General features: G+C 64.3%; 54 protein-coding genes and 1 tRNA gene (1 of these 55 cut by a window edge). 27 read left to right on the top strand and 28 right to left on the bottom strand.

Annotated features, from left to right (window positions below; genetic code table 11):
• Positions 1-201: 201 nt before the first annotated feature.
• Together msrB and CJ028_RS09405 are read left to right on the top strand one after the other, a co-directional pair.
• Positions 202-603, top strand: coding sequence for a peptide-methionine (R)-S-oxide reductase MsrB (gene msrB / locus CJ028_RS09410; RefSeq protein WP_105034997.1), 402 nt, complete (start codon positions 202-204; stop codon positions 601-603).
• A 4-nt stretch (positions 604-607) separates the two neighbouring features.
• The gene (locus CJ028_RS09405) at positions 608-1,180 is read left to right on the top strand and encodes a nitroreductase family protein (RefSeq protein WP_105034996.1); all 573 of its coding nucleotides are present in this window, start codon (positions 608-610) and stop codon (positions 1,178-1,180) included.
• Positions 1,181-1,184: 4 nt separating this feature from the next.
• Here the strand turns inward: CJ028_RS09405 and CJ028_RS09400 are convergent, their stop codons facing one another.
• The 4 genes from CJ028_RS09400 to CJ028_RS09385 all read right to left on the bottom strand — a co-directional run bounded on the left by CJ028_RS09400 (position 1,185) and on the right by CJ028_RS09385 (position 5,169).
• A complete protein-coding gene (locus CJ028_RS09400; protein ID WP_105034995.1) occupies positions 1,185-2,186 on the bottom strand; it encodes a DMT family transporter in 1,002 nt (333 codons plus the stop codon).
• A 168-nt stretch (positions 2,187-2,354) separates the two neighbouring features.
• A complete protein-coding gene (locus CJ028_RS09395; RefSeq protein WP_105034994.1) occupies positions 2,355-3,950 on the bottom strand; it encodes an ABC-F family ATP-binding cassette domain-containing protein in 1,596 nt (531 codons plus the stop codon).
• A 126-nt stretch (positions 3,951-4,076) separates the two neighbouring features.
• Positions 4,077-4,152 (bottom strand) — tRNA-Thr (locus CJ028_RS09390).
• Between the two features lie 102 nt (positions 4,153-4,254).
• Complete coding sequence (locus tag CJ028_RS09385; RefSeq protein ID WP_105034993.1) at positions 4,255-5,169, bottom strand: DsbA family protein; 915 nt, start codon at positions 5,167-5,169, stop codon at positions 4,255-4,257.
• 211 nt (positions 5,170-5,380) lie between these two features.
• Here CJ028_RS09385 and CJ028_RS09380 point away from each other — a divergent pair, with 211 nt between their 5' ends.
• Together CJ028_RS09380 and CJ028_RS09375 are read left to right on the top strand one after the other, a co-directional pair.
• The gene (locus CJ028_RS09380) at positions 5,381-6,478 is read left to right on the top strand and encodes an ABC transporter ATP-binding protein (protein WP_105034992.1); all 1,098 of its coding nucleotides are present in this window, start codon (positions 5,381-5,383) and stop codon (positions 6,476-6,478) included.
• A 54-nt stretch (positions 6,479-6,532) separates the two neighbouring features.
• Positions 6,533-7,843 carry a DUF4032 domain-containing protein gene (locus CJ028_RS09375; protein ID WP_105034991.1) on the top strand — a complete coding sequence of 437 codons (1,311 nt, stop codon included), beginning with the start codon at positions 6,533-6,535 and terminating at the stop codon, positions 7,841-7,843.
• Positions 7,844-8,115: 272 nt separating this feature from the next.
• Here CJ028_RS09375 and CJ028_RS09370 read toward each other — a convergent pair whose 3' ends face one another.
• From CJ028_RS09370 to cysS, 3 genes are all read right to left on the bottom strand, one after another.
• A complete protein-coding gene (locus CJ028_RS09370; RefSeq protein ID WP_105034990.1) occupies positions 8,116-9,102 on the bottom strand; it encodes a type IV toxin-antitoxin system AbiEi family antitoxin domain-containing protein in 987 nt (328 codons plus the stop codon).
• Between the two features lie 208 nt (positions 9,103-9,310).
• Positions 9,311-10,465 (bottom strand): 23S rRNA (guanosine(2251)-2'-O)-methyltransferase RlmB, encoded by a 1,155-nt coding sequence (rlmB, locus tag CJ028_RS09365; protein WP_105034989.1) that lies wholly within the window; start codon positions 10,463-10,465, stop codon positions 9,311-9,313.
• On the bottom strand, positions 10,465-11,880 hold the full coding sequence (gene cysS, locus CJ028_RS09360) for a cysteine--tRNA ligase (RefSeq protein WP_105034988.1): 1,416 nt from the start codon (positions 11,878-11,880) through the stop codon (positions 10,465-10,467). The genes rlmB and cysS overlap by 1 nt, the downstream gene beginning before the upstream one ends.
• A 124-nt stretch (positions 11,881-12,004) precedes the next feature.
• Here cysS and CJ028_RS09355 point away from each other — a divergent pair, with 124 nt between their 5' ends.
• Complete coding sequence (locus tag CJ028_RS09355) at positions 12,005-12,955, top strand: sugar-binding transcriptional regulator (protein WP_205683993.1); 951 nt, start codon at positions 12,005-12,007, stop codon at positions 12,953-12,955.
• Here the strand turns inward: CJ028_RS09355 and CJ028_RS09350 are convergent.
• The gene (locus CJ028_RS09350) at positions 12,952-13,449 is read right to left on the bottom strand and encodes a PTS sugar transporter subunit IIA (RefSeq protein ID WP_161498943.1); all 498 of its coding nucleotides are present in this window, start codon (positions 13,447-13,449) and stop codon (positions 12,952-12,954) included. The genes CJ028_RS09355 and CJ028_RS09350 overlap by 4 nt on opposite strands.
• 102 nt (positions 13,450-13,551) lie before the next feature.
• Between CJ028_RS09350 and CJ028_RS09345 the strand changes: the two genes are divergently transcribed.
• Positions 13,552-13,836 carry a PTS sugar transporter subunit IIB gene (locus tag CJ028_RS09345; protein ID WP_104083642.1) on the top strand — a complete coding sequence of 95 codons (285 nt, stop codon included), beginning with the start codon at positions 13,552-13,554 and terminating at the stop codon, positions 13,834-13,836.
• An 82-nt stretch (positions 13,837-13,918) separates the two neighbouring features.
• Positions 13,919-15,361, top strand: a complete 1,443-nt coding sequence (locus tag CJ028_RS09340; RefSeq protein ID WP_105034985.1) for a PTS galactitol transporter subunit IIC — start codon at positions 13,919-13,921, stop codon at positions 15,359-15,361.
• A 73-nt stretch (positions 15,362-15,434) separates the two neighbouring features.
• Here CJ028_RS09340 and ptsP read toward each other — a convergent pair whose 3' ends face one another.
• From ptsP to CJ028_RS09280, 12 genes are all read right to left on the bottom strand, one after another.
• Positions 15,435-17,054, bottom strand: a complete 1,620-nt coding sequence (ptsP, locus tag CJ028_RS09335) for a phosphoenolpyruvate--protein phosphotransferase (protein ID WP_240607185.1) — start codon at positions 17,052-17,054, stop codon at positions 15,435-15,437.
• A gap of 141 nt (positions 17,055-17,195) precedes the next feature.
• Positions 17,196-18,518, bottom strand: coding sequence for an NAD(P)H-dependent oxidoreductase (locus tag CJ028_RS09330; RefSeq protein WP_105034983.1), 1,323 nt, complete (start codon positions 18,516-18,518; stop codon positions 17,196-17,198).
• 137 nt (positions 18,519-18,655) lie between these two features.
• Complete coding sequence (locus CJ028_RS09325; RefSeq protein WP_105034982.1) at positions 18,656-19,090, bottom strand: transcriptional regulator GutM; 435 nt, start codon at positions 19,088-19,090, stop codon at positions 18,656-18,658.
• The gene (locus tag CJ028_RS09320) at positions 19,090-19,476 is read right to left on the bottom strand and encodes a PTS glucitol/sorbitol transporter subunit IIA (protein ID WP_205683992.1); all 387 of its coding nucleotides are present in this window, start codon (positions 19,474-19,476) and stop codon (positions 19,090-19,092) included. The genes CJ028_RS09325 and CJ028_RS09320 overlap by 1 nt, the downstream gene beginning before the upstream one ends.
• A 50-nt stretch (positions 19,477-19,526) precedes the next feature.
• The gene (srlE, locus tag CJ028_RS09315; protein WP_105034981.1) at positions 19,527-20,567 is read right to left on the bottom strand and encodes a PTS glucitol/sorbitol transporter subunit IIB; all 1,041 of its coding nucleotides are present in this window, start codon (positions 20,565-20,567) and stop codon (positions 19,527-19,529) included.
• A 3-nt stretch (positions 20,568-20,570) separates the two neighbouring features.
• A complete protein-coding gene (gene srlA / locus CJ028_RS09310; RefSeq protein WP_105034980.1) occupies positions 20,571-21,272 on the bottom strand; it encodes a PTS glucitol/sorbitol transporter subunit IIC in 702 nt (233 codons plus the stop codon).
• Between the two features lie 149 nt (positions 21,273-21,421).
• The gene (locus CJ028_RS09305; protein ID WP_105034979.1) at positions 21,422-21,679 is read right to left on the bottom strand and encodes an HPr family phosphocarrier protein; all 258 of its coding nucleotides are present in this window, start codon (positions 21,677-21,679) and stop codon (positions 21,422-21,424) included.
• A 75-nt stretch (positions 21,680-21,754) separates the two neighbouring features.
• Positions 21,755-23,047: a dihydrolipoamide acetyltransferase family protein gene (locus CJ028_RS09300; protein WP_105034978.1), complete on the bottom strand. Its 1,293-nt coding sequence runs from the start codon at positions 23,045-23,047 to the stop codon at positions 21,755-21,757.
• A gap of 1 nt (position 23,048) precedes the next feature.
• Positions 23,049-24,068, bottom strand: coding sequence for an alpha-ketoacid dehydrogenase subunit beta (locus CJ028_RS09295; RefSeq protein ID WP_105034977.1), 1,020 nt, complete (start codon positions 24,066-24,068; stop codon positions 23,049-23,051).
• A gap of 4 nt (positions 24,069-24,072) precedes the next feature.
• Positions 24,073-25,044 (bottom strand): thiamine pyrophosphate-dependent dehydrogenase E1 component subunit alpha, encoded by a 972-nt coding sequence (locus tag CJ028_RS09290; protein WP_105034976.1) that lies wholly within the window; start codon positions 25,042-25,044, stop codon positions 24,073-24,075.
• A gap of 183 nt (positions 25,045-25,227) precedes the next feature.
• Entirely contained in the window at positions 25,228-26,430 is a 1,203-nt protein-coding gene (ispD, locus tag CJ028_RS09285) for a 2-C-methyl-D-erythritol 4-phosphate cytidylyltransferase (protein WP_105034975.1), read from the bottom strand.
• A gap of 156 nt (positions 26,431-26,586) precedes the next feature.
• Positions 26,587-27,069, bottom strand: a complete 483-nt coding sequence (locus CJ028_RS09280; RefSeq protein ID WP_105034974.1) for a CarD family transcriptional regulator — start codon at positions 27,067-27,069, stop codon at positions 26,587-26,589.
• A 177-nt stretch (positions 27,070-27,246) separates the two neighbouring features.
• Between CJ028_RS09280 and CJ028_RS09275 the strand changes: the two genes are divergently transcribed.
• Positions 27,247-27,762, top strand: coding sequence for a hypothetical protein (locus tag CJ028_RS09275; protein ID WP_105034973.1), 516 nt, complete (start codon positions 27,247-27,249; stop codon positions 27,760-27,762).
• Between the two features lie 59 nt (positions 27,763-27,821).
• Here CJ028_RS09275 and CJ028_RS09270 read toward each other — a convergent pair whose 3' ends face one another.
• Positions 27,822-28,505 carry a response regulator gene (locus tag CJ028_RS09270; protein WP_105034972.1) on the bottom strand — a complete coding sequence of 228 codons (684 nt, stop codon included), beginning with the start codon at positions 28,503-28,505 and terminating at the stop codon, positions 27,822-27,824.
• Positions 28,502-29,683: a sensor histidine kinase gene (locus tag CJ028_RS09265; protein WP_105034971.1), complete on the bottom strand. Its 1,182-nt coding sequence runs from the start codon at positions 29,681-29,683 to the stop codon at positions 28,502-28,504. The genes CJ028_RS09270 and CJ028_RS09265 overlap by 4 nt, the downstream gene beginning before the upstream one ends.
• A 160-nt stretch (positions 29,684-29,843) precedes the next feature.
• Between CJ028_RS09265 and phoU the strand changes: the two genes are divergently transcribed.
• Positions 29,844-30,500 carry a phosphate signaling complex protein PhoU gene (phoU, locus tag CJ028_RS09260; RefSeq protein ID WP_105034970.1) on the top strand — a complete coding sequence of 219 codons (657 nt, stop codon included), beginning with the start codon at positions 29,844-29,846 and terminating at the stop codon, positions 30,498-30,500.
• Positions 30,501-30,699: 199 nt separating this feature from the next.
• On the opposite strand, the gene CJ028_RS09255 is transcribed toward phoU, so the two are convergent.
• The 4 genes from CJ028_RS09255 to CJ028_RS09240 all read right to left on the bottom strand — a co-directional run bounded on the left by CJ028_RS09255 (position 30,700) and on the right by CJ028_RS09240 (position 34,273).
• Positions 30,700-31,452 carry a phosphoglyceromutase gene (locus CJ028_RS09255; RefSeq protein ID WP_105034969.1) on the bottom strand — a complete coding sequence of 251 codons (753 nt, stop codon included), beginning with the start codon at positions 31,450-31,452 and terminating at the stop codon, positions 30,700-30,702.
• A gap of 214 nt (positions 31,453-31,666) precedes the next feature.
• The gene (gene ygfZ / locus CJ028_RS09250; RefSeq protein WP_105034968.1) at positions 31,667-32,911 is read right to left on the bottom strand and encodes a CAF17-like 4Fe-4S cluster assembly/insertion protein YgfZ; all 1,245 of its coding nucleotides are present in this window, start codon (positions 32,909-32,911) and stop codon (positions 31,667-31,669) included.
• Positions 32,912-33,097: 186 nt separating this feature from the next.
• On the bottom strand, positions 33,098-33,883 hold the full coding sequence (locus CJ028_RS09245) for a heme-binding beta-barrel domain-containing protein (protein ID WP_105034967.1): 786 nt from the start codon (positions 33,881-33,883) through the stop codon (positions 33,098-33,100).
• 129 nt (positions 33,884-34,012) lie between these two features.
• Positions 34,013-34,273 (bottom strand): hypothetical protein, encoded by a 261-nt coding sequence (locus tag CJ028_RS09240; RefSeq protein WP_105034966.1) that lies wholly within the window; start codon positions 34,271-34,273, stop codon positions 34,013-34,015.
• 72 nt (positions 34,274-34,345) lie between these two features.
• Here CJ028_RS09240 and CJ028_RS09235 point away from each other — a divergent pair, with 72 nt between their 5' ends.
• The 8 genes from CJ028_RS09235 to pstB all read left to right on the top strand — a co-directional run bounded on the left by CJ028_RS09235 (position 34,346) and on the right by pstB (position 43,737).
• Entirely contained in the window at positions 34,346-35,038 is a 693-nt protein-coding gene (locus CJ028_RS09235) for a response regulator transcription factor (protein WP_105034965.1), read from the top strand.
• Entirely contained in the window at positions 35,007-36,020 is a 1,014-nt protein-coding gene (mshD, locus tag CJ028_RS09230) for a mycothiol synthase (RefSeq protein ID WP_161498942.1), read from the top strand. Before CJ028_RS09235 ends, mshD begins: the two co-directional genes overlap by 32 nt.
• Before the next feature lie 367 nt (positions 36,021-36,387).
• Positions 36,388-38,559: an RNA degradosome polyphosphate kinase gene (locus tag CJ028_RS09225; protein ID WP_105034963.1), complete on the top strand. Its 2,172-nt coding sequence runs from the start codon at positions 36,388-36,390 to the stop codon at positions 38,557-38,559.
• Positions 38,560-38,564: 5 nt separating this feature from the next.
• A complete protein-coding gene (locus CJ028_RS09220; protein WP_105035138.1) occupies positions 38,565-39,500 on the top strand; it encodes an NUDIX hydrolase in 936 nt (311 codons plus the stop codon).
• A 164-nt stretch (positions 39,501-39,664) separates the two neighbouring features.
• Positions 39,665-40,759 (top strand): phosphate ABC transporter substrate-binding protein PstS, encoded by a 1,095-nt coding sequence (gene pstS, locus CJ028_RS09215; protein ID WP_105034962.1) that lies wholly within the window; start codon positions 39,665-39,667, stop codon positions 40,757-40,759.
• 146 nt (positions 40,760-40,905) lie between these two features.
• The gene (pstC, locus tag CJ028_RS09210; RefSeq protein ID WP_105034961.1) at positions 40,906-41,847 is read left to right on the top strand and encodes a phosphate ABC transporter permease subunit PstC; all 942 of its coding nucleotides are present in this window, start codon (positions 40,906-40,908) and stop codon (positions 41,845-41,847) included.
• Positions 41,847-42,935: a phosphate ABC transporter permease PstA gene (gene pstA / locus CJ028_RS09205; RefSeq protein WP_105034960.1), complete on the top strand. Its 1,089-nt coding sequence runs from the start codon at positions 41,847-41,849 to the stop codon at positions 42,933-42,935. Before pstC ends, pstA begins: the two co-directional genes overlap by 1 nt.
• Before the next feature lie 22 nt (positions 42,936-42,957).
• On the top strand, positions 42,958-43,737 hold the full coding sequence (gene pstB / locus CJ028_RS09200; protein WP_105034959.1) for a phosphate ABC transporter ATP-binding protein PstB: 780 nt from the start codon (positions 42,958-42,960) through the stop codon (positions 43,735-43,737).
• A gap of 134 nt (positions 43,738-43,871) precedes the next feature.
• On the opposite strand, the gene CJ028_RS09195 is transcribed toward pstB, so the two are convergent.
• On the bottom strand, positions 43,872-45,401 hold the full coding sequence (locus CJ028_RS09195; RefSeq protein ID WP_105034958.1) for an amidohydrolase: 1,530 nt from the start codon (positions 45,399-45,401) through the stop codon (positions 43,872-43,874).
• Positions 45,402-45,709: 308 nt separating this feature from the next.
• Between CJ028_RS09195 and CJ028_RS09190 the strand changes: the two genes are divergently transcribed.
• A complete protein-coding gene (locus tag CJ028_RS09190) occupies positions 45,710-46,024 on the top strand; it encodes a hypothetical protein (RefSeq protein WP_105034957.1) in 315 nt (104 codons plus the stop codon).
• Between the two features lie 163 nt (positions 46,025-46,187).
• Here CJ028_RS09190 and CJ028_RS09185 read toward each other — a convergent pair whose 3' ends face one another.
• On the bottom strand, positions 46,188-47,015 hold the full coding sequence (locus CJ028_RS09185) for an aldo/keto reductase (protein WP_105034956.1): 828 nt from the start codon (positions 47,013-47,015) through the stop codon (positions 46,188-46,190).
• A 241-nt stretch (positions 47,016-47,256) separates the two neighbouring features.
• Here CJ028_RS09185 and CJ028_RS09180 point away from each other — a divergent pair, with 241 nt between their 5' ends.
• The 9 genes from CJ028_RS09180 to CJ028_RS22080 all read left to right on the top strand — a co-directional run.
• A complete protein-coding gene (locus CJ028_RS09180; RefSeq protein WP_105034955.1) occupies positions 47,257-48,129 on the top strand; it encodes a shikimate dehydrogenase in 873 nt (290 codons plus the stop codon).
• 16 nt (positions 48,130-48,145) lie between these two features.
• A complete protein-coding gene (locus tag CJ028_RS09175) occupies positions 48,146-48,667 on the top strand; it encodes a TRAP transporter small permease (RefSeq protein ID WP_105034954.1) in 522 nt (173 codons plus the stop codon).
• Entirely contained in the window at positions 48,664-49,938 is a 1,275-nt protein-coding gene (locus CJ028_RS09170; RefSeq protein ID WP_105034953.1) for a TRAP transporter large permease, read from the top strand. The genes CJ028_RS09175 and CJ028_RS09170 overlap by 4 nt, the downstream gene beginning before the upstream one ends.
• A gap of 25 nt (positions 49,939-49,963) precedes the next feature.
• The gene (locus tag CJ028_RS09165) at positions 49,964-51,001 is read left to right on the top strand and encodes a DctP family TRAP transporter solute-binding subunit (RefSeq protein WP_205683991.1); all 1,038 of its coding nucleotides are present in this window, start codon (positions 49,964-49,966) and stop codon (positions 50,999-51,001) included.
• Between the two features lie 66 nt (positions 51,002-51,067).
• Complete coding sequence (gene aroQ / locus CJ028_RS09160) at positions 51,068-51,541, top strand: type II 3-dehydroquinate dehydratase (protein ID WP_105034952.1); 474 nt, start codon at positions 51,068-51,070, stop codon at positions 51,539-51,541.
• Positions 51,538-52,614: a Gfo/Idh/MocA family protein gene (locus CJ028_RS09155; protein ID WP_105034951.1), complete on the top strand. Its 1,077-nt coding sequence runs from the start codon at positions 51,538-51,540 to the stop codon at positions 52,612-52,614. The genes aroQ and CJ028_RS09155 overlap by 4 nt, the downstream gene beginning before the upstream one ends.
• Positions 52,611-54,440, top strand: a complete 1,830-nt coding sequence (locus CJ028_RS09150; RefSeq protein WP_105034950.1) for a bifunctional sugar phosphate isomerase/epimerase/4-hydroxyphenylpyruvate dioxygenase family protein — start codon at positions 52,611-52,613, stop codon at positions 54,438-54,440. The genes CJ028_RS09155 and CJ028_RS09150 overlap by 4 nt, the downstream gene beginning before the upstream one ends.
• A gap of 9 nt (positions 54,441-54,449) precedes the next feature.
• Positions 54,450-55,229 (top strand): IclR family transcriptional regulator domain-containing protein, encoded by a 780-nt coding sequence (locus CJ028_RS09145; RefSeq protein ID WP_105034949.1) that lies wholly within the window; start codon positions 54,450-54,452, stop codon positions 55,227-55,229.
• 423 nt (positions 55,230-55,652) lie between these two features.
• On the top strand, positions 55,653-56,478 hold the 5' portion of the coding sequence (locus CJ028_RS22080; protein WP_105034948.1) for an IclR family transcriptional regulator. It continues 20 nt past the right edge of the window; only the first 826 of its 846 coding nucleotides appear in the window; its start codon is at positions 55,653-55,655; the stop codon falls past the right edge of the window.

Below are 56,478 nucleotides of genomic sequence, written 5' to 3'. Positions count from 1 at the left end.
GACGGGTTATCCGACGGGCTCATCCTATTTACGGGCGGCTGGATGTTGCCTCCGGCACGCCCGGAACGGCCCAGTCGAGCGGCCGGGTGGCCGTGCAAACGCTGCGAAACGTACCGGCCAGGAATGCGCGTGCCGCCGGACGAGTTTAGGCTGGGTAGAGGCTGTCCGGGTGCGGACCGCCGGATCGAAGGGACATCCACCATGGACTACGCAATCAAGAAGTCAAACGACGAGTGGCGCTCCGAGCTCGGCCCGGAGAAGTTCAAGGTTTTGCGCGAGGCCGGCACCGAACGCCCCGGAACCGGCGAACTGCTCGACGAAGAGCGCGCTGGCACCTACACCTGCGGCGCGTGCAACGCCGAGCTGTTCAAAAGTGGCACCAAGTTTGACGCCGGCTGCGGCTGGCCGAGCTTCTACGAGTCGGTTCGGCCCGAAGCGGTCGAACTGCTCGAAGACCGTTCGCTGGGCAGCGTGCGTACCGAGGTGCGCTGCGCAAACTGCGGCTCACACCTGGGACATGTTTTTCCCGACGGATTTGGCACCCCGACCGGCGATCGGTACTGCATGAACTCGATCTCGCTCAACTTCACGCCCGCCGAGTAGCGCGGTGCTCGGGGCAACGGATACTGCCACCTCGGCTTTCTTTCAGGCCGTTAATCATCGGCGCAGCTACTCTAAAGTTACGGCGTCGGCGCCTTCGCGAGCCGAGCTGCTGCCCCTCGTCGCCGCGGCGGCGCGGGTGGCGGATCACGGTGCGCTGCGACCATGGCGATTGTTGGAGCTGCGCGGCAACGCCCGCGAGCGACTGGGGGCGGCGTTTCTGGCGGCATCCGCTTGTGAGGGTAATGACGCGGTCAAACTGGCCGCCAAGCCGCTGCGCGCACCGCTGCTGATCGCGGTCGTCGCGTCGCGTCGGGTCAGCTTCAAGGTGACCGACTGGGAGCAGGATGCGGCGGCGGCGGGGGTCGCGCACCTGTTGACGCTGCTTCTGGACGACGCGGGCTGGGGCACGATGTGGCGCACCGGCCCACTCGTGCGCACCGGGCCGGTGCGGGACCTGCACGGCCTCGGCGACAACGAAGAACTGCTCGGCTGGCTCTATGTCGGCGGCATTCCTGAGGAATCGAAGCCGGGCGTGCGGCTGTCCATCGACCCAGAGGAATTTCTCGGGGTCCTGTAGTTTTCTACCTGCCGCGGGCGTGGTGTGGGCGACGCCAGCGCACCGCGGCGATGACGACGGCCACGAGGGCCAACGCTGTGCCGGCAATGGTCGTCAGGCCGAGCGGATGCCCCGCCGTCGGCGCGAGCAGATCCAGCGCGAGGGCGCAGAGCAGCTGGCCGGCGACGATACAGAGGCCGAGCATGAGCACCCCCGTGGTGCGCACGACGAGCGTGGCCCCGGCGATGAAGATGCAGCCGATCAGCCCACCGGTGTAGAGCCACGGGTTGCTCGGCAGGTCGAGCGCGAAGCCGACCAGCAGGCCGTGCACGAGGGCGGCGAGCACGAGCGCGATGCTGCCGGTGAGAAAATTCAGAAAGGTCGCTGTGAGCGCGCTCTGGGCGGTGACCCGCACCTGACCGTTGACGGCTTGCTGCCAGCCCTGCCCGATGCCGGCGATCAGCGGCAGTGCCAGCAACCAGAGCGCGTCGCTGCCGCTCAGTTCGCCGCTGACCGTGAACGCGACGGCCACCAGGGCAAGCACAGCACCGATGATTTTGGACGCGTGCAGCGTTCGACGCCCACCCGGGCCGATGCCGAAGCGGTCCATGAGCACTCCGCTCACGGTCTGGCCGGCCACCACGGCCACCGTGAACAGGGCGATGCCGAGCGGCGCAGCGACGAGGCCCTGTGACAGTACGAAGAGGGCGCCGGCCAGGCCGCCGAGCAGGTGCCACCAGGAGAGGTGCTTCTTTTTCACACCGCGGGCAACCAGTTGCAGGCCGCGGCGTCCGCTTCGAAACACGACGAGGCCGAGGCTCAAAACGACCAGGCCGGAGCCGAAAGAAATGACGGCGGCGGTGAATCCGTCGCCGATCTGATGCCCGAGTTCGCCGTTCACTCGTGATTGCACCGCGTACAGCGCCCCGATCAGCACCGAGAAGACCAGGGCCAGCCAGACCCGCCCAGCGGATGCCGCGGGCGCGGCGGACGCATCCGTTCGGGTCTGCGCGCGGGCCTGGGTCACCTGGTAATACTACGAGACAGGTGCGCGCGGTGTGGTGCGCGCCGATGGGAAGTGCCTGCACTCCGGACGGGGCCCGGGCCCCGTCCACGGGCCCAGTTTATAAACTGGGCCCACGTTCCGGGCCCAGGCCCCGTCCGCAGTGGAGGGGGTAGACGCGCGGGGCGAGGGTCAGGCGGCGCGCATCTCGATTTCGCCGGGGGCTGCTCCGTCGCTGCCGAAGACGAGACGGCGGTTGGCGATCTTGTCGGTGAAGAACCGGTCGTGGCTGACGACTACGACGGCGCCGGGAAAGTGCACGAGGGCGCGTTCCATCACCTGGGTGCTCGACAGGTCGAGGTGGTTGGTCGGTTCGTCGAGCAGCAACACGGAGGCGCCGGAGAGCAGGCACTGCGCCATGGCCACGCGGGCTCGCTGGCCGCCGGAGAGTGCGTCGATCTTTTGTTTGAGGTCGGCCTCGCTGAACTGGAACATGGTCAGAAAACGGTTGACCGATTTCTTCGTGGCGGTGAGGGCCAGGCTGCCAGGCATGGCATTGACCGCGTGACTAACCGTGTCGCTCTCGTCGAGTTCGTCGAGAATCTGGTTGTACGAGACGACGCCGGCGCCGCTGGCCCAGGCGACATCACCCCGGTCGGCCGTCTCCTCGCCGGTGAGCACGCGCAGCAGGGTGGTCTTGCCGCTGCCGTTGCTGCCAAGCACGACGATCCGGTTGCCGCGGCGAACCTCGAAACTGAGGTTCTCGAACAAGAGCTTGTCTCCGTAGCTCTTGGCCAGCCCGTCGACCCGGCAGAGCACGTCCTTCACGTGCAGGTTGCCGTAGATCTCGGTAATGATCTGGTCGACCGGGCGCGGCGTGCGCGACTTCTTGATGTGCGCGAGCTGGTTGCCGAGCTGGCGGCTCTCGGCTTTGGCGGCTTCGCGGCGGTCGGCGATTCCCTCGGCTTCGAAGGCGAGCAGCTCGGATTCGTGCACGAACTGGGCCTCGAGGGTCTTGAGGCGAAACTGCTTCTGCACGATGTACTCGCCGAAGTTTCCGGGGTATTCGTGCAGGTGAAAGTTCTCGACCTCGATGATGCGGGTGACGACGGCGTCCAGAAATTTGCGGTCGTGCGAGACGACGATGGCGGCGCCCTTGAAGCTCTTGAACCAGGCTTCGAGCCACTCGACGCCGGCCACGTCTAGGTAGTTGGTGGGCTCGTCGAGCAGCAGCACGTCGGGGGCTTCGAGCACGATCTTGGCCAGCGCCGCGCGGTTGCGCCAGCCGCCGGAGAGCTCGTCGATCGAGCAAACGCGATGGGCTTGGTCGAATCCGAGGGTGGTCAGGGCGGTGTCGATGTGACGCTTGTAGTCCCAGCCGTCCAGGCGGTCCATCTCCTCGAACAGTTCGCCCTGGCGGCCGATGAGCCGGTCGAGTTCGGCGCTGGCCGAGGAATCGAGGGCGATCGCCGCGTCGATCGCGGCGAGCTCACCCTCGACCATTTTCACAGCCACGAACAGCTCGTCGAGCACCTCGGTGATGGTCTGCGCGCCGTTGAGTTCGGAGAACTGCGAAAAGTAGCCGATCTTGATGCCATCTTCGAGGCTGACCTCGCCGGTGTCCGGCGAAACCTGGTCGAGCACGAGCTTGAGAATCGTGGACTTGCCGGAGCCGTTCTTGCCGATCAGCCCGACCCGGTCGCCGGGTTCGAGGCGAAAGAAGGCTTCGCGCAGAATCTGCGTGTTCTCAAAGCGGATGCTGACGTCGTTCAGCCGGATCAGGCTCATGCGTGTGTCCTCTCGGGGCGCGGGTGCGGGGGTCTGCTCCGGGCGCAGGTCTGGTGACTGGGCGCATGTTCTATTCTGCCCCGGCGGGCCCGCGCAAGAAAAACCCCTACTCGAGAGTAGGGGTCGTGGGGCCGGCCACGGGACTTGAACCCGTAACCCCCACTTTACAAGAGTGGTGCGCTACCAATTGCGCCAGGCCGGCATGAGGCCTAAGCCTCGAAAGACCATCCTAAATGATTTCGACGCCGCCACGGGCAACAGCCAAGTGGATATGGGTCGCGCAGCCGCTTGGGTCAGGCAGAAACTACCCGCCGGGCGCAGGTGTGGGGGTCGGCGTCGAGGTGGAGTAGGTCTCACCGAGGGCCACCTGCACGAAGGACGCGAACTCTTTCGGGTCTTCCAGCGATCCGGTGTACGGCTTGCCATTGACCAGGACGGTGGGGGAACTGGTGATTGCCTTGATCGAGGAGTCGGGAATGGGGCCGTCGAGCGCGCGATTGGTTGCCGCCTTGACCCACGACTCGTAGGTGCCGTCATCGATGCAGGAATTGATGCTGGAAACCGCCGTGCTCACGCCGGAATCCTTGACCACGGCCTTGATCTCGTCGTTGCTGCGGCCGGGAGACGTCTCTTCCGGCTGGTCGACGAACAGGGCCGAGCTGAACGCGAAGAAATCATTTGGCGAGTAGTTGGCAACGCAGGCTGCCGCGTTCGCCGCCCGTAGGGAGTACTTGGTGCCGGCGGACTTGCTCGTGAGAATGGCTACCGGGTGAATTTCAACCGTCGCAGCTCCCGAGTCGACCCAACTGGCGATCTGCTCGTTGTTGGCGTCTTCGAAGTCGCCGCAGAGCGGGCACAGGTAGTCGACATAGATGCGGATGTTGGCGACGGCGCCGGAGGTATCCGGTTCGGATGCTCGCAGGTTCGCGTCGGGTTGCAGCGCGGGCGTCAGCGCCGTGACCATTCCCTCGCCGATGAGAGCGCCGTCACTGGCCATGTTTTTCGGGCCCGGACCGGCCGGTTTGATCGAATTCACAATGATGACGGAGACCAGAACGACGATGGCGACAGCGGCGATAGCAATGCCGCCCTGCAAGAAAAACCTGTTGCGGCGGTCCTTCTTCTTTTGACTGACTCGAAGCTGCTTGGCCTTGACCCGGGCGGCATCACGTCGCCGGTTCTTTGAGGGACTGCTGTCGCTTGGTCCGCCAATAGTCATAAAAAATCGCTTTCGAGAAGTAGGGGCGCGCGTGAAGGCGCCTTTGAAATAGTAGATCCCCTGACTGGGAAACGACCAAACGGGGGGGGCAGACCGGCGCCGGGGCATCCGTCGTATAATAATGAAACGTCGTGTGCCTGCGCGCGCGGCGCATAAATCCTATTCACAACGGATCGTCCGGCACGTTCCTGCCGGTGAAGGAGTAATAATCATGGCTTCAGTGACCTTTGACAAGGCAACTCGGCTCTACCCTGGTTCCACCAGGCCGGCTGTTGACCAGCTCGACCTGCAGGTCGCCGATGGCGAATTCCTGGTTCTGGTCGGCCCGTCCGGCTGCGGAAAGTCTACCTCGCTGCGTATGCTCGCCGGCCTCGAAGAGGTCAATGACGGCAACATCCTCATCGGTGACCGCAACGTGACGGATGTCCCGCCGAAAGACCGCGACATCGCCATGGTCTTCCAGAACTACGCGCTGTACCCGCACATGACCGTCGCCGAGAACATGGGCTTCGCGCTCAAGATCGCCGGCATCAACAAGGACGAACGCGCCGCCCGCGTGCTCGAAGCCGCCAAGCTGCTCGACCTGGAGCCCTACCTCAGCCGCAAGCCGAAGGCCCTCTCCGGTGGTCAGCGTCAGCGCGTGGCCATGGGCCGCGCCATCGTGCGTCAGCCACAGGTGTTCCTAATGGATGAGCCGCTCTCCAACCTCGACGCCAAGCTACGCGTGCAGACGCGTACGCAGATCGCGTCGCTGCAGCGCCGCCTCGGCGTCACGACCGTCTACGTGACCCACGACCAGACCGAGGCGCTCACCATGGGTGACCGGATTGCGGTGTTGAAGGACGGCATCCTGCAGCAGGTAGGTTCGCCCCGCGACCTGTACGCGAAGCCGCAGAACGTGTTCGTGGCTGGCTTCATCGGCAGCCCCGCGATGAACCTGTTCCTCGCGGACACCGTCGACGGCGGCATCAAGTTCGGCACCGCGACCGTTCCGGTGCAGCGCGAGACGCTCGCCAGCTCGACCGGCAAGAAGGTCACCGTGGGAATTCGCCCGGAGGACATCCAGATGTCGTCCACCGCCGGCGATGGCCTGCAGATCGAGGTCGACCTGGTTGAAGAGCTCGGCGCCGATGGCTACCTTTACGGTCACTCCACGATCGAGGGCAAGCGTACCGACATCGTCGCCCGCGTCGACGGCCGCTCGCACCCGAACGCCGGCGAGACGGTGTACCTCACGGCTACGCCGAACCACCTGCACGTGTTCGACGCTGAAACCGGCCTGCGCCTCGGCGGCGCCGTTACCGACTAGTCTCCATGAACGGCTGGAGGCGGCACGCTCCCTCCAGCCGGTTAGGCTCCAACAATGAGCGGTTCCCTCAATATCATCGCGGCCACGGCCGATCCTGCCCTGCTCGACCTACCGTGGCAGCTGCCCCTCGACGCCTGGCCGAATGAGAACATCGCCTCGCTGCCCAAGGGCATCTCCCGCCACCTAGTGCGCTTCGCCCACCTGAGTGGGCGGGTGGTCGCCATCAAGGAGACCACGAGCGAGATGGCCAAGCGCGAGTACGACATGCTGCGCACCCTCGCCAACCTTGAGATTCCCTGCGTCGAGCCGGTTGCCGTCATCACCAACCGAACGGATGCCGACCTTTCGCCACTCAATTCCGTTCTGGTCACGCGTCACCTCAAGTTCTCACTCCCCTACCGCGCTCTGTATTCGCACGCACTGCGCCCCGACACCGCCACCCGGCTGGTCGATGCCCTCGCCGTGCTGCTCGTGCGGCTGCACATGATCGGCTTCTTTTGGGGCGACGTGTCGCTCTCGAACACGCTGTTTCGCCGTGACGCCGGGGCGTTCGCCGCCTATCTCGTCGATGCCGAAACCGGGCAGTTGTACTCGGGCGGGCTGTCGAATGGCCAGCGCGAGAACGACCTCGAAATTGCCCGGGTGAACATCGCCGGGGAACTCATGGACCTTGAAGCCGGCGGCCGCGTCGCCGATGAGCTCGACCCGATTCGGGTCAGCAACGGGATCGTCGCCGCCTACCGGCTGCTCTGGAAAGAGCTCACCGGGTCGGAGTCGTTCTCCAACTCCGAACGCTGGCGTATCACGCAACGCGTACAACGCCTCAACGACCTCGGTTTCGACATTGAGGAACTCGCCATCAAAACCGATGAGACCGGCAGCAAGGTGCGCATCCAGCCCAAGGTCGTCGACGCCGGCCATCACCAGCGCCGACTGTTGCGCCTGACCGGGCTCGATGCCGAAGAGAACCAGGCCCGTCGCCTGCTGAACGACCTGGATTCGTATCGGGCCGCCTACGGCGGCCCCGGAGCCGACGAGGAGATGGTCGCCCACGAGTGGCTGGTGCGCGTGTTCGAGCCTGTCGTGCGCGCCATTCCCGAGAATTTGCAGGGCAAACTCGAGCGGGCCCAGGTGTTCCATCAGCTGCTCGATCATCGCTGGTTCATGGCGCAGAACGAGTCCCGGGATATCCCGCTCGCCGAGGCCGTCACGTCATACGTGCAGGACGTGCTGCGCCACCGCCGGGACGAGGCCACCATGATGGACCCCGTCACCGAGGCCATCACTCTGCCGATTCGCACGCAGCTCGGCGACGACACCTCCGCCGACCCCGACGATTCCGACGACTGGATGCTCAAGGTCTAGCCCCGTCACCAGGGACGGGGCCCAGGCCCCGTCCCTGGGCCCAGTTTATAAACTGGGCCCAGGGCCACAAGCTGGGCCCGGATAGGTAGGCGCGCGCGGTCGGTGCACATACGGGCATCCTCTCGCGTGGGGCCGTGGCCGCAGTCTGTGTGGACGGGGCATGCGCCCCGTCCACGGGCCCGTTTCATAAACCGGTCCACGGGGTGGACCCGAACACCGTGATGACGGAGACGCGCGATGTCCCGGGTGCGCGGGGCGCATCCGCTAGGCGTCTAGGCGCGCGGGACGTTGTGCTGAATCAGGAATTCGTAGAATAGGCGGGGAGAGTAGGCCGTGTCCCAGTCCCAACGGTCGAAGCTGTTGACTTCCGGGCGCAGGACATTCTCTCGATTCTTTTCGACGACGACTACCTCGCCGGGGTGGCGGTCGCCCAATATCGCGCCCCGGGTGTATTTGATTTTGCCGTCGAATTCGCCGATCTTGCGCACGCCCCGCCAGTAGAAGTCGACCCAGTACTCTCGGCCCTGCACCACGAAGCGCACCTGCAGTTCGGGTATTTCGAAGCCCAACTCGGCCATGCGTACCCGGCTCATTGACTCGCCCGGGTTGGCGGAAAGCAAGTTCGAGAAGTCTATGATTTGACGCACCTTCGGACCACCGCGTCTCGGACGCACCATCATCAGCTCCTCGTAGAGGTCCTCCTTGGAGAGGGCCGGAGCACCGTGGATACCCTTCCGACGTTCGCTCTCGGCGCGCTCCCCCTCGATGCGCAGGGCGTGGTCCATCATGGTGGTACCGACGAGAAAGCTCGAGGTGGCTGCCACATCGATGAGTGTGCGCGCGAGTGTGGTGGCGGCGCATCCGTTGATCGTGACCGGTTCGGGCTCCACCACGCTCCGATGGCTTGTTGTGAAACGCGCGCTGCTACCTCCTGTGGTGTCGTTGTTGATCGCGTGCACGACCGTCGGCCATGGACCGATGATCGGCAGGTTGTGCAGCGCTGCTGCGGAAAGGTGCGAGAGGAGAAGCGGCTGCTCGGCCGTGGCCGCGGTCGCGCGAACGAAGAGTCGATACCGGTCGTCACTCTCGGCACCGCGCCACGTGGCGCCCAGGGTGTAGACCCCCCGACGGATGCGAACCAGCTCACCATTCGCAAGCAATGCGCGCACGGCGCGCGTGTTCAGGCCCGCTGCCCATAGGGACTCGGCGAGAATCAGACCATCGTTGTGGGCGTTGGGAACATCCAGAATATCCAGCATGTCTCAGTGTCACCGTGGTCGGGAGGTGGACGCCGTGGCGTCGACTGATCTGTGGGAAGTGGGGCAAAGCATCCGCTGTGGAGGACAAGCACCGGTCGGGACGTTTACGCCATCGCGGTAGTCATCGGGCCCACCTTATGAACACGGGCCCAGCTTATAAACTGGGCCCGTGGACGGGGCCTGGGCCCCGTCCAAAAAGAAGAAGGGGCTAGGAGGACTTGGCGGCGAGCTTGGCCTGCTTGATCTGGGCTCGGAGCCGGGCTACCTCGTAGAGGGTGACGCCGGCGGCGATTCCGGCGTTGAGCGACTCGGTCGCAGCGCTGATCGGAATCGAGACGATCGCGTCGCAGGTCTCGGTGACGAGGCGGGACAAACCCTTGCCTTCGCTGCCGACAACGATCACGATCGGGCGCTCGGCGAAGCCGGTGCCGAGGTCGGGCAGCGACACGTCGCCGCCGCCGTCCAAACCGAGTACGAACACGCCCTGTGCCTTGAGCGCCTTCAGCGTCTGGGTGAGGTTGCTCGCCATGGCGACGGGCGTGCGGGCTGCGGCTCCGGCGCTGGTCTTCCACGCTGAAGCGGTGACGCCGACCGAACGACGCTGCGGCACGATGATGCCGTGGCCGCCAAACGCAGCCGTCGAGCGGATGATCGCGCCCAAGTTGCGCGGGTCGGTGATGCCGTCAAGTGCCACGAACAACGGCTTGTGGCCCCGGCTGATGGTGAGTTCGAGCAGCTCCATCGGGTGCGCATACTCGTACGCAGGCACCTTCAAAGCGAGGCCCTGGTGCACCGCGTCGCGACCGGCGAGACGGTCGAGTTCGGGGCGCATGACCTCGAGAATGGGGATGTTGCGGCTCGTCGCCATGAGCAACACCTCTTTGACCCGCTCATCCATTTCGATGCGCGCGGCAATGTACAGGGTCAGCGCGGGAATCTTGGCGCGCAGCGCCTCGAGCACCGAGTTACGACCGGTGACAATCTCGTGCTCGTCGATCTGCTTGGCCCGACGCGTCGAGGATCCGCCGCCGCCGGTGTTGCCGGTACCTCGCTGGGGTGCACCCTGCGAGGCTCCGCGCGCGCCACCGCGGGGAGCTCCCCCACGAGCCGGAGTGCCGCCGCGCGAGCCGCCACGGTTGGCTGAAGCATCCGCTGCCGGGCGCGAGTTGAAGCCACCGGCAGCGGTGAAGCGCTCGGCCGCAGCCTTGCGCTTGCCGGCAGGGTGGTACGGACGGTCTTCGGCCTTGGGGGTGGGCTTCTTGCCCTCGAGCGCCTGACGGCCCTGGCCGCCGGAGCCGACCTGGGCTCCGCGGCTGCCCTTGCGCACCGATCCGGTGCGCGATTTGCGGTCTAGATTCTTCATCAGTCAAAGCTCCAATGGGCACCCGACGGGGTGTCTTCGATGGTGATTCCGGCGGCGACGAGTTCGTCCCGGATTCGGTCTGCGGCCGCATAGTCGCGGTTTTCGCGGGCGTCGTTGCGGTCGCCGAGCAGTCGCTCGACCAACGCGCTCAGGGCCACCATGGCCGGTTCGTCTGTTGCCACGGCCCAGCCGGGCGACAAAGGGTTGATTCCCAGTACTTCGCTCATCGCGAGTACTTCACTACGAGCGGATGCCGCAGCGTGTAGGTCTTCGGCATCCAGCGCGGCGTTGCCGGCGCGCACGGTGTCGTGCAGCACGCCGAGCGCTTGCGGAACGGCGAGGTCGTCGTCCATCGCGGCGGCGAAATCATCGGGCACGACCTCGACGCCGGTGCCGGCGAACCGGGTTCCGGCCAGTCTGCGGTCGGCGCGGTCGAGAAAACTCTCGACGCGTTCGAGGGCGGCCTCGGCCTCGGCCAGCGAGCCGTCGTTGTAGTCGATGGTGGATCGGTAGTGGGCGGCGCCGAGGAAATAGCGCACAACGATGGCGCGAGCCTGATCGAGCAGTTCGGCCGCGAACACCGAGTTGCCGAGCGACTTGGACATTTTCTGCCCGTTCACGTTGACCAGGCCGTTGTGCACCCAATAGTTCGCGAAGTCACTGCCGGCCGCGTTGGACTGGGCGAGTTCGTTCTCGTGGTGCGGAAACCGCAGGTCGAGTCCCCCGCCGTGAATGTCGAACGCCTGCCCGAGATACCGGGCGGCCATGGCCGAGCACTCGATGTGCCAGCCCGGGCGGCCCAGGCCCCACGGCGAGGCCCAGGCGGCCGAGGCGGGTTCGCCGGCCTTGAAACCCTTCCAGAGGGCGAAGTCACGCGGGTCGCGCTTGGCGCGGGGGGAGGCATCCGTCGCCGCTTCCATGTTGCCGGGCGACTGGTGGGTGAGGGCGCCGTAGGCAGCCCAGCTGGCACTGTCGAAGTAGACGTCGCCGGACGAGTCGGGGGCGGCATAGGCATGGCCGCGCTCGATCAGGGTGGAAATAATGGTCTGCATCTCGGTGATGCTTGCCGTCGCGCGCGGCTCGTAGCTGGGGGCGAGAATGCCGAGGCGCTGGTATCCGGCGGTGAACTCGAGCTCAAAGCGGTAGGCGAGGGCCCACCACTGTTCGTTCGATCCCTGCGCGTTGATCAGAATTTTGTCGTCGATGTCGGTGACATTGCGCACGAAGGTGACGTTCATACCGCGGTAGCTGAGCCAGCGACGCAACTGGTCGTAGACCAGGGCGCTGCGCAGGTGACCGATGTGCGGGCTGGACTGCACGGTGGGTCCACACACGTACATCGAGACCTGGCCCGCTTCGAGGGGGATAAAGTCGCGCAAGGCCTGGGCCTTGGAATCGTACAGTTGCATGGTCACGCCTCCCAGTTTAGGTCAGGGGTCTGACCCGGCTCGGGTAGGCGCGGGACCCGGGCATGGACTCATGCTGATACACTCCAACTCTACGTCACGCCAGCGGGCGATCTGACCCAGGGAGCCCTAAATGCCCAGCCCACGCGAGCAAGAAATGTTTGTTCGTGCGGCGACGCTGTATTACATCGATGGCAAGTCCCAAGCCGAAGTTGCCACCGAACTGGGCATTTCTCGCTCTAATGTGTCGAGGGTGCTCACGAGCGCCCGCGCCAACGGGATCGTCGATATTAGAATCAACGCTCCGTTTCGGCGAGATTCGAAGCTGGAACGCGACCTGATCCAAAAATACGGGCTCAAGGAAGCTCGCGTCGCACCGAGCGGGGCACCAGAAATGCAGCTCGCACGCGTGGGTGAATTGGGCGCGCAGTGGCTCATGGACCATCTCCCCTTCGAAGGGTCGATCGCGGTGTCCTGGGGATCGGCCGTTCAGGCCGTCGTGGAGGAAATAGCGAGGGATCCCACACACTCCACCCTCGAAATTCTTCCGCTGGTTGGCGGCCTGTCGATCGTGGATGCCGCTAGAGACGGAAACGTTCTCGTTCGAGCGCTCGCGATCAAACTGGGCGCCCGCCACCGGCGCTTGTACGCGCCGGCCGTCGTTGAATCGACGACAGCACGCACGGCATTCCTCACCGAAACTTCAATCCGAACGGTTCTGGAAGCCGCCAGCCAAGCTCAGGTCGCTATTGTCGGCATCGGCAGCGTTGGTGAAGGCGCATCCTCGGCAATCATCGATTCCATGTCGCTGTCAGCTACCGAACTTGCTCAGTTCCGTGACTCCGGTGCCGTCGGCGACTGCTGCACCCGATATTTCGACGACAACGGCACGGCCGTCGATTCGTCCGTCAACGACCACGTCATTGCAATCGATCTCCCAAGTCTGCGCAAGATTCCCAAGGTGGTCGGGGTCGCTGCCGGTATCCACAAAGCAGCGGGAACCCACGGGGCACTCAAGGGCAAGCTGCTGCACTCGCTGGTGGTCGACTCCGCGTTGGCCACCGCACTTCTCGCTCTGGACTAAACACTCACCTGCTCGGCGAGCAGGTCCCCAAAGACGGTGACCAGGTCGTTCAGGTCAGCGGCATGCTCGAGCCGGTCGAACCAGTCTGGCCGCTGGAACAATCCGATGAGCCTGGTCAGCAGAACAATCTGCTCGTCGGGATTCTGCACCAAAATCAGCACAACGACCCGGGCACTGACCGACGCTCCCACGCCGCCCATCTCGCCGAATTGCACCGGATGAGACAGCACGGCTAGTCCGAGTCCCGGTCTCAGCACGTGAACCGGATCAGCGTGTGGAATGGCAACGGGGATGACCGTGGGGAGCCCCGTTGGGTACCCCCGTTCCCGCTCCAGTAGTGCAGCCCGAAAACTGGGGGCGACCCAACCGTTCTGTTCGGCCTGTTCGGCCAGCGCCGCGAGTACGTCGACATCGGTATCGGCGTCCAGTCGGAAAATGCTGATATCACGGTGCACCGATGCCTCGGGTGCAGTGCCGGTCGAACCCATGTCCATGTCATTCCTCACGTCGTTGAGAGTGGGCATATTCACATATGCCCTGTATTAGTGCATAATTGTGACACACGGGTCAAGGATGACCCGGTCGGAGGGATAAAAATGGCACACAAGAAGATACTGGTCGTCTGTGGAACCGGGGCGGCCACGTCGACGGTCGTCGCTGTTAAATTGAAAGAGTTCTGCCGCACCAACGGATATGACGTGTCTATTTCACAGGGCAAGGTCGCCGACATCCTTCGAGGGCAGGTGTCGGCAGATTTCATCGTTGCGACAACCCAGATACCCGCATCCGTCACGGTTCCGGTCATTGCCGGCCTGCCCTTTCTCACCGGTATGGGCCTCGACCAGACATTCGCACAGATTGAAGCCGCGCTAAAAGCGTGATTCACCTTCCACCGTCTTCACATCCCTGGCCTCACCCAACGAGCTCAATCGGGCACCTATTTGCTATTGGAGTCCCACGGAAATGAATATCGTTCAAGAAATTCTTGAAAACGTGACGAGTTACCTGACCTCGCTCGGCGCGGCAGTAACACTTCCCATTTTGATCACCATATTCGGCATGATCCTCGGGCAGAAGTTTGCGCAGGCGCTGCGAGCAGGTGTGCTCATCGGCGTCGGATTCATTGGAATCAATCTGGTCATCGGGCTGATGGCATCCACCGTCGGGCCGGCAGCGCAGAATTTCGCCAAGAACCTCGGCGTCGATCTCACCATCCTCGACGTCGGCTGGCCGGCCAGTGCTGCCATCGCATTCGGATCAACGGTCGGTGCACTCATCATCCCGGTCTGCCTCGCGGTCAACATGCTCCTGCTCTGGTCCGGCCTGACCCGCACGTTCAACATCGACCTGTGGAACTATTGGCATTTCGCTCTCGTCGGCGCCCTGGTCGGCGGCGTGACCGGCAGCTTCTGGCTCGGATTGGCCTCGTCTGCCGTGCACATGACAATCGTGCTCGCACTCGCCGATCTGTCCGCACCGTGGATTCAGAAATACTTCAAGTTCCCTGATATTTCCTTCCCCCACGGCACGAGTGCCCCGTACATTTTGCTCGCGGTGCCGCTCAACTGGGTCTTTGATCGTATCCCCGGCTTTCGCAAGCTCAAGGCCGATCCCGAGACTATCGAGCGCCGATTCGGAGTCTTCGGGGAGTCGATGATTCTTGGTCTCATTCTGGGCATATTTATTGGCCTGGCCGGGTACGGCTTCGATGATCCCCGTAAAGATTCAATTTCGATCCTCGTTCTGGCCGTCAGCCTCGCGGCAGTTCTCCTCTTGCTGCCGAGAATGGTGTCCATTCTGATGGAGGGGCTGATCCCGGTCTCGGACTCGGCGCGCACGTTCGTGCAGAAACGTTTTCCAGGCCGTAAGTTCTACATCGGCCTCGACCCGGCCATCGCGGTCGGCCAGCCGGCTGTTCTCGCGACCTCGCTGGTTCTGGTGCCGGTTACGGTGCTCGTGGCGATCGCACTTGCCCCGGCGGGAAATCAAGTACTCCCGCTCGTCGACCTCGCAACGATTCCCTTCATCGTCGCCATGATGGTTCCGATCTTTCGTGGAAACATCATCCGCTCGGTCATCGGCGGGGCGATCGTTATCGGTGCCGGACTGTTCATCGCCACCGCGACGGCTCCGCAGTTCACGAAAATCGCCGCCGATTCCGGATTCACCGACACCCAGGGAGCGCAACAGATCTCGTCACTGGTGGACGGAGCCAACCCGCTGACCGGCCTGTTCTTTGCGGCGGCGAATTTGGGCGGGTGGACAGTGGCCGCGCTCGCTGTTATCGCGGTCGGTTTCGCCTTCTGGGTGAGTCGTATCGAGAAACGACGCGATGCTGCTCGCCAATTGCTGGCCTGGGAAGAAGAAGCGGATGCGCCGGCAGTAGCTTCCGTGGACGGCGTCTAAACACGACACGTTCACGGTACGAAGAAGCGGCTCTGAGAACTCCTTTTCTCAGGGCCGCTTCTGGGTGCGAGGTTCAGTTCGTCACGAAGTCCCGAGCCAGGGTGCGTGCCTCGGCCGCGCTGGAAGCTCCGAGCACACGGGACGCGAGTTGCGCCGCTTCGAGGCGGGTGTAGCGCAGAAGTTCGGCCCGAACATCCGCCAGGGCTGCTGCCGTCATCGACAGCGACGTGGCACCGAGGCCGACCAGCACAACGGCCAGGAGGGGGTCGCTGGCAGCTTCACCACAGACACCGACCGGCGTACCGGCACCAGTACCAGCATCGCCAATAAGCTTGACCAACCGTAGAACGGCCGGATGCCACGGGTCCTGGTACGACGCGACGGAACCCAGCATTCGGTCGGCAGCCATCGTGTATTGGGTGAGATCGTTCGTTCCGATGCTCACGAAGTCACAGGCGCGTACAACCTGATCGGCCATCAGTGCGAGGGAGGGAATCTCGGCCATCACTCCGGCGACACGAATTCCCAGCTCTCGGGCGAGGTCGACAAAGTACCTGGTCTCCACCAGGTCCGTAACCATCGGCGCCATCACCCAGAGTTCGGCGCTGGTGGCGCGCTCAGCACCAGCGAGGGCGGTGAGTTGGTCGCGCAGCACCTCTTCGTTGGCCCGCAGCGCCCGGAGCCCGCGAAGACCGAGCGCCGGATTCTCCTCCGGCCCGCCGTGCAGAAACTTCAAGGGTTTATCGGCTCCGGCGTCGAGGCATCGCACGACCACTTTCTGCCCTGGAAAGGCTGCCAGGACGGCCGTGTACTGCGCCTGCTGTTCGGCAACCGTGGGCGCGGCCAGGGAATCCAGGAAGAGAAACTCCGTACGAAACAGCCCTACTCCCTCCGCCCCCAACCGCACGGCCTGGGCGCAGTCCGCGCTGGATCCCAGATTGGCCAGCAGCGGCAGCGCCTCCCCATCACGCAACGCACCCGGGGCAAGTTCGATGTGTTGTTCTGCCGCCAGTGCCCTCAAACGGTCCTCCGCCGCAGCAAGTTCATCGGGCCCGGGCGCAACCGTGATCCGGCCGGTTGCGGCATCGACGATGATCATGGCGCCGTCCAGCAGATCCTCCGCTCCCTCGACGCCCACGACGGCCGGCAGAAGGAGCGAACGCGCGAGGATCGCCGTGTGCGAGGTCGGCCCGCCGTCACGGGTGACGAGAGCGAGAACCTTGAGCGGGTCGAGGAGCACCGTATCTGCCGGGGCGAGATCCCGGGCCACGAGGATGTAGGGCGTCAAAGATTCCGGCAGGCCCGGTGCGGGTACCCCCCGCAACACGGCGATGACCCTCTGCGCCACGTCGTGAAGGTCGGCGGCTCGTTCAGCCAGATATCCGCCGAGCTCGATGAGACTCGCGGCGAATTCAGCGAAAGCATCGAAGACCGCGCGTTCCCCGGTGCTGCCCGCGTCGATTCGCGCGTTCACGTCATCGACGAGCGTTGGGTCCATGGCCATCATCGACTGTGCTTCCAACACCTCCTGCGCTTCACCACCGGCTGCTTCTGCGCGCTCGAGCAAATCAGCGGAAACCGTGGCGAACGCCGTGCTGACCAGCCGCTGCTCGGCCGGGGCATCCGTCGTGCGACGAGCCCGTTGCGGTTCTGCCAGAGCGACCGGCATACGCAAGACCGGGCCGACAGCCATCGTGCGCCCCACGCCAATACCGCACAGTTCTTTCACGAAGTTGCTCCTTCTTTTTTTCAACGTTCACCCTGCTCGTTAACCCTCAAAACCGGACATCGCCGCTCATTGGGAGCGGTGATGTCCGGCGAAGTCGGCCGAGCGCTATTTGATCAGCGACAGCAGCTGGGTATCTTCCAGCAGGCCATCGGTCAGCAGGGCATCCTGCAGCTTGCGCAGGATGACGATGGTCTTGGTCTCGTCCAGGGTGACGTCGTCGTAGGTGATCGGCGTGCCCTTCGCGACGTTGCGACGCAGCGTTGCGGCGGATGCGAGACCAATCGGCAGCTCGCGCCCGGCGCGGGCCTCAACGGCAGAAACGGCATCGCCATAGACGTGCTCGCCACCAATGCCGTCGATTTTCTCGCCAACGACGAGGTCGCGCTTGGCCATCGCGGACACGTCGGCATTCCACGCTGCCGGGGCGAGCGATGCCTGCCGATCGATGATGACCTCACCGATGGATAGTACGGCCTCAACGCTGGCCAGGTGGTACGGGCGGTAGAAGGAGAAGTACGGGCCATCGCCGAGCTTGAGGTAGCGCAGCTCTTCCCGTACCACGTCATCGTCGGCTTTGGCCACGACGAACACGCCGGGGGCCACGGGGCCGGTCGCGTAGTCGACGACCCCACTAGCGGGAAGGATGCCGCCGTCGCTCACCGGCTTGAAAATGTCGTGCAGCGTGGGCACCGTGGCGGGCGGTCCGTTCATCGACCGTTTGCTCAGCTGGAGGTCGGCGGCGTTCGCGAGGGCTGCCATCTCGATCATGGTCTTGGTGCCGTCCACGAAGCTGCACAGCATGCGCGGGTTCATGCCCTTCGCTGACGCTTCTTCGACCAGCATTGCCGGAGTGGCCGCGCTGTTCAGGGGGTTGTTCTTGCCCTTACCGGCACAGACAACTTCGAGTCCGATGTCCTGCACGTACTCCACGAGCTTGAGGCATTCCACCGGCTCGTCGCCGCGGCAGACCGTGTAGATGTTGCCGGTCTGCGCGGCGATGCGCGCCAGCAGCAATCCAACGGTCACGTCGGCCTCAACGGTCATCAGTGCAACATCCTTGCCGCCCAGTAGTGACGCCAAGGCAACCTTTGCTGCGATCTCGGGAACACCCGAGCATTCAATGACGAGATCGATCGGCAGTTTCGTGAGCGTCAGGGCGTCGTTCACGACGACGTGTCGACCCGCCTCGATTGCCTTGCTCAACACCGACGTGTCGCTGTCTTGCACCACGTCGTCAATGCCGGCGTTGTGCAGGGCGGAGATCGCACGCTCCACCGCAACGTCGGCGACGGCGGTGATGTCCACGCCTTTCTGGCGCGCGATCTGGGCGATGAAACCCGATCCCATCTGGCCCGCACCGACCAGGCCAACCCGTACCGGGCGGCCGATTCTACTTTGACGTTCGAGAAGCTTGCGTGTGTAGCCCATGAGTTCCTCCAGTGATAATTGAAATTGTCTGCACTTATGTGCTTAGCGTACTCACTTATGTGAATCCTGCGACGCGTGAGTATGCTCACGACGACGCTGGTGCGCGGCCGGCGGCGGAACGAACAGCCGTGTCGCTTCTAGGCGGGCTCGGGACGCGCCGGGCCCGGACGACTCGGAGAACGGGTGCCAGCCCCCTTGCGGCGCACGATCTCCGCCTGTTCCAGGCACCCCTGAACGGCCTTCTTCATGCTCTTTCCCGTGGCCCGCTCCACGACTGTGCGCGCGGACCCCAGAAGTTCCGCGCGCACTCGAAACTTGGCCAGCACGCTGCGGCCGACCATGGCCTCCGCAGCGAGCACCTCCTGGTCGGTTGAATCAATAACCAATACCACGACGGCTCCACGAAGGATGCCCTTGCTGCGACCGGAGACCAGAACGTGGGCGCTATTGCCGCCGAACTGCTGCGCCAGACGCCGGGTGACGCCGGTGTAGGCACGCTGCTGGAAGTAACTGAACACTCCGCTCAGGAGCAGGGCCCCCAGCAGAAAGAGGGCAAATCTACCGGTGTCCATTAGGCCCCCGCAATCAGTTCAATCGTGGCGCCAGGTTGTGGCAGCCCCAACTCTCCCTCAGCGTGAAGGGCACCGGGCAGCAGGTTCGTGCCGGCCGCCGGGTTGCAGTAAACCACGATATGGCCGAGCTGCCGCAGGTTTTCACCCGCTCGTTCGCCGACGGCGGTGACGGTGACTCGGGCCTCGCCGACCCGCAACACGTCCCCCGGCTGGGGATCGCGCTCTGGATCGTGCTTGATGGACTTGTGTACGATACTCACCTCGGCCAGTTCAGCCGGACACGGTTCCCCGAAGAAGATGACCACACCACCCTCAACCATTTCAAGGGCGTCTTCGCCGATTGAAATGACTTCGCTGTGAAAGTACTGGCTCATGATAATGCTCACTATCTATCCGGTTGTCGCGTCAGGCTGGCGTGCTGGGGGCGTGGACAGGTCTACAGCAGGAAGCTGACCAACCACGCGATGACGACTGCGATGGGTGAGGTGATCAGGCGGGAGAACAGTACGGCGGGAACACCCACAGCAATTGTCTCTGGCTTGGCCTCGCCGAGCGCCAGACCGACCGGCACGAAGTCACACCCAACCTGTCCGTTGATGGCGAACAGCGTCGGCAGGGCGTAGGCAATCGGGAGTGCGCCGGTAGCGATCTGGGTGCCCATGAGCACGCCAACAACCTGCGCGATTGCAGCTCCTGGCCCAAGGATGGGCGAGAGAAAGGGCAGCGCCGTAATGACACCGAGCAGGATCAGTCCCCAAGGACTGGACGTGAGCGGAGTCACCGCGTTGGCGATCCAGGTTGAAATGCCGGTGAAGGTGACGAATCCAATGAGCAGACTCACGTACGCCATGAACGGCAGGATCGTCTGAAGAGTCAGCTGAATGGCTTGACGGCCCGACGACAACAGGGTGTTGATGATGTTGCCGACAATGGCCCCGAATCCTGCCGCCGCGGTGGAAAACGCCCCGACGAATCCCCTCTTTCCGGAGCTGCTTCGCGGCTGTACGCGGATTCGTTCCTGCGGAACCACGGTTGGTCGCGAGCTGCTGACATGCGCAGTGGCCTGCGCTTCTGCCGCGGGAGCGTTCGTGAGAGCACCATCGAAGATGGCGACGTTGTTCGGTCCCACCGCCGAGACGAAGAGGTCTTCGGTGATGTACTTCGCCAGCGGCCCCGAAGGCTCGCCGGGGAACACGTCAACCGTGAGAAGCTTCTTCTTGGGGTAGACCCCGATTCGGGCCGTGCCGCCACAGTTGATGACGACGACCGCAACGCGAGCGTCATCCATTCCCGTCGTGAATCCATCAACTGCTTCGGCGCCCGAAAGTTCTGCGATCCTGGCAGCGACGGGGTGAATGCCACCCCCGGTGACCGAGAGCACAACGTTGCGCTCGCTGTTTGGACTGACCAGAAGTCCGGGTCCCCATCCGCCGTTGCCGGCGCTGACGAAGACATCGTTATAGAGAGAGTTCGACATGGTTTAAGCCATCCCATCGATGGGCGCAGCAGCGGAGATCTTTTTGGAGGAACGTGACGCGGCGGAAGCCTCAGCGAAGGCTCGGTCGTAGTCGTCGAAAACCGCGGTGAGACCCTCGCGGCGAATGAGCATCCTGGTAATCCATTCCGTAACCACGCCGCGGATGAAGATCACCACGATGCCGGTGACGAAGTAGAGCAGCGCCAGTTGGGCGTACGATCCCGGGCTGACCTTGAGCACTCCAGCGGCAACGCCCGTCCAGACGAAAATTTCACCGGCATTGGCATGCGGAAAGAAGGCCGTGACCGGGTGCACGAACGAAACGGCTGCGTCATAGAACGCCGGCTTCTGGCGTTCTGGAAGATACATTCCGAAGGAATAGCACATGGGGTTGGTTAACACGATGACGGCGATCACCGGCATGACCGTGTATCGCGTGATCGCATAGCGAGCCGACCACTGGACAGCCCGAGTCATTCGCGCCTCGCCGATCCAGGTTGTAATCGCGTACATGAGCGTCAGCAGCACGATCAGCGTGGGCAGAATGCCCGTGACAAGCCCCATGAAGGCAGCGCCCGAAGCGTTAAACAACCCGATGAACTGCTCGGCGCCCCACGTGAAGGCCATCAGAACGGGGTTGTCGCCTGATGGAACGGGAGGTGCCGGGTCGACCGCGCTGACGACCAGGTCCAAGATACCGATCATTGTTCTACCTTTCTCAGCCGCAACAGGGTTGGCGGCGTTGGATGAAGTGCCGACTCTGAGACCAGGAAAGTGTCACCATCGACTGCGTTCATTTAGATCATAATCACATACGTGATTTTTTACTACACTTTCGTGAAACGACTTCGGGCCTAGTCCGTACGACCGAGCAACTCCACGAGCTCGTCGAGGATCACATCAGAACCGTCGCCACTCGCTTCGATCACCACGTCTTCGCCGCACATCACGCCCAGGGATATCACTCCCAGGATGCTCGCGGCGTTGGCGGTCTTATCGCCCCTGCTGACGGTGACCGCAATGCCACTGCGCGTGACAGCCTTGGTGAACAGGGAAGCGGGACGCGCATGCAGACCGTGTTCGGACGCCACGCGTACAGTTCTTTGACTCATTATTTCAATCCATTCGCTTGTTCTCCCCTGGGAGAAAGAATACGTTTTCTCCGATCGGAGAAATTACCGGGCTACTCAGGAAACGGTGCCACCCAGCAGTCGCTGTGGATTGGAAACGATCTCTTTGAGGGTAGCGAGAAAACGAGCAGCGTCTCCACCATCGGCTACTCGATGATCGACGGTGATACCCACAATGCAGGTAAGCCTCGCTCCAAACGAGCCATCCGCCACGACGATCCGGTCTTTCACCGCTCCAGCAGACAGCGCCGTCGCCTGCGGCGGCGTCAACAGCGCGTTGAAGGAATCCACCCCGAATCCACCCAGATTGGAGAAGACACTGGTACCGCCGGTGAGATTTGACGCGTCAGTTTTGCCCTCCCGCGCGCTCACGATGGCCTCCTTGATCTGCGCTACCAGGTCGGCGAGCGGGAGGGCATCAGGATTTCGCAACACGGGCGCCAGAAGTCCATTCGGCGCATCGATGGCGAGCGCGATGCCGATGTCGACATTGGGCACCGCACCATCAGCCGTCCAAAAGGCATTCAGCTGCGAATGCTCGCGGAGGGCGAGCGCCTGCGCCCGAACCAGAAGGGCCGTCCAACTAGCCCCGCCAAGATCCGTCTTGCGCACTCGCGCCAGACTCGACAGCTCGAGCTCCAGAAATGCGGTGAACTGCGGTACCAACGCCGAGGCCGTCATGACGCGGGCGACCTGCTGCCGCGTGCGTCGACGGCGGCCAGCGGCCGCATCGAGCGGCACCACGGATGCAGGTGCAGGTGCAGCCGGCGCGATTGCCGCGACGTCCCTGGCAATCGGCGAGCGGCCAGCGGCGCGAACGACCGCACCATCAACATCCGCTACCCGAATTGTGCCCCAGGGGCCGGTGGGGGTGATCGTCGCCAAGTTGAGGCCGTGTTCCTGCGCCACGACTCGCGCCAGAGGCACGGCGGGAAGCCAGCCATCGACGACGGGAACGACGGTTGCCGGGACGGGGATGGGCGCCAGGCTGACGGCCACGACCGGCTCGGGCGCCGCGGGAGCGACGGTCGCCGGTTTGACCGGTCGGGCCGGCTCGACGTAGGCGTCGGGAACCGGCTCGTCGAAAACGCCCCCGAGCAGGTCATCGGCGTCAGTCGTGATCATGCCGATGGCCACTCCCACCTTGATCACATCGTTTTCAAAAGCCATGATCCTGGCAAGGGTTCCGTCGAAGGGTGACTCGACCTCCATGTCGACCTTGTCGGTCGCCACTTCACAAATTGCCTCGCCGGCCTTGACGAAGTCTCCCTCGTTTTTGAGCCAGGCGACCATGGTGCCCTCCTCCATGGTCATGGACATTTTGGGCATGGTCAGTGGCAGGTCGGCCATCTCACCACTCCCGAACGAGGTCGGTGGCAGCCCGCACGATATCTTCGACCTGCGGCACCGCAGCACGTTCGAGCTTCGGAGCGTAGGGAATGGGAATGTCCAGGCCGGCCAGGCGCTTGATCGGAGCACGCAGGTGCGTAAAGGCGTCGGACTCGGCGATGATCGCCGAGATTTCCGACATGAACCCGAGCGTGCGCACGGCTTCCTGCACGAGAAGCACCCGACCGGTGGCCTTGACCGTGCGAAGAATGGTGTCGGTGTCCAGTGGCTTCAGCGTGCGGGGGTCGACGACCATGGCGCTGATGCCGATCTTGGCCAGCTCTTCGGCCGCTTCCAGGGACCGGCTGACCTCGATGCCGGTGGCGATGATGGTGAGGTCTGTACCTTCACGTCGCACGGCTGCGACACCGAGGGGGATGCGCGTGCTCCCGACGCTGACCTCACCGGTGGTTTTGTAGAGGAGTTTGTGCTCCAGAAACATCACCGGATTCGGGTCGTCGATGGCAGCCAGCAGCAGACCCTTTGCATCGTCCGCCGAGGCCGGCATGACGACCTTGAGGCCGGGAACATGCACGAACCAGGCCTCCAGACTCTGCGAATGCTGAGCCGCCGCCCCCGTCCCTGATCCACCCGGCGCACGAATGACCATGGGCACATTCACTGCGCCGCCGAGCATGAAGTGGATCTTTGCCGCCTGATTGGCAATCTGGTCCATGGCCTGAGCAGTGAAGTCGGAGAATTGAATCTCGACGATCGGGCGCATACCCGTCATGGCGGCACCAACGCCGAGTCCGACGATTCCCAGCTCGCTGATGGTCGTGTCACGGATTCGGTCAGCACCGACGGTGTGCATGAGTTCGCCCGTTACACCGAAGGCACCACCGTAAGTTCCGACGTCTTCACCCATGAGGAAAACCGTCGGGTCGGCGGCCATGGCGAGGGCGAGGGCTTCGCGAATCGCTTCGGCGTAGGTCATGACCGTGGTTTCAACTGCGGCCAGTGTTGATTGTGTGGGAGTCATGGCATTACCTCGCGTATACGGCGGAGAGCAGGTCATCCGCGGTGGCATCGGGAGCAGCGTTGGCGCGCTGAACGGCGGTGCGCAGCTCGGTTCGAACGTTCGTGCGGATGGCTTCGAGATCTTCGTCGGTGAGCGTTCCCGCTGCACGCACGATGTCCTCAAATTTGGGAATGGGATCGCGGAGTCGCCATTCCTCGATTTCTTCCCGCGTGCGGTACAGGTTCTTGTCGGACTTCGAGTGCCCTCTCCATCGATACGTTTTGGCCTCGATGAAGGTCGGACCGCCGCCATCCCTGGCCCGGTCAACGGCCTCCTGGGTTGCTTCGTAGACGGCCTGAATGTCGTTTCCGTCCACGGTCACTCCGGGAATCCCGTAGCCCTTGGCGCGATCGGACAGCTTCTCCAGATTGAACGCCTTGTCAGCGGGCATCGACATGCCGTACATGTTGTTCTCGCACAGGAACACCACCGGGAGCTGCCACATGGCCGCGAGCACGACACCCTCGTGCCAGGCCCCCTCCCCCATCGCGCCGTCACCGTGAAAGGACACGGCGACCTGTTTGGTTCCGCGCATCTTTGCCGACAGCGCTGCCCCGGCGGCGATGGGAATGCCGCCGGCGACGATGCCGTTGGCTCCCAGGTTTCCCGTGGCGGTATCGGCAATGTGCATTGAGCCTCCACGCCCGCGGCAGTAGCCGGTTTCCTTGGCGAGGAGTTCGGCCATCATGCGTTCCATGTCGGCGCCCTTGGCGATGCAGTGACCGTGCCCGCGGTGCGTCGAGGTGATGTAGTCATCGATATTGAGGGCCAGGCAGGCCGCAGTCGGCACGGCTTCCTGTCCGATTGAGAGGTGCATGGTGCCATGCATGAGTCCACGCCCGTAGAGGTCTTCCACCGCTTCTTCGAAGCGACGAATCTTCCACATTGTGCGCAGTACGGACACAGACAGTTCAGGATCAACGGCGATCTGTTTCATGAAGCGCGCCCTTCCAGAGCGGTAGGTAGGAATCTTGGAATACCCAAGAGCACCCACAGCTGTGGCTCCGTAAGTGAGGGACGCGCACCATTGTGAGTAGCATATTCACGTTTGTGCTAAGTATGCACGTATGTTCAGTGACACGCAAGTTGTGAAAAGCTACGCCGGTGGGCAACGGGGCGGCTACCCGGTGATGGCCGGGTCGGCCGCGGTGCGGGCGTGCAGAAGTACCGTCGCGATGGCAGCCATGCCCTCACCTCGGCCCGTGAACCCAAGCGAGTCGGTGGTCGTTGCTGAGATGCTGACGGTCGCGTTAAGGATGTGGCTCAGCAACGATTCCGATTCAAGTCGGCGCGGCGCGAACTTGGGCCGATTACCGACCAACTGCACCGAGACATTGCCAACGACAAACCCGGCATCCTTGACGAGCGCCAGCGTCTCCCGCAGGAACACTTCACCGCGCGCACCGGCCAACCGTGGCTCGGCCGTACCGAACACGCTGCCCAGATCCCCGAGGCGCACCGCGGAAAGCATTGCGTCGCAGATCGCATGGCAGACGACATCGCCGTCGCTGTGGCCGTGCAGCCCGGCCACGCCGGGCCAGAAGAGACCACCCAGCCAGAGTGGAGTCTCGTCGTCGTAGGCGTGGGCATCCGTTCCTGTGCCGACCCGGATACCGGCGGCCGCGGATCCACTGAACAGTTGTTCGGCGCGGCGCAGCTCCCAGGCGGTGGTGATCTTGAACGCCAGGGAATCACCGGCTATGACCGAGACGGCGTAGCCGGCGGCAGCGACCAGAGCTGAATCGTCGGTGAATTCGAACTTCGCCAGCGCGTGGGCACGAACCAACTCATCACGGGGAAACCCCTGCGGGGTCTGCACAGCGGTGAGGACTGATCGATCCACGGTCTCAACAACGAGACCCAATTCGTCGATGCGTTTGATCGTGTCAGCGACCGGAAGGCCGGGGACGACCGCCGCCTGTGTACGTTCGACCTCTGCGGCAATGGAATCGAAAACCAGGCTGGGTGTGAGCGGCCGGGCCGCGTCATGAACGAGAACGATCTTGATGGACGGCGCCAAGTGCAGCAAGGCAGCAGCCACGGACTGCTGGCGCGTTGAACCGCCGACGACCACGGTGACCGAGTCGCCATCGTTTCCCGGTACGGAACGTGCCAGCTCGATCGCGAGCGGAACAAAGGACTGGGGCACCGTAACGATGACTTGCGGTGACTCACGCATTCCAAAAACGGCCTCGAGGGCGTGTGCCAGGGTTGGCCGTCCCGCTAAGTGCACGAACGCCTTGGGCTCAGCACGACCGAGGCGCGTGCCATTTCCAGCCCCGAGAACGATTACCGCTATTTGGGGAAGGTCAGGTCTACTCATAAGTTATTTGGATCTCCAGGAAACCAAAGCATCGGGTGGTTGCTGTGCAGTTTCGCGCCTTGGAGAGGCTACTTGATTCACACTTCGAACGCACGGTGACGGGCAAGTTGTCAGGCTGCGGAGAGCCCCAGAGGAGTGCCGCACGGAGGCCCCACGTTAGGAAGCAAGGACCTCATCGAGGACGATGGATGCTTTCTCTTCGTCGGTCTTTTCCGCCAGGGCCAGTTCGCTGATCAGAATCTGACGCGCTTTGGCCAGCATACGCTTCTCGCCGGCTGACAGCCCGCGGTCCTGGTCGCGGCGCCACAGGTCACGCACAACCTCTGACACCTTGATCACATCGCCGCTGGCCAGCTTTTCAAGATTGGCCTTGTACCGGCGGGACCAGTTGGTGGGCTCTTCGGTGAACGGTGCGCGCAGCACTTCGAAGACCTTATCGAGGCCTTCTTGACCGATCACATCGCGTACGCCGACGAGGTCGACGTTTTCGGCGGGAACTTCGATGGTGAGATCGCCCTGGGTGACATTCAGCTTGAGGTACAGCTTCTCTTCACCCTTGATAATGCGGGTCTTGACCTCGGTGATCATCGCGGCACCATGGTGGGGATATACGACGGTTTCGCCAACCTGAAACAGCATGGATGTGATCCCTTCAGCGATGTCTAGGATACCACAGCGACGAGGTGCTACAGTACGCGCGCCCCCGCGAGGCACCGACCGACAATCGCGCACTCACACACGCCGCTAAGCTAGTTACAAAGAGAATTTTGCAGCGTCGGCCCCTGTCGCGCGCTGCTTTCAGTAAGTGGAGGTCTTGTGAGAGCGCGCATCGCTGCATCTGTCGTCTTGGCGGCTGGCATTCTGTTGGGCACGAGCGCGTGCGGATTTTTCGCACCGCAGGCCACCTCGATTCAGTACAACGCTAGTGACGGCGTGAGCGGAGACGTCGGCGAAATCCACGTTCGCAACGCCCTGCTGGTCTCGACCGACGGCGAACTGGCCAACCTCATCGTCTCCGTCGTGAACCCGACGGACACCCTGAAGCAGGTGCTCGTGCAGTACGAATCCAGCACCGGCCGGGTGTCGCAGGACATTCCGGTCGAGGCGAACACCACCGTGACGTTCGGCACCGACGGCGCCCCCTCGGTGATTCTGGAGAACATGGACAGCCAGCCCGGCTCGCTGTTTCCGGTGTTCTTCCAGTACGGCGAAGAGACCGGTATCGAACTGCTGCTGCCCGTTCTCTCTGGCACCCAGGGCGAGTATTCGACCCTGATGCCCACGCTCGCACCGACCGAGACACCCACGCCGACGGCCACGCCCGCCGCGTAACGTTCTTCTGGCTCAGGCCGTCGCCCCTCGCGGGTCGGCGGCCTGAGCTGTATCCGGGGCTACGCTTCGAACCGGTAGCCCAGCCCCCGCACCGTGACGAGCATGACCGGTTCGGACGGTGCCGTCTCGATGCGAGAGCGAATGCGTTTAATGTGCACGTCGAGCGTTTTGGTGTCACCGAAGTAATCGGTGCCCCACACCCGGTCGATGAGCTGGCCGCGGGTGAGCACCCGGCCGGCATTGCGCAGCAGAAATTCGAGCAGTTCGAATTCCTTCAGCGGCATGTTCACGAGCTCGCCGGAGACCGTCACGGCGTGCCGCTCCACGTCCATGCGCACTGTACCGGCGGTGAGCATGGTGTCCGCGTCAACCGTGCTCTGGTCTTCGTGCCGACGCAGCACCGCGCGAATGCGGGCGACCAGTTCACGGGTCGAATAGGGCTTGGTGACGTAATCGTCGGCACCGAGCTCGAGCCCGACGACGATGTCAATTTCGGAATCCTTCGCCGTGAGCATGATGATCGGCACGGTGGAGCGGGTGCGAATCTCCCGGCAGACCTCGGTGCCCGGAATGCCGGGCAGCATCAGGTCGAGCAGGATCAGGTCGGTGCCGTTCTGGTCGAACTCGTTAATCGCGCTCGGGCCGTCTTCGGCGACGACGACCTCGTAGCCCTCACGTTCGAGCAGAAAGCTGAGCGGCTCGCTCAGTGCGCTCTCGTCTTCAACCAAGAGGATGCGTGTCATAGTGTGTCTCCTGCCGCCGCACGGACGGCTCGTTTCGGTTGGGTGGTGTCGACGGGCTTCGCCGCCTCCGGGAGGCGAATGGTGAAGGTGGATCCGCTGCCGGGCTGTGACCAGACGCGAATGTCGCCGCCGTGGTTCTGCACGACGTGCTTGACGATGGACAGCCCGAGGCCGGTGCCGCCGGTGTGGCGGGACCGGGCCTGGTCGACGCGGAAGAACCGTTCAAACACTCGGTCCAGGTCGGCCTCGGCGATTCCGACGCCCTGGTCGGTCACGGTGATCTCGACGATGCCCTTCTGCAGGCGCACGCCGACACCGACACGGGACCCCTCGAGGGAATAGTTCACCGCGTTCGCAACGAGGTTGTGCACGGCGACGATGAGCAGAGCTTCATCACCGAAAACCAGGGCGCCGGACTTCTTGCCGATGACGATCGTAATGCGCTCCGCCTCGGCGACGACCCGGCTTTGATCGACCGCGGCTGCGACGATGTCGTCGACACTGAGAATCTCCGGTTCGGCCAGGGCGTCCTGCGCCTGCAGGCGGGAGAGTTCGATGATCTCCTGGGTGAGGCGGCCGAGCCTGGCCGACTCTGTCGTTAACCGGTTGGCGAAGCGGCGAACCTGCTCCGGTTCATCCGCTGCCTTGTCGAGCGCCTCGGCGAGCAGGCCGACGGAGGCGATGGGGGTTTTCAGCTCGTGGCTGATGTTGGCCACGAAGTCGCGGCGCACCTCGTCGAGGCGAAAGGCTTCGGTGCGGTCCTCGGCCAGCAAGAGCACGTAGCGGGTGCCGAGGCGGGCCAGACGCACCCGAAAGCGCATGCTCGCGTCGCCAAACGGGCCGCGGGAGAGCACGAGGTCTTCGCTGATCGGCTCGCCGGTGAGCCGCACGCGGCGGGCAAGTTCGAGCAGTTCAGGGTGCACGAGCTGCTGGTTCCAGACCAGGCCGAGCGTGAGGGCACCCGGGCTGGTCTTGATCACGTTGTTCGACGGGTCGAGCACGACGCCGGCGGTCTCGAGGGCGTCGAGCACCTGATCGATACCATCGGGAACGGCAGGGTTGACGACCTCAGAGGCCCGGCGGCCGTGTCGCTCGGCGACGTGCACGAGCGACACGAACCCGGCGCCCACACCGAGTCCGAGTGCCAGCGACAGCAACACCAGCCACGTCGATTCCATCTCTACAGATTACTGACAGTCTTCGACCATCGTTCGCACGGCACCCGTGCCGGGACCTGTACTTTAGAAAGTGTTCAAGTGAGCGGCACCTGCCGTTAACCTGAATTCGACATCATAAATTCGATCGTGCGTGTTTGCGCGGCAAGGAAGGAACACCCACATGCGCGATGTATTCCAGCAAGAACTCGCCGAAGTTCAACAGCGACTCGTGGAAATTTCGCGCCTCGTCGCGATCTCCATGGACAAGGCCACCCGCGCCTTCAATGAGAGCGACGTGGGTCTGGCCGAAGAGGCCATCACCGAAGATGAGAAGATCGACGAGCTCACGGTCGAGCTCGACGAACTCGCCATCACCATTCTCGCGCGCCAGCAGCCGGTCGCCCGCGACCTGCGCATCGTGGTCAGCGCCCTGCGCATCAGCGCCTCCCTCGAGCGGATGGGTGACCTCGCCACCCACATCGCCCAGCTGGCCCGGTACCGGTTCCCCGACAAGGTCATCCCCAAGGGGCTGCGCGGCACCTTCGCCGAGATGGGCGCACTCGACGTGGTCATCGCGAATATGCTCACCGAACTGCTCACCAGCCAGGATATGCACCTCGCCGACACCATTCGCAATGAGGACGACAAGGTCGACGCCCTGCACCTGAGCGTGTTCGACGCCGTGCTCGGCGAAACCTGGAAGGGACTCGCGGCCGACACCGTTGACGCGACCCTGGCGAGCCGGTACCACGAGCGATTCGCGGACCACGCGGTTTCCATCGCCAAGAAGGTGCAGTACCTCGGTACCGGCGCCTGGCACCAGGACGACAACGCCTGATTTTTGGCACAAAGAAGGCCCCGGAGCACCCGCTCCGGGGCCTTCTTTGTGGATCCACCACCCTGCCCGACGCATAACTCCTGCACATCCTGCGCCGACAGTTGTCCAGCCCCGGGTCACCGCACGGGACTTATTTCCACGGCTGAGAATTTGCAGGAGTTATGCGCGAGGAGTGGGCTGCTCGTGCGGGCGGGGGGGGCTACTTCTTGTTGCCCTGGGCGGCTACGGCGGCCGCTCCGGCGGCCGCGGCCTCGGGGTCGAGGTACTGACCAGGGCCAAGCGGCATGAGGTCTTCGCCGAGCTGGTAGACGAGCGGGATTCCGGTGGGGATGTTCAGCTCGGCGATGTCAGCGTCGCTGATGCCGTCGAGGTGCTTGACCAGGGCGCGCAGCGAGTTGCCGTGCGCGGTCACCAAGACAGTTTTACCCGCGCGGAGGTCGGGCGCGATGTCGGACTTCCAGTAGGGCAGCATCCGCTCGACGACGTCTTTGAGGCATTCGGTGCGGGGAAGGTCTGAGCCGAGGTCGGCGTAGCGGGCGTCGTGCGCCTGCGAGAATTCGCTCGAGTCGTCGAGCACGGGCGGCGGGGTGTCGTAGGAGCGGCGCCAGAGCATGAACTGTTCCTGGCCGAATTTGGCCTGGGTGGCGGCTTTGTCGAGGCCCTGCAGTCCGCCGTAGTGGCGTTCGTTGAGGCGCCAGGAGCGCTTCACCGGGATCCACATGCGGTCTGCCTCTTCGAGCGCGAGATTCGCGGTCTGGATGGCGCGGGAGAGCAGGCTGGTGTGCAGCACGTCGGGCAGCAGGCCTGCATCCTTCAGCAACACGCCAGCGCGGGCGGCTTCACTGGTGCCCTGTTCACTGAGGCGAACATCCACCCAGCCGGTGAACAGATTCTGCTGGTTCCAGGTGCTTTGGCCGTGGCGGAGGAGGACGAGTGTGTAGGGGGCAGACATGTGCCCACTCTATCGAGGGTGATTGGTTAATCACGGCCACGTGTGGGGGCGAATTCAGGAAAAACCGGCCCAGCCGGATGCCGGTACCCGTGATTTCCCGGGCACCGGCATCCGGCTGGGCGGATTTCCTGAATTAGCCACCGAATACCGGCTTCGGCACGATTTGACGTCGCAAAAATATGGACCGCAGCCTCAACCCGCCCGGTGGGACGGCCTAGTGACCGGGGGTGCGGATTCCGAGGCGGGGCAGGCGGGGGATGTCGGCGACGGACCCGGCAGACTGCGGCACGATGATCTCCTGTGCGGCCGAGATGCTGATTCCCTCTGACTCGACGTAGAGAGTGGAAGCTGCCGGAATGGTGCGCTTGATCACGGCGAGCGCGATCGGTCCGAGCTCGTAGTGGATGCTGCTGGAGGTGATGGCGCCGACGGTGACCCGCTCGGCCTCACCTTCGGGCCTGACCCGGTCGGCCTGCACCGGGTCGCCGGGGGCGGGCAGCACGCCCTCCGACCCGTCGAGGTGCAGCATGACCAGACGACGCGGCGGATGCCCGAGGTTGTGCACCTTTGCCACGGTTTCCTGTCCGCGATAGCAGCCCTTGTTGAGGTGGACGGCGGTGCGCAGCCAGTCCAGCTCGTGCGGAATGCTCTTCTCATCAACCTCGCGGGCCCGGCGCGGCCGCCAGGCGGCGATGCGCAGGGCTTCGAGGGCGAGGAGTCCGGCCGGGGTCATCTGCACCGACGAAGCGGATGCTGCGGCGTCGGCCGGTGTGGCCGTCAGTGTTCCCGCGGCGAGGGCGTCGCGCAGGGCGGGCAGGCTCGCGCGGGGTACGAGGGTTTCGGTGTAGGTCCAGAGCGATCCGGGGTGCACGGGAGTCTCGGCGTACTGGTAGCCACCGCGGGTGACGGCAGCCCACGGATCCAGCCAGGTGAGGGGCACATCGTTCGGGGCGGCGGCGGCGAGGCCAACGGTGGCGGGGGCATCCGTCATGGCGCCGATGGTGGCGTAGGCGAGGGTGTGGTCGACGACCTGCACGCGCAGCATGAACTTCATGCGGTCCAGGAACTTCTGCAGCCCCGGAAGCTCGGCGGCCTCGACCAGGAGCCAGGTTTCGACGCCGTCGTCGAGCACGCGGATGGCGTATTCGAGGCGTCCGGTGGGGTCGAGCAGCAGCATCTCGGTGGATTCACCGGCTCTCAGGGTTTTGAGCTCCTGGCTGGCGATGGAGTTGAGCCAGGTGAGGCGGTCGGGCCCGGAGACTCCGAGCACGCCCCGGTGAGAGAGGTCGACGATGGCGCGGCCGGCGGCGAGTGAGCGCTGCTCGATCATGGGGTTGCCGTAGTGGGCGGCGACGCCGGCGTCGATTCCTTCAGACTGGACCGCGCCGGGCAGGGTCAGCAGTGGGGAGAGGGGGGCCAGGGGTGGTGTGGTTTCGACGGTGGCTACCGGGTCAGTCATGTCGCTCAATTCTGCCGGCCGGGTTGACGGCGGCTGCGGGGTGCATCTGTATCAACAGTACGGCGGCACGATTTATTCGGGCGCACGAGGACTCGTCGGACGGCTGGGCCCACCTTATGACCGCGGGCCCAGTTTATAAGCTGGGCCCGGGGACGGGGCCCGGGCCCCGTCCCAAATGCTGGTGGGTTACTCGACTCGGGCCAGGCGGCCGGAGGCGTGAGTGCGCAGATCCTGACCGAGGGCGGCGATGTCCCAGGCCCAGAGCAGGTGATTGTCGACGAGGCCGTACAGGCGCGTCGCGGCCGCGTAGGGCTTGGCGCCCGCGGTGCGGAGGACGGCATCCGTTGCGAGGTCGATGCGCGGACCCTTCACCTGCCCGAGGTACAGCTCGGCGACACCTCCGGGGTGCACGAGAGTGACCTCGATGTCGAAGCCGCCGTCCCGGTTGCGCAACGTTTCCACGGCCGCAGCCGACGTGAACGGACGCTCGCCGGTGCCCGGCAGCAGGCCGGGGCCGGGGTCGCCGTCGCCCTGGTGACGGCTGAGGCGCCAGTATCCGGTTTCAGTGACCAGGGGAGTTTTCTCGTCCGACATCAGCTCGGGCGGCAGGTTCACGGCGTGCGGTTCAGCGGATGCCGCGGCGGCGGTTCCAGAGGAGGCCTGCGTTTCGGAGGAGGCCTGCGTTTCGGCGCGGGCAGCAGCCTCGCCGGAGGGCTCGGGCCTCCCCGAGTCGGCGGCGGGCGCTTCGGAGGAGGCGGCGGCATCCGCTTCGGGCTCGGGCTCGAGCCAGGTATACGAACTGTAGTTCAGGTGCGGCAGGCCGTCGTGGCTGAAGCTGATGCGGTGGCCGAAAGTGCGGCTGACCGACTCCTCGCCGATTTTGTATTCGAGCACGCCGGAACCTTCCCAGACTCCGATCAACCAGGAGAGTGGAACAAGTTCGGACGGCAAACCGACCGGAAGATCAAACATACGTACTTACCGCTGCCCCCGGAACAGCTTGAAGACGACCATGCCCGATACCCAGGCGATCGACAAGCTGGCAAGCCCCAGGAGGCCCAGGAAGAAAAGTTCTAGCGCTAACAGATCCATGCTGCGAGTCTAGCGGGAGACCAGGGCGACGATGACAGTCGCGACCACGAGAATCACGATGGCCCCGGCGATGCTCATCGTGACCCGTTTGACGTAGCCCTCTTTGCTGCCGGTGGCGATCTGCAGGCCGAGCGTGACGAGGGTGCAGACGGCCAGGGTGAGCCCGATCCAGCTGATGGCCGAGGCGGGGGTGGCCAGAATCGCGGTGAGCACGGCACCCAGGATCGCCAGCACCCACACGGTCGCGATCGTTTTCCAGTGCCAGTTCACGTCTCTATTGTGCCTGACCGCCCGCGCTTCGTGGCACGCTAGTATGAAATTCGAGATGCTTGGAGGGCGCGAGTGGCGCAGTTGTTGATCCTGACCTCGGCGGCCAACAATGATGTCCTCCCCGCCCTGGCATTGCTGTCGCACAGCGCGAGGCTGATTCCCGCTCAGGCCGACCAGCTCATCAATGCGCCAGATTCGGACCTCCTCCTCGTCGACGCCCGCAGCAATCTCGCCGCGGCCAAGTCGCTCTGCCAGATTCTGCGCACCATGGGCAGCTCCACTCCCCTGCTATTGGTGATCACTGAGGGCGGCCTGGCCGCCGTCAGCCCCGATTGGGGCGTCGACGACGTCATCCTCGACACCGCTGGCCCGGCCGAAGCGGATGCCCGAATCCGCTTGACCGCAGGCCGGCTGGCCCATACCGTACCCTCCAACACGATCCGCGCGGCCGGAGTCGTGATCGACGAGGCGAGTTACTCGGCGAAGGTACACGGCAAGCCGCTCGACCTCACCTATAAGGAGTTCGAGCTGCTGCGGTTTTTGGCGGCGCATCCGTCTCGGGTGTTCACCCGCGAACAGCTACTGAGCGAGGTCTGGGGCTACGACTACTTCGGCGGCACCCGCACGGTCGACGTGCACGTGCGGCGCCTTCGCGCCAAGCTCGGCGATCAGGAGTCGCTGATCGGCACGGTTCGAAACGTCGGCTACCGGTTCAATGTGCACGAGGAAAACGATGAACGAGTTCCACATTCTGTTCGCGCTTAGTACAGCGGATGCCGCGGGCCTGGCTACCTTCCACCGGGTCGCCTCGGAAGCGCTTGCCTTCGACGGGTATGCGCCGTTCAACGAGCAGGCGCTGTTCGACCTGCACGCCGGCCTGCGGACCGCCTATCTGGTGACGGTTTCCGGGATGGCGGTCTCGGCAAGCTCGACCAACGGAGAGGGTGACGGATCCGAAGCGGGCGAGGCTTCCGCCGCCACGGCTGCGGCCGCCGGCGACGACGACGGATCGGAACGGATCGTGGTGGGGGCTGCACTCGCGGGACGCGGCGAGATCGACCTGGTCATCGCGCCGGAGTCGCGGCGACGCGGGCTGGGGCGCGCGGCGGCGATCCAGCTCGTCGAGACGGTTCCGAATGGACTGACGATGTGGTCGCACGGCGATCATCCAGGGGCCAGGGCCCTGGCCATCGAACTGCGCTTCGTCGCAGCACGCACGCTGCTCGAACTTCGGATGCCCTTGCTCGAGGCGGAGGCGGGAACAGCGAGCGGGAGCGCGGCGCAGGCCGGGGCATCCGCTTCGCTTGAGGGCGGGAGCATTGTCGCGTTTCGGCCGGGCATCGACGACGCGGAGTGGGTTGCGCTGAACGCGCTGGTGTTTGCGACCCATCCGGAGCAGGGCGCCATCACCGAGGCCGACCTGGCCGCGCGGCAGGCCGAGCCGTGGTTTAGCAGCGACGATTTTCTGATTCTGCGGGATACCTCCGGCCGCATGGTCGGCTACAACTGGCTCAAGGTTGACGGGGCAATCGGCGAGATTTACGTGGTCGGGGTGCATCCGGATGCCGCCGGTCGCGGCTTCGGACGCGCGCTCATGCAGGCTGGAATCCAGCGCTTGCGCGATGCCGGCTGCGCCACGGCCGCCCTCTACGTTGAGGCCGACAGCGCCGGCGCCGTGCACCTGTACCGCTCGCTCGGCTTCAGCGACCACACGGTCGACGTGCAGTACCGCCGCCTCGCCGACTAAAGGCCCCGCACCCACCGTCGCGGGTGCATAACTCCTGCCAATTCTCGGACGCCGCCGCAAATTTTGCATAATTCCGCGGCCGGATAACGGGCGGTGCGCAAATTGCAGGAGTTATGCGCGGGCACCGTGGCTAATTCAGGAAATCCGCCGACCCCACAACTAGGGGTGCATCGAGCCCCGAGGCCCGGATTTCCTGAATTCGCCACTAAAAGTCATGTCAGCCGCCACGCGCGGCACGAAACGCCACCCGGCCGCGACATCACACCAGACCCCCGACACGCCGGAAAGTCAACAGCCTCGGGATAATTTCGCCAGACGTTCACCCGGTTCGTCGCGGTGGCACGACCAACGGTGTCAGGATGGTCAGATGGACGGCGAAATCACCCAAGCAGACTCGGGACTCACAGACTTCGATGACGACTTTGACCCCCTCATCGAAAAAGTCGACCCCACGCTGCCCGACGACCGCTACCTCGACCGCGAGCTGAGCTGGCTCGCCTTCAACCAGCGCGTGCTCGAACTGGCCGAAGACGAGAGCCTGCCGGTGCTTGAGCGCACCAACTTTCTGGCCATCTTCGCCAGCAACCTCGACGAGTTCTTCATGGTGCGCGTCGCCGGCCTGAAGCGCCGTATCCTCACCGGGCTGGCGGTGCCGACCAACGTGGGTCGAGCAGCCCAGGACGTACTCAGCGATATCTCGGCCGCCGCCCACGCGCTGCAGGATCGCCACGCCCTCGCCTTTCAGAAACTCGTGCGCCCGGCCCTCGCCGAGGCCGGCGTCGACGTGGTCTCCTGGGACAGCCTCGGAGATGCCGATCGTCGCTCGCTGCGCACCTACTTCTCGAACCAGATCTTTCCGGTGCTGATGCCGCTGGCGGTCGACCCGGCGCATCCGTTTCCCTATATCTCCGGCCTGTCGCTGAACCTCGCGGTGCGGGTGCGCAATTCTAAGACCGGCAAGCAGGAGTTCGCCCGGCTCAAGGTGCCGCCCATGCTGCCGCGCTTTGTGCGGGTGGATCGCACCGAGTCGGTTGATCGCATCCGTTATATCGCGCTTGAGGACCTGATCGCCAACCAGCTCGGCGACCTGTTTCCGGGCATGGAAATTCTGGAACACCACGTGTTTCGGGTCACCCGCAACGAAGACGTCGAGATCGACGAGGACGAAACCGAGAACCTGATCAAGGCGCTCGAGAAGGAGCTGCTGCGGCGCCGGTTCGGTCCGCCCATTCGCCTCGAGATCACCGAGGACATGGACGAGGTCACCCTCGGCCTGCTCGTGCGCGAACTCGACGTGACCGAGCAGGAGGTCTACCACCTGCCCGCGCCGCTCGACCTCGGCGGGCTGTTCGACCTGCGCATCGATCGCCCCGACCTGCACTTCGCCAAGCACGTTCCGACCACGGCAGCCCAACTGCTGCCGAGCGAGCCGAACGCCGAACAGGATATCTTCGCCGCGGTCGCCAGACACGACGTGCTGTTGCACCACCCCTATGAGTCGTTCGCGACGAGCGTGCAGGCCTTTCTGGAGCAGGCCGCCGCCGACCCGAATGTGCTCGCCATCAAGCAGACGCTGTACCGCACGAGCGGCGACAGCCCCATCGTCGAGGCGCTCATCGCCGCCGCCGACAGCGGCAAGCAGGTGCTCGCGCTGGTCGAGATCAAGGCCCGCTTCGACGAGCAGGCCAACATCACCTGGGCGCGCAAGCTCGAAAAGGCCGGCGTGCACGTGGTCTACGGTCTGGTCGGGCTGAAAACCCACTGCAAGCTCGCCCTCGTGGTGCGCTATGAAAAGGGCGTGCTGCGGCACTACAGCCACATCGGCACCGGAAACTACAACCCCAAGACCAGCCGTATCTACGAAGACCTCGGCCTGCTCACAGCGGATGCCCAGGTCGGCAAAGACCTCACCCGCCTGTTCAACGAGTTGTCGGGTTACGCCATTGAGAAGAAGTTCAAGCGGCTGCTGGTGGCTCCACTGCACCTGCGGAAGGCTTTGCTCAAGCACATCGCGATCGAGACCCAGAACGCGCTCGAGGGCAAAACGAGCGGTATCCGCATCAAGGTGAACTCCATGGTCGATGAGGACATCATCGACGCGCTGTACCGGGCCAGCCAGGCCGGCGTGCAGGTCGATGTGTGGGTGCGCGGCATCTGCAGCCTGCGACCGGGTGTCACGGGCATGAGCGAGAACATTCGGGTGCGGTCAATTCTGGGTCGGTACCTCGAGCACTCACGCATCTTCTCCTTTCACAGCCTCGGCGGCACCCAGGTGTACATCGGCAGCGCCGACATGATGCACCGCAACCTCGACCGCCGGGTGGAGGCCCTCGTGCGTCTGGTCGACCCCGAGCACCTGGTCGAGATCGATGCGCTGTTCGAACGGGCGATGGATCCGCGCACATCGAGCTGGTGGCTCGACGAGACCGGCCACTGGACCCGCCACGACGTCGACGCGAACGGCGTGCACCTCGACGACATGCAGAACAAGTTGATGCAGCAGATCAGCGCGCGCAAGCGACCGTCCGGGCGTCGCTAGTGGCTGTGAAATCGACCGACGTTTACGCCGCCGGAGCTGTCTGCTGGCGCCTGATCGACGGTCGCATGCACGTGCTGCTCATTCACCGCACGGTGCACGGCGACGTGACCATTCCCAAAGGCAAGGTCGACCCGGGAGAGACGCTGCCGCGAACGGCGGTGCGCGAGGTCGGAGAGGAGACCGGGCTGGCCGTTGCGCTCGGGGTGCCGCTCGGGGTGTCGCACTACGACATGCCCGACGGCCGCACCAAGATCGTGCACTATTGGGCCGCTGAGATCACGCCGGAGGCCATTGCGAAATCGACCTTCGTGCCGAACGGCGAGGTCGCCGCCATAGAGTGGGTCACCATCAAGCGGGCCCGCAACTATTTGAGTTACCCGGCTGATGTGGAGATTCTCGAGACGTTCTCCGCTCTGGTCGACGCCGGCGTCACCCGCACGTTCGCGCTGATCGCGCTGCGCCACGGCAAGGCGGCGCCGCGCACCGGCGCCGGGCTCGACGCCCGTCGCCCGCTGACCGCTCGCGGCGTGAAGCAGGCCGCGAGCCTGGTTGACACGATCACGGCGTGGCGCCCGCTGCGCATCATCTCGAGCACCGCAACGCGGTGTGTCACGACGGTGGCTCCGCTGGCTGCGTTCACCGGCATCCCGATCAAGCAATCCGAACTAATCAGCCAGGACGCTCTCGAAACCGGCGAAGCGGATGTTCGCACCATCGTCGGCAAACGGGTGCGCGCCCGCAAGACTGCGGTGCTGTGCAGCCACGGACCGGTGCTGCCGGAGATTCTGCGCGAGATCGCGCTGGCGACGGGCTCGCAGCTGACCGGGGCGCTGTCGGACGCGGCGGATTTGGACACCGGAGGGTTCTCGATCGTGCACCTGTCGTCGGAGAACCCGGCTGCGGGCATTCTGGCCGTGGAGACGTACTCCGCGACTGCCTGAGCCGCGTGGAGCATCCGCTCGGCGGCAAGCGTTATCGCTCGTTAACCTTCTGTTTACCTTCAAGTTGGTCTGCGGTTACTTCATTTCTCTAGCTTCGTACACGGGCCAGCACCGGCTTGCATCAGCAAAACACAGTCTTGTCAAAACCCTGAAAGGGAATACACGTGAACTTCAAGCGTTTCGGCCGCCCCGCGGTCATCGCCATTGCCGCAGGTCTCGCACTCTCGTCCTGTGCAGCAAACGAAGGCGCCGCACCGGCGTCCGATGAAGCGTCGGCCAGCACGCTCACCGGAACGCTCAACGGCGCCGGCGCCAGCTCGATGGATGCCGCCCAGCAGGCTTGGATCGCCGGCTTCCAGATCGCCAACCCCGACGTCACGATCAACTACGAGCCCTCCGGCTCGGGCGGCGGCCGCGAAGCCTTCATCGCCGGCGGCACCGACTTCGCCGGCAGCGACTCCTACATGAGCACCGACGAGCTGGCCGGCGAATTCGCCTCCTGCCTTCCCGGCACCAAGGCTGTCGACCTTCCGGTCTACATCTCCCCCATCGCCGTGATCTTCAACGTCGATGGCCTTGATGAACTCAACATCGACGCTGACACGCTCGCCAAGATCTTCTCCGGCTCGATCACCAGCTGGGACGACGCCGCGATCGCTGCGCTGAACCCCGACGCCACCCTGCCTTCCACGCCGATCACCGCCGTGCACCGCTCGGACGACTCGGGTACCACCAAGAACTTCACCGACTACCTCGGCCAGGCCGCTACTTCCGGCCTCTGGGACGAAAAAGCCTCTGACACCTTCCCGTTCCCCGGTGAAGGCGCAAAGGGCACCTCCGGTGTTGTTGACGCCGTCACCAACGGCGTGGGCACCATCGGCTACGCCGACGCTTCGCAGGCCAACGACCTCAGCACCGCCAAGCTCCAGGTCGGCACCGACTTCGTGGCTTACACCCCCGAGGCTGCGGCCGAGGTTGTCGCCGGATCGCCGCTCGTGCCCGACCGCGCAGCCGACGACCTCGCGCTCGACCTGAACCGCAAGACCACCAACCCGGCGGAATACCCGCTGGTTCTGGTGAGCTACGCGATCGTCTGCAACGAGTACGAGGATGCAGCCAAGGGTGCCCTCGTCAAGGCCTACATCGAGTACATCGCCAGCGCTGCCGGCCAGACCGTTGCTGAAGAAGCTGCCGGCGTTGCGCCCCTCACGACCGAGCTCGAAACCAACGTCGCCGCGGTTCTCGCGACCGTCAAGTAACAACCTTCACGCAGTCTGCCCGGTCCTTTCTCGCACATCTGCGGGGACGGATCGGGCAGACTGGGGTGTACGGTCTGTTGCGTCCAGCCGCACAGCACCCCCGTTTCACCTAATTTCACCCGCTTGACGCTATTTAGGAGACCGGCATGACTACAGTTGCCGCCACGACCATCAAGGCCAGGCAACGCCCGGGCGACCGCATCTTCTCCTCGGCCACCGTGATTTCCGGAAGCCTGATCCTCGCCGTGCTCGCCGCAGTGGCCATCTTTCTTCTGGTCGAGAGCCTGCCCGCGTTCGTCGCGGCTCCCGAAGACTTCAGCGGAGACGTCACGAACTTCTGGTCGTACGTGGGTCCGCTCGTGTTCGGCACGATCTACTCGGCCATTCTGGCGCTGCTCATGGCCGTGCCGGTTGCCATCGGCATCGCCCTGTTCATCTCCCACTTCGCGCCGCGCAAGCTCGCCCAGGGCCTCGGCTATCTGGTGGATCTGCTCGCCGCCGTTCCCTCCGTCGTGTTCGGCCTCTGGGGCATCGGCGTACTCGCCCCACTCGTGCAGCCGTTCTACACCACCATCGTGGACTGGTTCGGCTGGTTCACCCCCCTCGCTGGCCCGGTCTCGGGCACCGGCCGCACCATCTTCACCGTGGCGATCGTGCTCGCCGTGATGATCCTGCCGATCATCACCGCCATCTGCCGCGAGATCTTTCTACAGACGCCGCTGCTGCACGAGGAAGCCGCCCTGGCTCTCGGCGCCACTCGCTGGGAAATGATCCGCATGGCCGTGCTGCCGTTCGGCCTGCCGGGCATCATCTCCGCCTCGATGCTCGGCCTCGGCCGCGCACTCGGCGAGACCATGGCCGTGGCCATGGTGCTCTCCCCAACCCCCGAGGTGATCTTTCAGCTGCTGACCTCCCAGAATTCCAACACCATCGCCGCCAATATCGCACTGAACTTTCCCGAGGCGCACGGCGTTGGCGTGAACATTCTGCTCGCGACCGGCCTCGTTCTGTTCGTCGTGACGCTGCTCGTGAACATGCTGGCCCGGGTCATTATCAACAGCCGTAAGGCATTTTCGGGAGCCAACTGATGTCATCCGTTTTGGAAGCCGCGCCGCTGACCAACTCCCTGACCGCCGGCAAACTGCCCCGGCGCTCGTCGCTCTGGGTGCTGCTGGCCAGCTGGGCCGTGTCGGCCGCCTTCTTCACCATGCTCTATCTGTCTGGAGCCGTCGACGGCTTCAACATTGTGGGCACGGTTGTGTTCGGCACGGTGCTGTACTGCGTGGCCATCTACGTGCTGTCTCGCCTGGTCGAGGGCTCGCGCAAGGCCAAGGACCGGCTGATGACGGCGCTGGTGACGGCCGCGTTCGTGATCGCTCTGCTGCCTCTGATCTCGATCATCTACACGACGGTTGTGAACGGGTTGCCAGCGTTCTTGACGCCGACGTTCTTCACCTCCTCGCAGCGCAACGTGGTGGGCGCGGGCGGCGGCGTGCTGCACGCAGTGATGGGCACGCTGCTGGTGACCGGCATGGCGACGCTTATCTCGGTGCCGATCGGGCTTCTGGCCTCGATCTATCTCGTGGAATACGGTCGCGGACGCCTGGCCAAGGCCATCACCTTCTTCGTCGATGTGATGACCGGTATCCCCTCGATCGTTGCCGGCCTGTTCGCCTTCGCGCTATTCGCGCTGCTGTTCAACGATCCGGGTATCCGCTTTGGGTTCGGTGGAGCCATCGCGCTGTCGGTGCTGATGATTCCCGTGGTGGTGCGCTCGAGCGAAGAGATGCTCAAGCTCGTGCCGAACGAACTGCGCGAGGCCGCTTTTGCACTCGGGGTGCCGAAGTGGCTGACCATTCTTAAGGTCGTGCTGCCGACATCCCTTGCCGGAATCGTCACCGGAGTGATGCTCTCGATCGCCCGCGTAATCGGTGAGACGGCGCCCCTGCTCATTATTGCCGGGTTCACGTCGAGCATGAATTACGATCTGTTCAGCGAGCGGATGATGACCCTCCCGGTGTTCGTGTACACCCAATACGCCAATCAGGGCGCCGATTCGCAGGCCTACATCGACCGGGCCTGGGCCGGAGCGCTCACCCTGATTCTGATCGTGATGCTGCTCAACGGACTCGCCCGCCTGATTGCCCACTGGTTCTCGCCCAAGCTGGGCCGCTAACACTTCTTAGAAAGGGACTTAAATGTCTAAGCGCATCGAAGTCAACGACCTCAACGTGTACTACAGCAACTTTCTCGCCGTCGAGGGCGTCTCTATTGTGATCGAGCCGCGCACGGTGACCGCGTTCATCGGGCCCAGTGGTTGCGGAAAATCCACGTTCATTCGCACGCTCAACCGCATGCACGAGGTCATCCCCGGCGCCCGCGTTGAGGGTGAAGTGCTCATCGACGGCAACAACCTCTACGGCCCTGGCGTCGACCCGGTGCTCGTGCGCCGCCAGGTGGGCATGGTCTTCCAGCGGCCGAACCCGTTTCCGACCATGTCCATTCAGGACAACGTGCTGGCCGGCATCAAGCTCAACAACCGACGCATGAGCAAAACGGATGCCGACGACCTCACCGAAAAAGCCCTCCGCGGCGCCAACCTGTGGAACGAGGTGAAGGACCGCCTGGCGCGGCCCGGATCGGGGCTGTCCGGTGGACAGCAGCAGCGCCTCTGCATCGCCCGCGCCATTGCGGTCGAACCCGACGTGATCCTGATGGACGAGCCGTGCTCGGCCCTCGACCCGATCTCGACGCTGGCCATTGAAGACCTCATCGAAGAGATGAAGAGCGAGTACACGATCGTGATCGTGACGCACAACATGCAGCAGGCCTCGCGGGTGTCTGACCGCACCGCATTCTTCAACATTGCGGGCACCGGCAAGCCGGGCAAGCTCATTGAGTACGACGACACGACCACGATGTTCTCGAACCCCAGCGTTCAGGCCACTGAGGACTACGTGTCTGGGCGGTTCGGGTAGCCCCGCCTCAGGGAGCCAGCCATAAAGATGCTCGGGCTCAACCGAGCCACGGCATCGACTCAGTGGACAACTTTGGTGGGTGAAGACCCACCCGCACCCACCAAAGTTGTCCGCTGAGCCCAGTCCATGGATAGCTAGCCGGCCATGAGGGCGGCGCCGTAGGTGGCGCGACCGGCTAGCAGCGTGGCGGCTACCGGCATCCGTTCGAAGGTGGCGTCGGAGACCGTGAGCGGGTCGCCATCAAGCACCGCGATGTCGGCGACATCGCCGACCTTGAGGCGGGTGCGTCCACGCGCGGATGCCGCGAGGGCCTGGGCGCGGGAGATCACCTGGTCGGGGCGCCAGGGTTCGCGGCCGTCGCTGCGGGCGCGCGATGTGGCGGCGCTCATGGCGGTAAACGGGTCGAGCGGCGCGACGGGGGCGTCGGATCCGAACGCGAGAATCGCCCCAGCATCGAGCAGTGAGCGCAGGGCGAAGACGCGATCGGCGCCGGCAGACCAGTTGAGTTCGACCGCGTCACGGTCGTCGAGCGCGTGCTCCGGCTGCACGCTCGCAATGACACCGAGGCGCGCAAAACGAGCGAAGTCCGCGGGCTGGAGAAACTGGGCGTGCTCGATGCGTCCAAAAACGGATGCCTGACCCTCACGGCCACGCGGGTCGGCCCGAGCGGCAGCAGCTCCGGAGGCTGGGTCGGCGCGGGCGGCAGCTCGGGCGAAAGCGTTCAGGGCTACGGTGTTGGCGGCGTCTCCGATGGCGTGCACGGCGGGCAGCAGCCCCTCGCCCCGCGCGGCCACAAGAATCTCGGTGAGTTCGTCTTCGCTCACGGCGAGCACGCCGTGCCCGCCGACCGGGTATTCGTCGACGCAGAACGCCGTGCGGGTGTTCAGGGATCCGTCGATGAGCAGCTTCAACGGCCCCACGCTGAGCAGGCCGCGGGTGTCTGCGCTGCGGTCGCCGGTGTGCATCCGCTCGGCGACGGCCCGATCAAAGTCGGCGAGGTAGATGCCGGCCTCGACTTTCAAAAAATCGAACCCGCCGGCGATGCGGCGCTGCCAGGCGTCGCGGTTCCAGGTCATTTCGAAGTCGACGATGCCGACAACTCCGCGGGCGGCAGCCCGGGCTCCGGCCTGGGCGGCGAGCGTGTCAACTTCGCTGTCGGGCAGTTGGCCGAGCGCGATAGTGAGCTCGAACGCGGCTTGCTCGCGCAGCAGGCCCGACTCGTCTACCGGCACACCGAATTGCTCGGCGGCGGCACTGTTGATCCAGACACAGTGCAGGTCGTGGCTGATCAAGGCGGTCGGATGCCCCTGCGTCACCTCATCGAGACCGCGCAGTGTTGGCAGGTCGGCCCAGACCGCATCGCGGAACCGGACTCCGATTAGTGGGGTCGGGCGGCCAGACGGGGCGACCTGTGCCCGCACGAGTTCGAGGGTCTCGCGCGCCGAGACCGCGGCGGAGAGGTCGAACCGGGCTCCGGCGAGCGCCCACTGGGTCAGGTGCACGTGTTCGTCCCAGAGGCCGGGGATGACGGTGCGGCCGTCGAGGTTGGGGGCATCCGTTTTGGTGGTGGGCACGATTTGCGTGATGACGCCGTCGGTGATGTGCAGGTCACTGAGGCTGGTGTCGCCGGGCTGCCTGACGGAGCGCAGAACGAGATCGGGCATGGTGCGTCCGTTCGGTGGAGGGGCGATGTACGCCCTGCCACCCTACAGGCGGGTGGTGCCGGGATCCGTCAGCCCGTTTCGGACGCCGCGACCAACCCGTCACCTCGCGCGGGAACTGCGCCGCTGCGCGGGAGGCGCACGGTCGTTGGCCGAGTGCAGCGGCCCGAAACCATACAGCAGAATACTTTCAGTGAGAATTTGTCAGGAACCCGTAGATATCTACGGTGCAAGCCACTACGGTGTGAGTCGTTCGAAGCATACCGTCAACTTGTTCTATGCCGAACCGACCGTTCTGACAGGAAATTCTCATGCTCAAGAAAATTTTTGCAATCACTGCCCTGGCTACGCTGGCCGTTTTCGCTGTGCCGGCTGCGGCATCCGCTGTCACGTACGTTCCAAGCGATAGTCAGAGCCCGAAAGTGACCCATACCGTGGTGCCGCCCGATGCGGGGCATGTCGGCTCCACAGCAGCCTCCCTGGGCTCGGTCAACCTCGCCTCCACCGGCTATGACGCCTCCGTACTGGCGATTTCGGGCGGAAGCGCCGCGCTCCTGCTCGGGCTGACCCTCGTGACCACGACCACTGTGCGCCGCAAACGCGCCGAAGGCTCTGCGCGCTCGTAAAGCGGATGTCGCAGGCGCTCGCGGCACCCCTTATAGACGCGGGCACCCCTAAGAATGGGTGCCGTCGACGCTAAGGGGTGCCGCGACGGACACAGAGCAGCGGCGCCCCCTGCCGACCGCGATAATAGGGGTGCCGCGAGCACTGCACAGCCGCCGGCGAGCTTTAGTGCCCGAACGAGCGCGGGTCGAGCGCCAGGGGGGCGCCGATATCCAGCGCGGTCAGGGCCGCGAGTTCCGCCGCCGACAGCTCGAAGTCGAAGATGCTGATGTTTTCGGCCTGGCGCTTCGCGTTGCCCGACTTCGGAGTGGGCACGACGCCGTTCTGGGTGTGCCAGCGCATTACGACCTGACCCGGCGTGCGCTCATGCGCGGCGGCGATGGCCGCGATCACTCGTTCTTCGAGCAGGCCTCCGTTACGCCCGAGCGGGCTCCACGCCTCGGTGACAATGCCGTGTTCACGGTGCATCGAGCGCAGGTCGGCGCGATTCTGCGTCGGGTCGAGCTGGATCTGGTTGACCTGCGGCACGAGACCCTCATCGAACAGTGGCTGCAGGTGCTCCGGCAGAAAGTTTGATACTCCGATCGCGCGCACTTGTCCCGACTCTTGCAGGTCTCGCAGTCCGCGGAAGGCATCCACATAGGTACCCTGGTCGGGGTTCGGCCAGTGGATCAGGTAGAGGTCGATGATCTCCAGGCCGAGTCGGCCCGTGCTCGCCTCGAACGCGCGGTGCACTCCGTCGTAGCTGTGCCATTTCTTGTTCAGCTTGGTCGTGACAAAGACCTCGTCGCGGAGCAGACCACTGCGCCGGATGCCCTCCCCCACGCCGGCCTCATTTTCGTAGTTTTCGGCGGTGTCGAACAACCGGTAGCCGGCGTCGGCGGCGGTGGCGACGGCATCCGCTGTCTCCGAATCATTCATGGGCCACGTGCCAAGCCCGAGGGCGGGAATCTGCACGCCGTTGTTCAGGGTGAGGGTGGGCGCAAGGGACATCGTCGGTTCCAATCTGCGCGGCCGAGTCGGCCCCACAATTTGTAGCGTAGGCCAGGTGCGGCAAGCGCGCACACCAGAAGTCTGTGCGCATTGCGCACACTTGTGCGTTATATGAACGTTGGGCTAGGGTCGACACCAGCACCGAACGCGCGGTATCCCCGCCCAGCAGGGCTCGCTTCGCCCCACAGGGCAACCCGAGCATGCCCCACACATCTGTCAAGGTCGATGGAAGGAATTTTCTGTGAGCTCCACCGCAGAATCATTTATGGTCGGGCTGATCGGCTCCGGCGTCACGCCCACACTCAGCGCCGGGATGCACGAAACCGAAGCGGACCACCAGGGCCTGCGCTACATCTACCGCCCGATCGACCTCGATGTGATCGATCGCCCCGGCGAGTGGGTGGGCGATCTGCTGCGCAATGCCCGCGAGCTCGGCTTCAACGCCTTCAATATCACGCACCCGTGCAAGCAGCTCGTACTCGAGCACCTCGATGAGATCAGCGACGATGCCCGCCAACTCGGCGCGGTCAACACGGTACTCATTCGTGACGGCCGCTTCTTCGGCTTCAACACCGACTTCTCGGGGTTCAGTTCCGGCCTGGCAACGGGACTGCCCGACGTGAAACTCACGTCGGTGGTGCAACTTGGCGCTGGCGGAGCCGGCTCGGCCGTGGCCTACGCGCTGCTGCATCGCGGCGTCACCACGCTGCGGATCAGTGACATCGACCGCGAGCGGTGCGGCGAGCGCGTCGCAGCCCTGCGCACTCTGTTCCCCGATCGCACGATCGAAGCCGTCACCGCCGACGACCTGGCCGCAGCCCTGCAGCAGGCCGACGGCCTCGTCAACGCCACGCCGATCGGCATGCACAACCACCCCGGCCTGCCACTCGACGCGAACCTCATCGACGCCCACCTCTGGGTCGCCGACATTATCTACCGCCCGATCGACACCGCCCTCATCATCGCCGCCCGCGCTGCCGGCTGCCGCGTGCTCGATGGCGGGCATATGGCCGTCGGCCAAGCCGTCGACGCCTTCGAACTCATCACCGGCCAGAAAGCGGATGCCTCCCGCATGCGCGCACACTTTCTCGCCATGATCGCCGCCGGCCTCTAACCATAGAAAGAACGACATGTCTGAAGACAACTCCCAGGAAGTCGTGCGCGAGCCCCGCGTGCTGCGGTGGATCTCCACCGTCGAACATTCCCTCGGCGCCATTCTTATCACCGTCATTGCGCTGCTCGTGTTCATCCAGGCCATTCAGCGGTATCTGCCGGTGAGCGGATGGGTGTGGTCGGGCGAGCTGGCCCGTTATTGCATGGTCGCGGTGACCTTCATCATGTGCGGCTACCTGCTGGGTCAGGGACAGCACATCACCATCGAGGTCATCGACCGGTACCTCTCTGGCCGGGCCCAACGCTGGGTCAAGCGCTTTGCCAGCGCGGTCGTGCTGCTGATCTGCCTTGCCTTCGTACGGGAAGGCTGGGCCCTCGTCGCCGAGACCACCGGCCAGGTCTCGGCCGCCCTGCAAATGCCGATGACCTACCTCTACATCTTTCCGCTGGTCGGTTTCGTGCTGGCCGCCCTGCGCGCCGTCTGGGCCCTGTTCGCGCCGATAATGACCGGCAGCACTCCCGAAGGAGAACTCGCATGAGCCTGTGGATTCTGATTGCCCTGATCGCTATTCTGCTGGCGCTGCGGGTACCGGTGGGGTTCGCCTTTCTCGGCCCGTCGCTGGCCTACATGATCATCGAGGGCAACTCCACCGGCCTCGCGCTACGGGTCGCCGCCGACGGCGTGAGCAGCTTTCCGCTGCTGGCCGTGCCGCTGTTCATTCTGCTGGGCAGCATTGCCAACCGGGCCGGCATCGCCGACCGCATCTTCGACTTCGCCCTGGCCGTACTCGGTCGGATCAAAGGCAACCTCGCCTACGTCAACATTGGCACCAGCGTGGGTTTCGCCTGGATGAGCGGGTCGGCCCTGGCCGATGCCGCCGCCCTCGGCAAACTGCAGGTTCCCGGAATGGTGCGAAGCGGCTACAGCTTTCGGTTCGCCGCCGGCCTCACGAGTGCCTCTTCGCTGATCGCACCGGTGATGCCGCCGAGCATCCCGGCCGTGATCTACGCCTCCGTCGCCACGGTCTCGACCGGAGCGCTCTTCGCCGGCTCCGTGTTGCCGGCCATGCTGATCGCTCTCGGGCTGGTCATCACCGTGTTCATCCTGGTGCGCAAGAACTCCAACCTCAACACGATTCGGTTCAGCTGGTCGGTTCTCGGCCGGGCCAGCGTACGGGTGATCGGACCGATCGGCGCGCCCATCATCATCCTCGGCGGTATTCTCGGCGGCTTCTTCACCCCCACCGAAGCCGCAGCGGTCGGTGTCGCCTACATGATCGTGCTCGGCCTGATCTACCGCACCCTCAACCTCAGGGCCATCATCGACGCGCTCAAGGAGACAGCGGCCGTTACGGGCGCCATTGCCCTCATTCTCGCCGCCGCCGCCCTGCTCGGCTGGATCCTCGCCCGCGAACGCGCCCCGCAGGCCGTCGCAGACGGCCTCACCTCACTCACCGACAACCCGATCGTGTTCCTGCTACTCGTGAACCTGATTTTGATCATCCTCGGCATGGTCATCGACGCCACCGCCGTGCTGCTCATCACCGTTCCGGTGCTGCTGCCGGTGGCCGTGCAATACGGCATCGACCCCATCCACTTCGGCGTCGTCATGATCGTCAACCTCATGATCGGCCTGCTCACACCGCCCGTCGGCAGCGTGCTGTACGTGATGAGTTCGGTCACCAACCGGCCCGTCGACGAGGTCTTTCGCGGCGTGCTGCCCTTTCTCGTTCCGCTGCTGGCCGTACTCGGCCTGCTCACCTTCTTTCCCCAGATCGTCACGATCGTTCCCACCCTGCTCGGACTCTAACCAGCACCAACCATCGGAGAAACGCATGCGCAAGACATCCACTCGCAGAACGGCTACCCGGCGTCTGCTCACCGGCATCGTCGCTGGTCCCCTCGCCATCGGCCTGCTCGCGGCCTGCAGCGGCGCCAACGCTGATGCCGGCGCAGCGGGCGGCGACGTCACCCTCTCGTTCGCGAACAGCTACGGCCTCGATCACCCGCACAACTCCTGCGGCACCGACATCGTCGCCGACAAGGTAGCGGATGCCGGCATCACCATTGAGGTCTTCCCCTCCAGTCAGCTCGGCGCCGACGTAGCCCGGTTTACCTCGGTGCTTAGCGGCGACATCGATATCGACCTTCAGGGGTCGTCAGGCATCGCCGCGACCTACCCCGCCATCGGTGTGATGGACATGGCCTACGTCTTCAACGACGTCGATCACCTGTTCAACTGGTTCGACAGCCCGGCGGCTGACGTGGTGAAGACCGGATTCGAAGAAGCCACCGGCGCCCACCTGCTCGACGTCTGGTACTTCGGCAACCGCACTTTCTCGGCCAATACGCCCATTCGTACTCCCGAAGATCTCGAGGGTCTGCGCATGCGCTTTCCCGACAGCCCCGTGCACCTCGGCAACGCCGCGGCCATGGGCGCCGACCCGGTAGCCGTCGCATTCGAGGAGATCTACCTCGCGTTGCAGCAGGGCATTGTCGACGGCCAGGAGAACCCCATCTCGAGCATCGACCAGATGAGCTTCAACGAGGTGCAGGAATACGTCAGCCTCAGCGAGCACTCCGTGGGATCCCAGCTCGTCGTGATGAGCGGCGACGCCTGGGCCGGCCTAACCGCCGACCAGCAGACCGCGCTTGAAGACGCCGTGGCTGAGGCCCGCGCGACCGACCTGGCCTGCGCGCTCGACCTGGAAGACGCCATCGTGGCCGAGTGGAAGGCCGCCGGCACGCCCAAAGTCATCGACGACGTCGACCGTGACGCGTTCATCGACAAGGCCGAGGCCTACTTCACCGCCAATCTCGAGGGCGAGCAGCTCGAAATCTACACGAGCATTCGCGACGCCGCCGGCGAGTAGCCGCTTCGGGGCCGGTCTGCGGGCCGGCCCCCAGCATCCGTTTCAACGTTGACAAGGAAGCAAGTCATGACCCTCCCCCGCATTCTGGTTCTGAACGGGCCGAACCTCAACATGCTCGGCACCCGCGAGCCGGCCCACTACGGCCATGCGACCCTCGCCGACGCGGAGGCGCTCGTGGCCGCCACCGCCGCGCGCCTCGGCTACAGTGTGGACACCCTGCAGTCCAACCATGAGGGTGTACTGATCGACCGGCTGCACGCGGCCCGGGGGGTCAATGTGGGCTTGGTCATCAATCCGGGCGGGCTCACCCATACCTCGGTCGCGCTGCGCGATGCCATTACCGCCTCGGAGCTGCCCACGGTGGAGGTGCACGTGAGCAACGTGCACGCCCGCGACGAGTTTCGCCGGCACTCCTATATCTCGGGCATCGCAGTCGCCGTCATCGCCGGCGCCGGAATCGCCGGCTACGGCTTCGGTGTCGAAATTCTGGCGCAGCGGCGAGCGGATGCCGCGGCATCCGCTCTGAAGGAACAGCCATGACGCTGCGCGTCGGGATCGTGGGCTGCGGAAAGATCGCTATCAATCACGTCGTCGCGCTCAACGCGCTGCCCGAGGTGGAGGTCGTCGGGGTGTGTGACTCCGACGCCGAGCGTGCCGCAGAATTCGCCCGCACCTTCGGGGTGCCGCATAGCTATACCGATCTCGACGAACTTCTGGGTAGCGGCCTCGACGCCGTGACGGTGTGCACTCCGCACCCCGCGCATGAACCCGTCGTGCTAGCCGCCGCCCGGCACGGCCTGCACGTTCTGTGCGAAAAGCCGGTTGCTGTCACGCTCGCCGAGGCCGACCGCATGATCGCGGCCACCGACGCGGCCGGCGTGAAGTTCGGCGTGCTGTTTCAGCGACGCTTTTGGCCCGCCGCCCAGCGCATCACTCAAGCGTTGGCCGACGGCCGGCTCGGGCAGCCGATCGTTGGCAGCGTGATCGTGCGGCTCGGCCGCGACGCCGATTATTATGCCGAACCGTGGCGTGGCCGCTGGGACACCGAGGCGGGCGGGGCACTCATGACGCAGGCTATTCATCACGTGGATCTACTCTCCTCCTATATGGGATCGGCGGTGGCGGTGCACGGTCGCATCGCCACCCTGAAGCTCGGCGAGTTCATCGAGGTGGAAGACACCGCGGTGGCCACGATCGAATTCGCGTCGGGCGCGCTCGCAAGCCTGCAAGTCAGCACCACCTTCGCTCCGGGTCTCGGCGCCCAAATTCTCGTCAGCGACCGCGCCGGCCACACCGCGAGTGTGGCCGAGTTTCCCGAGGGGACCGCCGGTCAGAACGATATCTGGACGCTGCCCGGCGAGCAGGAGTACCGGCAGGTGTACTCCCCCGAGATCAACTCCGACCCGGAACTGGCCGAGATCCATACCAATCTGGTGCCATTTCACCGTCTGCAGATTGAAGATTTCGTGCGCGCGGTGCTCGATGACCGCGAACCTATTGTCACGGGGCGGGAGGCCCGCAAGTCCCTCGAGATTGTTCTGGCCATCTACGAATCGTCGCGCACCGGCGACACCGTTCGGCTCGCTGCCGGGCTCAGAGGAGAAACGTCATGAAGACGTCCATTGCCACGGTGTGCCTGAGCGGCACCCTCGAAGACAAGATGCGGGCCTCGGCATTCGCCGGATTCGACGGCGTCGAGATCTTCGAGCCCGACCTGGTGGTCTCACCGTCGAGCCCGGAGGACATCCGCTCGCTGGCCGCCGATCTGGGACTCACCCTCGACCTGTACCAGCCGTTTCGCGACTTCGACGGGGTGACGGAACCGCTGCTTGAAGCCAACCTGCGCCGGGCCGCATCGAAATTCACCCTGATGAACCGGCTCGGCATCGATACCATCCTGCTGTGTAGCAACGTGGGCACCGCCACCATCGACAACGACGAGGTCAGCGCGGGTCAGTTGCAGCGCCTCGGCGCTGTTGCCGCCGACCACGGCGTGAAAGTGGCTTACGAGGCTTTGGCCTGGGGCAAGTACGTCAACGATTTCGAGCGCGCCCAGCGCATCGTCGACCTCGCCGACCACCCGAATATCGGCACCTGCCTTGACAGCTTTCACATTCTGTCGCGCGCCTGGAGCCCTGCCGCCATCGAGACGATCGCGGCCGAGAAGATTTTCTTCGTGCAGCTAGCGGATGCCCCGCTCCTCAGCATGGACGTGCTCAGCTGGAGCAGACACCACCGCGTGTTTCCCGGTGAGGGCGACTTCGACCTGCCGGCCTTTCTGGCGCACGTCGTGCGTGCGGGATACACCGGGCCGGTATCACTCGAGGTGTTCAACGACGTGTTTCGGCAAGGCGACGAGCGCCGCACCGCCGTCGATGCGATGCGCTCGCTGATCTGGCTGGAGGAACGCACCTCCCTGCTGCTCGCCGAGCAGGGCGTCAACAGCTACCCGATGCCGCTCGCGACCATCCCGCGAGTGGACGACCCCACCGGGTTTGATTTTGCCGAGGTGAAGAGCGAAAACACCCGGGCCGTGGAGGATCTGGCTTTCCAGCTCGGGTTCACCTTCGACGGGCATCACCGCACCAAGCCAGTGCAGCTGTGGAGCCAGGGCGACGCACGCATCATCATCAACGAACAACAAGCCCGGCACCTGCAACCCGGCATCGCCGCGCTCGGCTTCACCGTGACGGATGCCTCCGCCGCCGCAGCCCGCGCCGTCGCGTTGAAGGCCACCGCGGTTTCCCGGCCGAGCCAGACCGGCGAAGAGGTGCTGCACGGCTTCTACGCGCCGGACTCGACCGAGGTGTTTCTCGTGGACGACACGGCCGCCTGGACCCACGAGTTCAGCGTGGGCAGCGAGAAGCCGACGACACCGTCCGTTCAGGTGATCACGCACATCGACCACGTCAACCTGGCCCAGGACTGGCAGCAATTCGACGAAGCGGTCTTGTTCTATGCCAGCACCCTGTCGCTTGCCGCGCAGACGTCGATGGACGTCCCGGGGCCGAGCGGCCTGGTGCGCAGCCAGGTCGTGCGCACCGAGGACGGCCGGGTGCGCCTCGCCCTGAACATCGCCCCGCTGGCCGAGGAGCAGGCCGCGGCTTACCCGCAACACATCGCGTTCGCCTGCACCGACCTGGTCGCCGTCGCCCGCCAGGCGCGGCAGCGCGGGCTCAACTTCATGCCGGTTCCACCGAACTACTACGAAGACATCAGCGCCCGCTTCGAACTCGACCCCGAGTTTCTGAGCACCCTGAAGGAGCTCGATCTCTTGTTCGACCGTGACGACCGCGGAGCGTTTCTGCACTTCTACACCGAAACCGTCGGCAGCGTGTTCTTCGAGGTGGTGCAGCGCCTCGGCGACTACGACGGTTACGGAGCGCCGAACGCCCCGGTACGGTTGGCAACGCAGCATCTGCGCGGCACCCGGCACTGAAAGGCCCCCGTGACTGATCACCCCGACTACTTCGTGAAATCGGTCGAGAAGGCGTTCGCCGTGCTCCTGGCCTTTTCAACCGAGCAGCCGCGCCTCACGATGACGCAGGTCGCGACCAAGGTCGACGTCAGCCGGGCGGCTGCGCGCCGGTTTCTGCTCACTCTCACCGACCTCGGCTACCTGCGCGTCGACGGTGGATATTTTGAGATGACGCCACGCTGTCTCGATCTGGGGGCATCCTTTTTGGCGGCGCTCAGTCTGCCGCAGATTGCGGAACCACACCTGAAGTCACTGTCGACGCAGTTGAGTGAGACGACCTCGCTGTGCATTCTCGACGGGCCCGACATCGTCTACGTCGCGCGGGTGTCGTCGCCGCGGCTGCTGGCCGTGTCGATCAACGTGGGCACCCGGTTTCCGGCGTGGATCACGTCGATGGGACGCGTGCTCATCGCTGGCCTGGCTCCGGCGGAGCGTGAGGCGTACTTCGACTCGATCACCCTGCAGCATTTCACGGAGCGGTCAATCGCGACCATGGACGAGTTGCGGGCGGAGATCAACAGGGTGGCGCAGAACGGATGGGCCATCGTGTCGGAGGAACTCGAAGACGGGCTGCGCGGCGTGGCCGTACCCGTCTGGCGTAACGGCCGGGTCGTGGCCGCGGTGAACGTGTCGCTGCAGGCATATCGGGCCTCGCCCGACATGGCAGTGGCCACGGTCATTCCCCTGCTCCAGCAGGCCGCCCGCCTGATCGGTGACGACTTCGGCGGGTCGGTGCCCGGTCGCGCCTAGCCCCTATTGAGGCGTGGGCATGAAACTCTGAACGCTTGCGGGGTGTATGTCGTCGGGGAAGTGGACCGATGCATCAGACAAGTGAGCACCCTAACTTGTGAATAACGGAGCACCCAAGCCAACCTTCCTCAGCAAAAGTGTCGAAGCGCCCTGTGTCGAAGACAAGTGCCTCCGGTAAGTCCGTCACGACAGTTTCGCCGAGCAGATGCGACCGCTCTGCGGGGAAATAATTACGCAAGCCCTTAGCGGACATAACCGTTGATTGTCAATGGTCTATGACATCGAATTGCTTCGAACGTACAAACCAAATCGCTTGCCGCCCGCACGCCGAAGTCACACGCAGCACGGTTCGTTAGGGCGACGGATTTGACCAATTTGATTCGAACTCCCTAATATAAATCAAGAGCGAAACGGAGTTTTGCAGTGCAAAATACTAATGACATTACGGGGGAAGACCGTAATCGCTCATCGTCATTACGTCGTGCATTAACCGTGCTTACCGCGCTCGTTAAACCAACGGCAGATCAGCCAGGAGCATCACTTAGTGAGCTCGCAATTTCAGCGGCACTAAACAAGAGCACCCTGCTAAGAATTCTTGAGCCGCTCCTTGAAGCCGGACTCGTTGAACGTGATGAAGACAGCCGATACAGGCTTGGCGTTGCCACCGTAACCCTCGGCGGGGCATATTTGGCCGGCCTCGATCTTCGTCGACAAGCGCTACCAATCCTGAAGCGTTTGGCCCGTGAAACTGGCGAGACCGTTCACCTGCTGGTCTACAACGATGGTGACGTTACCTATATCGACAAGATTGCGGGCCCTTCGTCGATTCAGATGGCATCTCGCGTCGGTGATCGCATGCCCGCATACTCGACCGCCTCTGGCAAGGTCTTTCTCGCCCACCTTCCCCGAGCGCACTATGACGCAGCCGTCGCTGCTGGAATGCCCGCGCGAACCGTGAACACAATCACGAGCCCCGAGGCTCTGCTGGCCGAACTTTCCACGATCCTCGAGCAGGGATATGCCGTGGATGACATCGAGAACGAGCTAGACATTCGGTGTGTGAGCGCCCCGGTATTTGACCACAACGGGCACATCACCTCAACCATCAGTAGTTCCGGCCCGGCCATTCGCATTCACGGCACCCGAGTGGCCGAGCTGGCAAATATTGTGCGCATCGGAGCCGACGAGCTCTCGCTTCGGCTGGGCGCGCCCGCGAACTTTTCCCACATTGCACGAGGAAGAGCCCTGA

The organism is Cryobacterium aureum (assembly GCF_002954245.1).
Lineage (GTDB): Bacteria > Actinomycetota > Actinomycetes > Actinomycetales > Microbacteriaceae > Cryobacterium > Cryobacterium aureum.
The sequence above is the reverse complement of the archived record's forward strand: the minus strand, read 5'-3'. Positions and strand labels throughout refer to the sequence as shown.

Bases quoted from the DNA above. Each gene is read 5' to 3' on its own strand.
- CJ028_RS09270 (WP_105034972.1), bottom strand. From the start codon at position 28,505: ATGACACGCATCCTCTTGGTTGAAGACGAGAGCGCACTGAGCGAGCCG.
- pstB (WP_105034959.1), top strand. From the start codon at position 42,958: ATGTCTAAGCGCATCGAAGTCAACGACCTCAACGTGTACTACAGCAAC.
- CJ028_RS09355 (WP_205683993.1), top strand. From the start codon at position 12,005: ATGCCCAGCCCACGCGAGCAAGAAATGTTTGTTCGTGCGGCGACGCTG.
- phoU (WP_105034970.1), top strand. From the start codon at position 29,844: ATGCGCGATGTATTCCAGCAAGAACTCGCCGAAGTTCAACAGCGACTC.
- CJ028_RS09155 (WP_105034951.1), top strand. From the start codon at position 51,538: ATGACGCTGCGCGTCGGGATCGTGGGCTGCGGAAAGATCGCTATCAAT.
- CJ028_RS09340 (WP_105034985.1), top strand. From the start codon at position 13,919: ATGAATATCGTTCAAGAAATTCTTGAAAACGTGACGAGTTACCTGACC.
- srlA (WP_105034980.1), bottom strand. From the start codon at position 21,272: ATGATCGGTATCTTGGACCTGGTCGTCAGCGCGGTCGACCCGGCACCT.
- CJ028_RS09190 (WP_105034957.1), top strand. From the start codon at position 45,710: ATGCTCAAGAAAATTTTTGCAATCACTGCCCTGGCTACGCTGGCCGTT.
- ygfZ (WP_105034968.1), bottom strand. From the start codon at position 32,911: ATGACTGACCCGGTAGCCACCGTCGAAACCACACCACCCCTGGCCCCC.
- CJ028_RS09330 (WP_105034983.1), bottom strand. From the start codon at position 18,518: ATGGGCTACACACGCAAGCTTCTCGAACGTCAAAGTAGAATCGGCCGC.
- aroQ (WP_105034952.1), top strand. From the start codon at position 51,068: ATGACCCTCCCCCGCATTCTGGTTCTGAACGGGCCGAACCTCAACATG.
- CJ028_RS09295 (WP_105034977.1), bottom strand. From the start codon at position 24,068: ATGACTCCCACACAATCAACACTGGCCGCAGTTGAAACCACGGTCATG.
- CJ028_RS09225 (WP_105034963.1), top strand. From the start codon at position 36,388: ATGGACGGCGAAATCACCCAAGCAGACTCGGGACTCACAGACTTCGAT.
- CJ028_RS09170 (WP_105034953.1), top strand. From the start codon at position 48,664: ATGAGCCTGTGGATTCTGATTGCCCTGATCGCTATTCTGCTGGCGCTG.
- CJ028_RS09165 (WP_205683991.1), top strand. From the start codon at position 49,964: ATGCGCAAGACATCCACTCGCAGAACGGCTACCCGGCGTCTGCTCACC.
- ispD (WP_105034975.1), bottom strand. From the start codon at position 26,430: ATGAGTAGACCTGACCTTCCCCAAATAGCGGTAATCGTTCTCGGGGCT.
- mshD (WP_161498942.1), top strand. From the start codon at position 35,007: ATGAACGAGTTCCACATTCTGTTCGCGCTTAGTACAGCGGATGCCGCG.
- CJ028_RS09175 (WP_105034954.1), top strand. From the start codon at position 48,146: ATGTCTGAAGACAACTCCCAGGAAGTCGTGCGCGAGCCCCGCGTGCTG.
- CJ028_RS09305 (WP_105034979.1), bottom strand. From the start codon at position 21,679: ATGAGTCAAAGAACTGTACGCGTGGCGTCCGAACACGGTCTGCATGCG.
- srlE (WP_105034981.1), bottom strand. From the start codon at position 20,567: ATGTCGAACTCTCTCTATAACGATGTCTTCGTCAGCGCCGGCAACGGC.
- CJ028_RS09370 (WP_105034990.1), bottom strand. From the start codon at position 9,102: ATGCTGGATATTCTGGATGTTCCCAACGCCCACAACGATGGTCTGATT.
- CJ028_RS09265 (WP_105034971.1), bottom strand. From the start codon at position 29,683: ATGGAATCGACGTGGCTGGTGTTGCTGTCGCTGGCACTCGGACTCGGT.
- CJ028_RS09245 (WP_105034967.1), bottom strand. From the start codon at position 33,883: ATGTTTGATCTTCCGGTCGGTTTGCCGTCCGAACTTGTTCCACTCTCC.
- CJ028_RS09345 (WP_104083642.1), top strand. From the start codon at position 13,552: ATGGCACACAAGAAGATACTGGTCGTCTGTGGAACCGGGGCGGCCACG.
- rlmB (WP_105034989.1), bottom strand. From the start codon at position 10,465: ATGAAGAATCTAGACCGCAAATCGCGCACCGGATCGGTGCGCAAGGGC.
- CJ028_RS09395 (WP_105034994.1), bottom strand. From the start codon at position 3,950: ATGAGCCTGATCCGGCTGAACGACGTCAGCATCCGCTTTGAGAACACG.
- msrB (WP_105034997.1), top strand. From the start codon at position 202: ATGGACTACGCAATCAAGAAGTCAAACGACGAGTGGCGCTCCGAGCTC.
- CJ028_RS09300 (WP_105034978.1), bottom strand. From the start codon at position 23,047: ATGGCCGACCTGCCACTGACCATGCCCAAAATGTCCATGACCATGGAG.
- CJ028_RS09325 (WP_105034982.1), bottom strand. From the start codon at position 19,090: ATGGACACCGGTAGATTTGCCCTCTTTCTGCTGGGGGCCCTGCTCCTG.
- CJ028_RS09380 (WP_105034992.1), top strand. From the start codon at position 5,381: ATGGCTTCAGTGACCTTTGACAAGGCAACTCGGCTCTACCCTGGTTCC.
- CJ028_RS09255 (WP_105034969.1), bottom strand. From the start codon at position 31,452: ATGTCTGCCCCCTACACACTCGTCCTCCTCCGCCACGGCCAAAGCACC.
- CJ028_RS09350 (WP_161498943.1), bottom strand. From the start codon at position 13,449: ATGGACATGGGTTCGACCGGCACTGCACCCGAGGCATCGGTGCACCGT.
- CJ028_RS09385 (WP_105034993.1), bottom strand. From the start codon at position 5,169: ATGACTATTGGCGGACCAAGCGACAGCAGTCCCTCAAAGAACCGGCGA.
- CJ028_RS09280 (WP_105034974.1), bottom strand. From the start codon at position 27,069: ATGCTGTTTCAGGTTGGCGAAACCGTCGTATATCCCCACCATGGTGCC.
- CJ028_RS09375 (WP_105034991.1), top strand. From the start codon at position 6,533: ATGAGCGGTTCCCTCAATATCATCGCGGCCACGGCCGATCCTGCCCTG.
- ptsP (WP_240607185.1), bottom strand. From the start codon at position 17,054: ATGGCTGTCGGCCCGGTCTTGCGTATGCCGGTCGCTCTGGCAGAACCG.
- CJ028_RS09195 (WP_105034958.1), bottom strand. From the start codon at position 45,401: ATGCCCGATCTCGTTCTGCGCTCCGTCAGGCAGCCCGGCGACACCAGC.
- CJ028_RS09150 (WP_105034950.1), top strand. From the start codon at position 52,611: ATGAAGACGTCCATTGCCACGGTGTGCCTGAGCGGCACCCTCGAAGAC.
- pstA (WP_105034960.1), top strand. From the start codon at position 41,847: ATGTCATCCGTTTTGGAAGCCGCGCCGCTGACCAACTCCCTGACCGCC.
- CJ028_RS09185 (WP_105034956.1), bottom strand. From the start codon at position 47,015: ATGTCCCTTGCGCCCACCCTCACCCTGAACAACGGCGTGCAGATTCCC.
- pstC (WP_105034961.1), top strand. From the start codon at position 40,906: ATGACTACAGTTGCCGCCACGACCATCAAGGCCAGGCAACGCCCGGGC.
- CJ028_RS09290 (WP_105034976.1), bottom strand. From the start codon at position 25,044: ATGAAACAGATCGCCGTTGATCCTGAACTGTCTGTGTCCGTACTGCGC.